The 57,671-nt window shown below is 69.0% G+C and carries 49 protein-coding genes (2 of these 49 cut by a window edge); 38 read left to right on the top strand and 11 right to left on the bottom strand.

The features are described 5' to 3' along the window. The 9 genes from IPG05_06705 to IPG05_06665 form a co-directional block, all read left to right on the top strand. Window positions 1-4,071 carry the 3' portion of a hypothetical protein gene (locus tag IPG05_06705; GenBank protein ID MBK6494778.1) on the top strand. Its footprint begins 1,989 nt before the window's first position, so 4,071 of the gene's 6,060 nt are visible here — the last part of the coding sequence; the start codon falls outside the window, past its left edge; the stop codon is at window positions 4,069-4,071. Further along, window positions 4,068-4,991, top strand: a complete 924-nt coding sequence (locus IPG05_06700) for a M28 family peptidase (GenBank protein ID MBK6494777.1) — start codon at window positions 4,068-4,070, stop codon at window positions 4,989-4,991. The genes IPG05_06705 and IPG05_06700 overlap by 4 nt, the downstream gene beginning before the upstream one ends. A 50-nt stretch (window positions 4,992-5,041) precedes the next feature. Beyond that, on the top strand, window positions 5,042-5,689 hold the full coding sequence (locus IPG05_06695) for a helix-hairpin-helix domain-containing protein (GenBank protein ID MBK6494776.1): 648 nt from the start codon (window positions 5,042-5,044) through the stop codon (window positions 5,687-5,689). Between the two features lie 61 nt (window positions 5,690-5,750). Further along, window positions 5,751-7,499, top strand: coding sequence for a type IV-A pilus assembly ATPase PilB (pilB, locus tag IPG05_06690; protein MBK6494775.1), 1,749 nt, complete (start codon window positions 5,751-5,753; stop codon window positions 7,497-7,499). Continuing rightward, on the top strand, window positions 7,496-8,650 hold the full coding sequence (locus tag IPG05_06685) for a type IV pilus twitching motility protein PilT (protein MBK6494774.1): 1,155 nt from the start codon (window positions 7,496-7,498) through the stop codon (window positions 8,648-8,650). Before pilB ends, IPG05_06685 begins: the two co-directional genes overlap by 4 nt. Window positions 8,651-8,662: 12 nt before the next feature. Beyond that, window positions 8,663-9,868 carry a type II secretion system F family protein gene (locus IPG05_06680; protein MBK6494773.1) on the top strand — a complete coding sequence of 402 codons (1,206 nt, stop codon included), beginning with the start codon at window positions 8,663-8,665 and terminating at the stop codon, window positions 9,866-9,868. 338 nt (window positions 9,869-10,206) lie between these two features. Beyond that, window positions 10,207-10,632: a hypothetical protein gene (locus IPG05_06675; protein ID MBK6494772.1), complete on the top strand. Its 426-nt coding sequence runs from the start codon at window positions 10,207-10,209 to the stop codon at window positions 10,630-10,632. 157 nt (window positions 10,633-10,789) lie between these two features. After that, on the top strand, window positions 10,790-11,170 hold the full coding sequence (locus tag IPG05_06670; GenBank protein ID MBK6494771.1) for a DUF2177 family protein: 381 nt from the start codon (window positions 10,790-10,792) through the stop codon (window positions 11,168-11,170). A gap of 268 nt (window positions 11,171-11,438) precedes the next feature. After that, complete coding sequence (locus IPG05_06665) at window positions 11,439-13,385, top strand: M1 family metallopeptidase (protein MBK6494770.1); 1,947 nt, start codon at window positions 11,439-11,441, stop codon at window positions 13,383-13,385. Between the two features lie 147 nt (window positions 13,386-13,532). Here IPG05_06665 and IPG05_06660 read toward each other — a convergent pair whose 3' ends face one another. Further along, window positions 13,533-14,105: a hypothetical protein gene (locus IPG05_06660; GenBank protein ID MBK6494769.1), complete on the bottom strand. Its 573-nt coding sequence runs from the start codon at window positions 14,103-14,105 to the stop codon at window positions 13,533-13,535. A 114-nt stretch (window positions 14,106-14,219) separates the two neighbouring features. Here IPG05_06660 and IPG05_06655 point away from each other — a divergent pair, with 114 nt between their 5' ends. After that, the gene (locus IPG05_06655) at window positions 14,220-15,911 is read left to right on the top strand and encodes a L,D-transpeptidase family protein (protein MBK6494768.1); all 1,692 of its coding nucleotides are present in this window, start codon (window positions 14,220-14,222) and stop codon (window positions 15,909-15,911) included. On the opposite strand, the gene IPG05_06650 is transcribed toward IPG05_06655, so the two are convergent. Continuing rightward, window positions 15,859-17,235, bottom strand: a complete 1,377-nt coding sequence (locus IPG05_06650; protein ID MBK6494767.1) for an MBL fold metallo-hydrolase — start codon at window positions 17,233-17,235, stop codon at window positions 15,859-15,861. The two genes, IPG05_06655 and IPG05_06650, sit on opposite strands and share 53 nt — an antisense overlap. Window positions 17,236-17,259: 24 nt before the next feature. Beyond that, complete coding sequence (locus IPG05_06645) at window positions 17,260-18,006, bottom strand: sulfite exporter TauE/SafE family protein (GenBank protein ID MBK6494766.1); 747 nt, start codon at window positions 18,004-18,006, stop codon at window positions 17,260-17,262. A 135-nt stretch (window positions 18,007-18,141) separates the two neighbouring features. Between IPG05_06645 and IPG05_06640 the strand changes: the two genes are divergently transcribed. Together IPG05_06640 and IPG05_06635 are read left to right on the top strand one after the other, a co-directional pair. Further along, complete coding sequence (locus IPG05_06640) at window positions 18,142-18,633, top strand: MarR family transcriptional regulator (GenBank protein MBK6494765.1); 492 nt, start codon at window positions 18,142-18,144, stop codon at window positions 18,631-18,633. A gap of 121 nt (window positions 18,634-18,754) precedes the next feature. Beyond that, window positions 18,755-19,177, top strand: a complete 423-nt coding sequence (locus IPG05_06635; protein ID MBK6494764.1) for a DoxX family protein — start codon at window positions 18,755-18,757, stop codon at window positions 19,175-19,177. A gap of 95 nt (window positions 19,178-19,272) precedes the next feature. Here the strand turns inward: IPG05_06635 and IPG05_06630 are convergent, their stop codons facing one another. Beyond that, window positions 19,273-20,076 carry a S1/P1 nuclease gene (locus IPG05_06630; protein ID MBK6494763.1) on the bottom strand — a complete coding sequence of 268 codons (804 nt, stop codon included), beginning with the start codon at window positions 20,074-20,076 and terminating at the stop codon, window positions 19,273-19,275. A 136-nt stretch (window positions 20,077-20,212) separates the two neighbouring features. Here IPG05_06630 and IPG05_06625 point away from each other — a divergent pair, with 136 nt between their 5' ends. Further along, on the top strand, window positions 20,213-20,812 hold the full coding sequence (locus IPG05_06625) for a hypothetical protein (GenBank protein MBK6494762.1): 600 nt from the start codon (window positions 20,213-20,215) through the stop codon (window positions 20,810-20,812). A 97-nt stretch (window positions 20,813-20,909) separates the two neighbouring features. Next, entirely contained in the window at window positions 20,910-22,151 is a 1,242-nt protein-coding gene (locus IPG05_06620) for an MFS transporter (GenBank protein ID MBK6494761.1), read from the top strand. A 168-nt stretch (window positions 22,152-22,319) separates the two neighbouring features. Here the strand turns inward: IPG05_06620 and IPG05_06615 are convergent, their stop codons facing one another. Further along, window positions 22,320-22,766: a vitamin K epoxide reductase family protein gene (locus tag IPG05_06615; protein ID MBK6494760.1), complete on the bottom strand. Its 447-nt coding sequence runs from the start codon at window positions 22,764-22,766 to the stop codon at window positions 22,320-22,322. Between the two features lie 62 nt (window positions 22,767-22,828). Between IPG05_06615 and IPG05_06610 the strand changes: the two genes are divergently transcribed. Next, entirely contained in the window at window positions 22,829-24,433 is a 1,605-nt protein-coding gene (locus IPG05_06610; protein MBK6494759.1) for a peptide chain release factor 3, read from the top strand. A gap of 211 nt (window positions 24,434-24,644) precedes the next feature. Here the strand turns inward: IPG05_06610 and IPG05_06605 are convergent, their stop codons facing one another. Next, the gene (locus tag IPG05_06605; protein ID MBK6494758.1) at window positions 24,645-25,970 is read right to left on the bottom strand and encodes a YdiU family protein; all 1,326 of its coding nucleotides are present in this window, start codon (window positions 25,968-25,970) and stop codon (window positions 24,645-24,647) included. 133 nt (window positions 25,971-26,103) lie between these two features. On the opposite strand from IPG05_06605, the gene IPG05_06600 reads away from it, so the two are divergent. The 10 genes from IPG05_06600 (at window position 26,104) to ccoS (ending at window position 37,333) form a co-directional block, all read left to right on the top strand. Further along, on the top strand, window positions 26,104-26,805 hold the full coding sequence (locus IPG05_06600; protein ID MBK6494757.1) for a hypothetical protein: 702 nt from the start codon (window positions 26,104-26,106) through the stop codon (window positions 26,803-26,805). A 106-nt stretch (window positions 26,806-26,911) separates the two neighbouring features. Further along, the gene (locus IPG05_06595) at window positions 26,912-28,843 is read left to right on the top strand and encodes an ABC-F family ATP-binding cassette domain-containing protein (protein ID MBK6494756.1); all 1,932 of its coding nucleotides are present in this window, start codon (window positions 26,912-26,914) and stop codon (window positions 28,841-28,843) included. 150 nt (window positions 28,844-28,993) lie between these two features. Beyond that, entirely contained in the window at window positions 28,994-31,210 is a 2,217-nt protein-coding gene (ccoN, locus tag IPG05_06590) for a cytochrome-c oxidase, cbb3-type subunit I (GenBank protein MBK6494755.1), read from the top strand. Then, the gene (locus tag IPG05_06585) at window positions 31,207-31,413 is read left to right on the top strand and encodes a cbb3-type cytochrome c oxidase subunit 3 (GenBank protein ID MBK6494754.1); all 207 of its coding nucleotides are present in this window, start codon (window positions 31,207-31,209) and stop codon (window positions 31,411-31,413) included. Before ccoN ends, IPG05_06585 begins: the two co-directional genes overlap by 4 nt. Next, window positions 31,406-31,960, top strand: a complete 555-nt coding sequence (locus IPG05_06580; protein MBK6494753.1) for a c-type cytochrome — start codon at window positions 31,406-31,408, stop codon at window positions 31,958-31,960. Before IPG05_06585 ends, IPG05_06580 begins: the two co-directional genes overlap by 8 nt. After that, a complete protein-coding gene (gene ccoG / locus IPG05_06575) occupies window positions 31,957-33,354 on the top strand; it encodes a cytochrome c oxidase accessory protein CcoG (GenBank protein MBK6494752.1) in 1,398 nt (465 codons plus the stop codon). The genes IPG05_06580 and ccoG overlap by 4 nt, the downstream gene beginning before the upstream one ends. Beyond that, window positions 33,351-33,890: a FixH family protein gene (locus IPG05_06570; GenBank protein MBK6494751.1), complete on the top strand. Its 540-nt coding sequence runs from the start codon at window positions 33,351-33,353 to the stop codon at window positions 33,888-33,890. The genes ccoG and IPG05_06570 overlap by 4 nt, the downstream gene beginning before the upstream one ends. Continuing rightward, window positions 33,887-34,645, top strand: a complete 759-nt coding sequence (locus tag IPG05_06565) for a sulfite exporter TauE/SafE family protein (protein MBK6494750.1) — start codon at window positions 33,887-33,889, stop codon at window positions 34,643-34,645. The genes IPG05_06570 and IPG05_06565 overlap by 4 nt, the downstream gene beginning before the upstream one ends. Before the next feature lie 7 nt (window positions 34,646-34,652). Continuing rightward, window positions 34,653-37,124, top strand: a complete 2,472-nt coding sequence (locus tag IPG05_06560) for a heavy metal translocating P-type ATPase (GenBank protein MBK6494749.1) — start codon at window positions 34,653-34,655, stop codon at window positions 37,122-37,124. Next, window positions 37,121-37,333, top strand: a complete 213-nt coding sequence (gene ccoS / locus IPG05_06555) for a cbb3-type cytochrome oxidase assembly protein CcoS (protein MBK6494748.1) — start codon at window positions 37,121-37,123, stop codon at window positions 37,331-37,333. Before IPG05_06560 ends, ccoS begins: the two co-directional genes overlap by 4 nt. On the opposite strand, the gene IPG05_06550 is transcribed toward ccoS, so the two are convergent. Then, complete coding sequence (locus tag IPG05_06550) at window positions 37,269-37,664, bottom strand: RNA-binding S4 domain-containing protein (GenBank protein MBK6494747.1); 396 nt, start codon at window positions 37,662-37,664, stop codon at window positions 37,269-37,271. The two genes, ccoS and IPG05_06550, sit on opposite strands and share 65 nt — an antisense overlap. Before the next feature lie 50 nt (window positions 37,665-37,714). On the opposite strand from IPG05_06550, the gene IPG05_06545 reads away from it, so the two are divergent. The 4 genes from IPG05_06545 to IPG05_06530 all read left to right on the top strand — a co-directional run bounded on the left by IPG05_06545 (window position 37,715) and on the right by IPG05_06530 (window position 45,282). After that, a complete protein-coding gene (locus IPG05_06545; protein ID MBK6494746.1) occupies window positions 37,715-39,406 on the top strand; it encodes a PAS domain S-box protein in 1,692 nt (563 codons plus the stop codon). After that, window positions 39,403-41,019, top strand: coding sequence for a sigma-54-dependent Fis family transcriptional regulator (locus IPG05_06540; GenBank protein ID MBK6494745.1), 1,617 nt, complete (start codon window positions 39,403-39,405; stop codon window positions 41,017-41,019). Before IPG05_06545 ends, IPG05_06540 begins: the two co-directional genes overlap by 4 nt. Before the next feature lie 1,522 nt (window positions 41,020-42,541). Then, on the top strand, window positions 42,542-44,533 hold the full coding sequence (locus IPG05_06535) for a hypothetical protein (protein ID MBK6494744.1): 1,992 nt from the start codon (window positions 42,542-42,544) through the stop codon (window positions 44,531-44,533). A gap of 11 nt (window positions 44,534-44,544) precedes the next feature. Then, entirely contained in the window at window positions 44,545-45,282 is a 738-nt protein-coding gene (locus IPG05_06530) for a glycosyltransferase (protein MBK6494743.1), read from the top strand. Here IPG05_06530 and IPG05_06525 read toward each other — a convergent pair. After that, window positions 45,249-45,605 carry a DUF2304 domain-containing protein gene (locus IPG05_06525; protein ID MBK6494742.1) on the bottom strand — a complete coding sequence of 119 codons (357 nt, stop codon included), beginning with the start codon at window positions 45,603-45,605 and terminating at the stop codon, window positions 45,249-45,251. The genes IPG05_06530 and IPG05_06525 overlap by 34 nt on opposite strands. A gap of 5 nt (window positions 45,606-45,610) precedes the next feature. Next, window positions 45,611-46,447, bottom strand: a complete 837-nt coding sequence (locus tag IPG05_06520; GenBank protein MBK6494741.1) for a glycosyltransferase family 2 protein — start codon at window positions 46,445-46,447, stop codon at window positions 45,611-45,613. Here IPG05_06520 and IPG05_06515 point away from each other — a divergent pair. After that, window positions 46,399-47,967 carry a glycosyltransferase family 39 protein gene (locus IPG05_06515; GenBank protein MBK6494740.1) on the top strand — a complete coding sequence of 523 codons (1,569 nt, stop codon included), beginning with the start codon at window positions 46,399-46,401 and terminating at the stop codon, window positions 47,965-47,967. The two genes, IPG05_06520 and IPG05_06515, sit on opposite strands and share 49 nt — an antisense overlap. Beyond that, entirely contained in the window at window positions 47,964-48,704 is a 741-nt protein-coding gene (locus IPG05_06510) for a methyltransferase domain-containing protein (protein ID MBK6494739.1), read from the top strand. Before IPG05_06515 ends, IPG05_06510 begins: the two co-directional genes overlap by 4 nt. Here the strand turns inward: IPG05_06510 and IPG05_06505 are convergent. Together IPG05_06505 and IPG05_06500 are read right to left on the bottom strand one after the other, a co-directional pair. Continuing rightward, window positions 48,664-51,690, bottom strand: a complete 3,027-nt coding sequence (locus IPG05_06505; GenBank protein MBK6494738.1) for a fused MFS/spermidine synthase — start codon at window positions 51,688-51,690, stop codon at window positions 48,664-48,666. The genes IPG05_06510 and IPG05_06505 overlap by 41 nt on opposite strands. Next, entirely contained in the window at window positions 51,690-53,438 is a 1,749-nt protein-coding gene (locus IPG05_06500) for a hypothetical protein (GenBank protein ID MBK6494737.1), read from the bottom strand. The genes IPG05_06505 and IPG05_06500 overlap by 1 nt, the downstream gene beginning before the upstream one ends. Window positions 53,439-53,783: 345 nt before the next feature. Between IPG05_06500 and IPG05_06495 the strand changes: the two genes are divergently transcribed. From IPG05_06495 to IPG05_06465, 7 genes are all read left to right on the top strand, one after another. Beyond that, window positions 53,784-54,158: a prepilin-type N-terminal cleavage/methylation domain-containing protein gene (locus IPG05_06495; protein ID MBK6494736.1), complete on the top strand. Its 375-nt coding sequence runs from the start codon at window positions 53,784-53,786 to the stop codon at window positions 54,156-54,158. A 36-nt stretch (window positions 54,159-54,194) separates the two neighbouring features. Further along, on the top strand, window positions 54,195-54,644 hold the full coding sequence (locus IPG05_06490) for a prepilin-type N-terminal cleavage/methylation domain-containing protein (protein MBK6494735.1): 450 nt from the start codon (window positions 54,195-54,197) through the stop codon (window positions 54,642-54,644). Window positions 54,645-54,757: 113 nt separating this feature from the next. Then, complete coding sequence (locus tag IPG05_06485) at window positions 54,758-55,033, top strand: hypothetical protein (GenBank protein MBK6494734.1); 276 nt, start codon at window positions 54,758-54,760, stop codon at window positions 55,031-55,033. After that, window positions 55,030-55,716, top strand: a complete 687-nt coding sequence (locus tag IPG05_06480) for a hypothetical protein (protein MBK6494733.1) — start codon at window positions 55,030-55,032, stop codon at window positions 55,714-55,716. The genes IPG05_06485 and IPG05_06480 overlap by 4 nt, the downstream gene beginning before the upstream one ends. Then, window positions 55,713-56,132 (top strand): hypothetical protein, encoded by a 420-nt coding sequence (locus tag IPG05_06475; GenBank protein ID MBK6494732.1) that lies wholly within the window; start codon window positions 55,713-55,715, stop codon window positions 56,130-56,132. Before IPG05_06480 ends, IPG05_06475 begins: the two co-directional genes overlap by 4 nt. Window positions 56,133-56,327: 195 nt before the next feature. After that, entirely contained in the window at window positions 56,328-57,371 is a 1,044-nt protein-coding gene (pilM, locus tag IPG05_06470; GenBank protein MBK6494731.1) for a type IV pilus assembly protein PilM, read from the top strand. 13 nt (window positions 57,372-57,384) lie between these two features. Next, a protein-coding gene (locus IPG05_06465) for a PilN domain-containing protein (protein ID MBK6494730.1) crosses the window boundary here: on the top strand, window positions 57,385-57,671 show its beginning. The gene runs 406 nt beyond the window's last position; only the first 287 of its 693 coding nucleotides appear in the window; its start codon is at window positions 57,385-57,387; the stop codon falls past the right edge of the window.

The raw sequence follows: 57,671 nt of genomic DNA, 5'->3' as shown, positions 1-57,671 counted from the left end.
GAGGCCACCGCCTACAACCGGCCGCCGCTCGGCTTCGAGCCGACCGCCTCGCTGATCGGCGGCGCGGTCGCCGACTTCCGTTTCAACGTTCCCTCGGTGAGCCGGTTCATGAATCGCCTCACGCGGCGGAACGGCACCGCTCCGTCGTCGCTCTCGCTCACCGCCGAACTCGCCTTCTCGCGGCCCGATCCCAATCGGTCGGGCGAGGCCTTCCTCGAGGAGTTCGAGAACGACGGCGCGCGGCAGCTCCTGCTGGGCGAATTGGCCTGGGTGCCCGGGTCGCGACCGAAGAGCGTGGCCGGCCTCGACGGCCTCGGGCTCGGTCAGTCGTTCGACGTCGCCGACGCGGTGCAGATCATCTGGCAGAATCTGATTCCCGACGGCAAGGGCGGCGCGGTCGAGATCGGGCCGCAGGACATCGACACGCTGATCGCGACGACCTCGTCGCGGGTGCGCGCCCTGGAAACGGTGCTCTACATGACGCTGCACGCCGACACGGCGGGTGGCAAGGTCGACTTTTCGAACAAGGCGCATTGGAGCCAGCCGCGCCGGGACTTCCGACCGCGGTGGCGGACGCTGACGACGTCGCTCTCGCCGACGGGGCTCGACATCTCGCGCAACGAGGCGCTGGAGTTCTGGGTGTACGAGGGGGAGACCCGCCCGACGCGGACGTCCGGGATGCGGCTCGTGCTCGACTTCGGCAACGTGAGCGAGGACGGGGTGTCGCTCGCGCCGGAGTCATTCACGGTCAACGGTGCCGACACGACCTTCATCGGGCGCCAGTATGTCGGAGTCGGCAAGCTCAACACCGAGCGCTCACCGTTCGGCTCGTTCAACGCGCGCACCGACGACATCGGCATCCTTGGCGACCGACCCGACACCTTGCGCGGGCCGGGCGGCGAGCTGGTCGAGAAGCTCGCGCTCTGTTCGCAACGGCTCTCCAACGAAGTGGCGGTCTATCCCTGGGGCGACCTCGGCGCGCGCTGCTCGAACGGCAATGGCGGCCTCGATGGCGAGGACCTCGACGACGACCTCGTCCTCGACGCGCTCGGCGCCAACGACAACGTCTATCGCTTCGTCGTCGACCTGGCCGACCCGAAGTACCTGGTCCGCGATCGTGTCGTCACGGACGGCGCGGGCCGTCCGGCGCACTGGACGCTCTACCGGATTCCGCTTCGGACTCCGGACGCGACCATCGGCACGCCCGACCTTCGCCTCGTGAAGCAGCTGCGGATCGGCTTCGTCACGCCGCCCGACCAGGGCCTCTCCGATCCGGTCGTGCGCTTCGGGTTGGCGCGGATGCGCCTCACCGGCGCACCGTGGATCCGCCGCAGCGATCGTCCGGTCGCCAACCTGGCCGGTGCCACCGCCGAGCCGCGCGGCGAGGTGCTGGTCACGTCGATCTCGACCGAGAACATCGAGCTCGGCTACGTGTCGCCGCCGGGCGTGCGCAACGGCCCGAGCACGATCACCGCGAACACCGGATCGACGGTGCAGCAGGTCAACGAAAAGTCGCTGCGGATCATCGCCCGTGACCTGCGCCTCGGCGAGCGTGCCGAGGCGTACACGCGCCTCCCAGCGGGCTCGCAGACGTTGCAGGCGTATCGCGAGTTGCGGGTCTGGTTCCGCGGTCGTGGCCCGGGGTGGGACAACGGCCAGTTGCAGGCCTTCGTGAAGGTCGGCACCGACGCCTCGAACTTCTATCTCTTCCGCGCCTCGGCGCGGACCACGACGTGGGATCCCGAGGCGATCATCGACCTCGAGCGGTGGCGCACGCTGCGGGCCGAACTCGAGCAGCGCGTCCTCAGCAACGAGGCGCCGAGCGGGGCCACCGAGTGCGGTGGCGATCCGACGGCCTACGTGATCTGCGACGGGCCCTATCTGGTGCACATCCGCGACCCCCGGGTCTCGCCACCGAACCTGAGTGCCATTCAGGAGCTCAGCGCGGGCTTCTATCGCACCATCGCAGGCTCGCCGATCACCGAGACGGAACTCTGGGTCGACGACATCCGCATTGCCAAGCCGGTGGCGGAGACCGGCATCGCCGCGGCGCTCGGCGCCCACCTCGAGGCGAGCGACGTGGCGACGATCGATCTGGCCTACACGCACGTGGACGGTCGTTTCCGCCAGATCGGCGAGACGCCGAGCTATCGCACCGTCGGCGGGATGTCGGCCGTGGCGACGCTGCAGCTCGACCGCTTCCTCCCCGCGAGCTTCGGCCTGGCGATTCCGTTCCAGATCAACCACGCCACCGGGCGCGTCGATCCGCAGCTGCTCACCGGCACCGACATTCCGGCCGCGGCGCTTCAGGGGCTGCGCCGTCCGGAGAACAGCTTCACCTCGTGGAACGTGAGCGTGCGGCGGTTGGCGCCCTCCTCGACCTCGCGGATGATGCGCCTCCTGCTCGATCCGCTGGCCTTCTCGGCGGCGCGGACCGGCGCCTCCACCGTGACCGAATTGAGCGACGCCTCGTCGTCGCTCTGGAATGCCTCGCTCGGCTACTTCCTCTCGAGTCCGTCACGCGGTCGGTCACTCGGTCTCGGCGGCCTGACACGGCGGTTGCCCAGGTGGCTGGCCGAGAGTGAGGCCGCGCGGGGGATCGCCAATGGCCGGATTGCGCCGTGGCCGACGTCGGTGCGTTTCGGCTCGACGCTGTCGCGCGCCGTGAGCGACTTCACGTCGTACAGTGTCCCGCTCGAGCGGGCCAGCGACACGCTGCTCCGCCCGGTCACCGCGATCCAGCACCTCTGGCGCAACGATGCCAGCATCGGCTGGCAGCCGATCGGCATGCTGGCGGTCACCGGCAATTGGCAGAGCACGCGCGACCTCCGCCGCTACGCCGACTCGACGTCGCTCGGCCGCCTGGCCGGGGCGTCGCGCCGCGAGTTCGCCGGAATGGATGTCGGCGTCGAGCGCGACCGGGCGATTTCCAGCGTGGTCAACCTGACGCCACGGTTCACCAGCTGGTTGCGGCCGCGACTCGGTACCTCCTCCAGTTTCCTGCTCTCGCGCTCGCTCACGTCGCGCAATCCGGTGCGCGTCCTGGGTGACACCGCCGGGGCGTACATCCTCCCGCAGACCGTCAACAACTCGCGGACCATCGAGCTCGGCCTCTCGGTCGATCCGTCGATGCTCGCCCGCCGTCTCCTCGGCGACAGCAGCCGAGCCTCGCGCTGGTTCGGGCAGTTGCGTCCCATCGAGTTCTCCCGCCGCCGGACCCGGCAGTCGACCTTCGACTTGGCGACCTTCGACCCCGGGCTCGACTACCAGCTCGGGCTCGGCGGCTTCAACGACTTCCTCACCCGCAACGGCACCCGCGCCACCGGGGCACTCGACGCGCTCGAGATCACGGCCACCAGCACGCTGGATTTCCCGATGGGCTTCTCGGCCACGCTGCAGTTTGCGCAGTCGGAAAGCGACCGCTATCAGCGGCTGCAGACGGCCGGCTTCCTGCTGACCTCGGCCCGCACCACCGAGTGGCCGAGCGGTACCTTCACCTTCACGCGCCCGATGTCACGGGGGCCGCTGCTGCTGATCAATGCCAGCACCAACATCCGGAAGCAGACGGCCGACGCGCGGAATCCGCTGCTGGCCGGGGCGGGGAGCACCCGCATCTACACCTCGTCGACCTCGCTCGACCCCAACATCACGCTGACGTTCCGGGGCAGCCTCGTGGTGGTCGGACGGAGCAGCAACGAGAAGGGCATCACCGAATCGAACGGCAACATCACGCGGCAGAACAACCATCGGCACACCGGCCAGGTCGACTGGACCGTGGCGCTGCCGAGCAAGCTGTCGCAGTTGCGCAAGCCGCTGCGCAGCACATTCACGGTGACTCGCCTCAACAATGTCTCCTGCCTTGAGCGGAGCGGCGAGGGGTGCACGCCCTACTCCGACGTTCGCCAGTGGGAGGTGCGCGGCGGCCTGAACACCGACATCCGGGGCAGCATCCAGACAGGCGTCAGCGTCGGGTGGACGCTCAACGACGTCCGCCACCTGCAGCGCAAGAGTTCGAACCTCGCGCTCTCGATCTTTTTCAGCATGCCACTTTCTTCAGCGGACTTCCAATGAGACGCAGCTTCCTGCCCGCGGCGCTCGCCCTGCTCGCCGGTTGTGCCGATGGCAGCGAGGCGCAGCTGGTGAAGGAGTTCGACGGCGCCGCAGCGCTGACGCGCGTCGAACAGCAGCTCGCCTTCGGCCCGCGCATTCCGGGCACGCCGGGACACGCGGCCATGGCGGCCTGGCTCGACTCGCTGGCGCGCGCCGGGGCGGACACGGTGGTGGTGCAACGGTGGTGGCATCGGACGCTCACCGGCGACTCGATCCCACAGGTCAACGTCATCGCCCGCTTCAATCCGGCGGCGACGGAGCGGATCCTCTACGTGGCCCACTGGGACACGCGCCCCCGCACCGACGGTCCCGGGCAGAAGGACACCACGCAGGTGGTGCCCGGCGCCAACGATGGCGGGTCAGGCGTGGCGATTCTGCTCGGGGTGATGGATGCGCTCAAGAAGCAGCGGCCGACGCAGGGCGTCGACCTGCTCTTTGCCGATGGCGAGGACTACGGCCATTTCACCACGCCGCTCGGTCCGGATGTGCTGATCGGGTCGACCTACTTCGCCAAGAACCTGCCGGGGCCCGCGAAGCCGCGCTTCGCCGTCCTCTTCGATATGGTGGGCGACAAGGATCTCCGCCTCCCGATCGAGGGCTTTTCGCAGATCGCCGCCCCCGACATCGTCGACCTGGTCTGGGGGACGGCCGAGAAGATGGGGTACGGCCACATCTTCGTCCGCGAATCCGGGCAGGCGATGACCGATGACCATACGCCGCTGATCGCCGCCGGCATCCGCGCCATCGACGTGATCGACTTCAGCTACCCGCCCTGGCACACCAAGGACGACACCATCGACAAGGTGTCGGCGGCGAGCCTGGGTGCCGTGGGGAACGTCGCGGTCGGAACGATCCGCCGGGCCGAGGCGGGCGGCAAATAGCGCGGCCTGCCGCCGCGTGCGGCGGTACCGCTTGGCGGTAGGGAGGTCCCATGACGGCGCGGGGTACCGGCGAGGCTTGCCAGGTGACCCGCGCCGAACGCCGTTCCCTCCTCACCCTCGGGGTGCTGGCCCTTGGTGGCCATTTTCTCCACGCCGCCCGCGGGGCCGCGAATGGCCCGCCGGGAGCCGTCACCCTCCTCGACCCGGCCGGCGACGGTGACCCGCTCGCCCATCGCGACAGCGCCGTGGCCCTTGCCGCCCCACTCGGCACGGGGGAGCGGGTCGACATCGACCGGGCCGGGGTCGCCGAACTGCAGCGGCTGCCGGGAGTCGGGCCGGCGCTGGCAAAACGGATCGTGGCGGATCGCGAGAGGCGCGGGGCGTTTGGCGGCACGGCCGGACTGGACCGCGTCGCCGGCGTCGGCCCGGCGATGCTCACCAAGCTGGCCCCGCACCTCAGCTTCAGTGCCCGGACGGCCGATGCTGGGGGAGTGGCCACTGCTGCGGGATTCGACCCGAATCGCGCGGGGGTGGCAGAATGGGATGCCTTGCCGGGCATCGGCCCAACTCGAGCGAAGGCAATTGTAGCATTTCGCGACAGCGCGGGCCCATTTCGCCGTCTCGACGACCTCCGACGGGTCCCCGGACTGCCTGCCAGCGTGCTTCGCGGCCTCGCCGCGCACCTCCAACTGCCCTGACCGTGATGCCGGTGGCCGGGTGCCGGGGTTCAAGGCATTGCCTTTGCACTTCCGGAGTGGAATGACTGCACCGACGACTTCCAAGAGCGCTGGCCGCGACGACGGCCCCCAGGCCGCCGAGCGATTGGGGGACCTGCTGGTGTCCCAGGGGCTGATCACCCGGGACCAGCTGAATCACGCCCTTCACGAGCAGCGGACCACGCACCAGCGCCTCGGGTTGATCCTCGTCAAGCAGGGGATGATCCCCGAGCTGGAGCTCACCAAGGTGCTGGCGCGCCAGTACCGGATGCCGGCCGTCGACCTCTCCCATTTCGAGGCCGACCCCCGGGTCCTGCGGCTGATCCCCAGCGACCTGGCGATGAAGCGGATGGTGCTGCCCCTCAAGCGCGAGGGGCGCACCCTCACGGTGGCGGTTGCCGACCCGGCCGACCAGGGGCTCCTCGAGGACCTGAAGTTCATCACGCGGTTCGACCTCTTTCCGGTCCTGGCCGGCGAGCAGACCCTCAAGACGCTGATCGAGAAGCACTTCGAGACCGGCGACGAGCAGCTGCAGACGATCCTCCGCGAGATGGAGGGGATCGGCGAAGACGTCGAGGTGGTGGCCGACGAAGAGGAGGAGGTCACCACCGCACTGCAGGCCGCGGTCGACGACGCGCCGGTGGTCAAGCTGATCAACGGCATCCTCACCGACGCCGTCAAGCGCGGCGCTTCGGACATCCACGTCGAGCCGTTCGAACACGAGATCCGGATCCGGTACCGCATCGACGGCGCGTTGCTCGACGTCATGAAGCCGCCGCTCAAGATGAAGGCGGCGCTCACCAGCCGCATCAAGATTCTTTCGTCGCTGAACATCGCCGAGCGGCGGGTGCCACAGGACGGCCGGCTCAAGCTGAAGATGGGAACCCGGGTCATCGACTTCCGCGTCTCGACGCTGCCGGTGCTCTTCGGCGAGAAGATCGTGATGCGAATCCTGGACAAGGGGAACCTGACGCTGGACCTGACCAAGTTCGGCTTCGAGCCGAAGGCGGAAAAGGACCTGATGCGGGCGATCCTCAATCCGTACGGGATGGTGCTGGTGACCGGGCCGACCGGTTCGGGCAAGACGACGACGCTCTATTCCGCCCTGCAGCGGATCAACACCGTCGAGACCAACATCATGACGGCGGAGGACCCGGTCGAGTACAATCTCCCGGGGATCAACCAGGTGCAGGTGCGCAGCGAGATCGGGCTGACCTTCGCGGTGGCGCTCCGCGCCTTCCTGCGGCAGGACCCGAACATCGTGATGATCGGCGAAATTCGAGACCTCGAGACGGGCGGCATCGCCATCAAGGCGGCGCTCACCGGCCACCTGGTCCTCTCGACGCTGCACACCAACGATGCGCCGAGCACCATCGTCCGGATGATCGACATGGGGATCGAGGCGTTCAACGTCGCCAGCGCGGTCAACCTGGTGGTGGCGCAGCGACTGGTGCGACGCATCTGCAGCAAGTGCAAGGCGACGGTGACCTACACCGACGAGGAGCTGCATGCGCTCGACCCCGATCTCGAGGCGATGCGCAAGCTCCAGTTCTTCCGCGGCACGGGTTGCGAGAACTGCAGTGGCAGCGGCTATCGCGGGCGCGCCGGCCTCTACGAGGTGATGGCGATGACGCCGGCGCTCCGCCGGCTGATCCTGGTGGGCGGCTCCACGGCGGAGCTGCGCGACCTGGCCGTCTCCGAGGGAATGCTGACGCTCCGGATGGACGGCATGAAGAAGCTCGAACGTGGCGTGACCACGCTGGAAGAAATCGTGAAGGAGACTGCCCAATGACCACCCCCGGCACCACGCAGCCCTCGGCTCCCGCCTCGTCGGGCGCCTCCAGTGCGCTGAACCTCCGTGCGCTGCTCGAGGAGGTCATGACGCGCGACGCCTCCGACCTGCACCTCACGGCCGGGGAGCGCCCCAAGCTGCGCGTCGACGGCGAGATCGTCGACGCCTCGGTCGACCACGTCATGTCGCCGAAGGACACGCTCTCCCTGGCCTACTCGGTGCTGACCGAGGCGCAGAAGAAGCGCTTCGAGCAGGAGGACGAGCTCGACTTCTCCTTCGGCATCCAGAACATGGCGCGCTTCCGCGGCAACGTCTTCAAGCAGCGCGGCTGCGTGTCGATGGTGGTCCGGATGATCCCCTTCTCGGTCAAGACCTTCGACGAGCTCAAGCTGCCGCCGGTGACGGCGAAGCTGGCGGAGCGGCCGCGCGGCCTGGTGCTGGTCACCGGCCCGACCGGCTCCGGCAAGAGCACCACCCTCGCCGCGATGATCGACAAGATCAACAAGGAGCGGCGCGGGCACATCATCACCGTCGAAGATCCGATCGAGTTCATCCACAAGCACCAGAAGTGCATCGTCAACCAGCGCGAGGTCGGCACCGACACGCGCTCGTTCGCGTCGGCGCTCAAGTACGCGCTGCGCGAGGACCCGGACGTGATCCTCGTCGGCGAAATGCGCGACCTGGAGACCATCTCCGCCGCGCTGACGATCGCCGAGACGGGCCACCTGGCGCTCGCGACGCTGCACACCAACTCGGCCCCCGAGGCCATCAACCGGATGATCGACGTCTTCCCGAGCAACCAGCAGGCGCAGGTCCGCGCCCAGCTGGCGTTCGTGCTCGAGGGGATCGTGACCCAGACGCTGCTCCCGCGCGCCTCGGGGCGCGGCCGCGTGATGGCCGCCGAGATCATGATCGCGACGCCGGCCATCCGCGCCGTGATCCGCGACGACAAGGTGCACCAGATCTACTCGCTGATGCAGGCGGGCAAGAAGTTCGGCATGCAGACGATGAACGATTCGCTGTACCAGCTCTACATGAGCCGCGAGGTCACCAAGGACGAATGCCTCCGCGTCTCTGCGAACCCGAGCGAGTTCCTGCGCGCCATCGGCGAGACGCCGATGGAAGAGCAGGCCATCGCGGCGATGCGATAACCGGAGATCCCCATGCCCGTCTTTGAATACACCGCGAAGAACGCCACGACCGGCCAGATCATGAAGGGGAGCCTGGACGTCGCCACCCGCGACGACCTGATCGGCCACCTCCGGAAGAACCGGCTGCTGCTGGTCTCCATGCGCGAGGCGCCGAAGGAGATCAAGCTCTCGATGCCCGGGGGCGGGATCGGCACCCGCGACGTCGTCATCTTCACGCGGCAGTTCGCCACGATGATCAACTCCGGCCTGCCGCTGGTGCAGTCGCTGACGATTCTCGCGGCGCAGACCGAGAACCAGAAGCTCAAGGACATCACCCGCGCCGTCGTCTTCGACGTCGAGGCGGGCAACACGCTGGCCGACGCCTTCGCCAAGCACCCGAAGGCGTTCTCGCAGCTGTACGTGAACATGGTCGCCGCCGGCGAGGCGGGCGGTATTCTCGACACCATTCTGCTCCGCCTGGCGACCTTCCTCGAGAAGAACGACAAGCTGATCCGGAAGGTGAAGAGCGCCATGATCTATCCGGGCGTCATTCTCACCGTGGCGGCCGGGGCGATCGCGATCCTGCTGATTTTCGTCATCCCGGTCTTCCAGGAGATGTTCACGTCGGCGGCGATCGAGCTGCCGATGCCGACGCGGATCGTGATCGGCCTCTCGGAATTCCTGCAGGGCTACTGGTGGGCCGTCATCCTCGTGATCGCGGGCCTCGCCGTGGCGTTCAAGAAGTTCTACGAGACCTCGGCCGGCAAGCGCCGCATCGACGGCATCTTCCTCCAGATGCCGGTGCTCGGCGACGTGATCCGGAAGTCGGCGGTGTCGCGCTTCACCCGCACGCTCGGCACCTTGATCTCGTCGGGCGTTTCGATCCTCGACGGCCTCGAGATCACCGCCAAGACGGCCGGCAACACCGTCATCCAGGACGCCATCATGGCGTCGCGCTCCTCGATCGCCGGCGGTGACACGATTGCCGCGCCGCTCGACAAGTCGGGCGTCTTCCCCCCGATGGTGATCTCGATGATCGCCGTCGGCGAACAGACCGGCGGACTCGACGAAATGCTCACCAAGATCGCCGACTTCTACGACGACGAAGTCGACGTCGCCGTCAGCGGCCTGCTGGCCCTGATGGAACCGGTGATGATTCTCTTCCTCGGCGTGGTCGTCGGCGGCATCATCGTCGCGATGTACCTGCCGATCTTCGGGATGATGCAGGCGGTGCAGTAACGGCGGGCCGTCGGCCGTAGGGGCGCGGCCTGCCGCGCCCCGGGGTCGTAAGTCGTAGGTCGTAAGTCATACGTCGTGGGATCTCGGCAGTCGCCGGGGTCCCACGGCATGCGTTTACGACCTACGACCTACGACCTACGACCTACGACCTTACGACCAAGAGCACCCCCCGAGGTCCCACGCGTCATTGTCAACATCCTGTAAGTCCACCTCCCCCGCGCTTCGGATGCTTCGCCACCGCCACTAGCGTACCGGGATGGTTCACACCGCAAGGAACCGGTCGCCCCGACCGACGCTCCTCGGACGACCGCGCCACATCCCCTGCCGAGGACCCTTCCATGAACTTCCCGCCATTGCGGCTTCTGGGTATCGCCGCGGGCACCGTCGCCGTGCTGGCCGGTGCCAAGACGGATCCGATCGATCCAACCTCGGTCGCCGGCACCTACGACACGCAGGTGACGGTCGTCTCGGCCTCGGCAGGCTGCTCACTCCCCGTCGAGAAGAACCCGACGGTGGTGGAGACGAGCAATAACAACACGGTGGTGACGCTCAGGCATGCCGGGACGACCTATGGCGGCGCGCTGCGCCCCGATCTCTCCTTCACGACCCAGACGCGGACGGTCGTCGTGAATGGCGTCAGCTACGCCATGGTCGTGTCGGGCCAGTTTACGAAGGCCGCGCTCGACGCCAAGGTGACGCTCGACTACGGGACGGCGCCTGCGTGTCACGTGGTCGTGCGTTGGGTCGGGCCGAAGCAGGGGTAGATCGTAGGGGCGAGGCCTGCCTCGCCCTCCATCGTGGGATCTCGGTGCGCAACCCGGGGTCCCACGACGTACGTTTACGACATACGACTTACGACCTACGACCTACGACCACGGGCGCGGCAGGCCGCGCCCCTACGGGCCCCCACAGGACATCCCAATGTTCCGCACCTTCCTCACCGCCCTCGTGACCTTTTTCGCCCTCGACATGGTTTGGCTCGGCGTGGTCGCCAAGGGCTTCTATCGCGACAAGATGGGCCACCTCCTCCGGCCCGACGTCCAGTGGGCCCCGGCGATCGTCTTCTACCTGATCTTCGTCGCCGCCCTGGTGGTCTTCGTGGTCCAGCCGGCCCAGGAGAAGCAGTCCCTGCGGCACGCCATCCTCTACGGCGCCTTTTTCGGTCTGGCCACCTACGCCGCCTATGACCTGACCAACCTCGCCCTGGCCAAGGACTTCCCGACGATCGTCGCGGTGGTCGACCTGGCCTGGGGGGCGGCGCTCTCGGCGGCGGTGGCGGCGGTGGCGTACAAGCTGGGGTAGGGGGCGGGGTGGGGGGTGTCATCCTGAGCGAAGCCCGCGGAGCGGCGCAGTCGAAGGACCTCTGTTCGCGCGGCCCGGAAGGAGGTCCTTCGACTCCGCGCCGGCTTTGCCGTCGCTTCGCTCAGGATGACATCCCTGATGTTTCACCGTTCACCGTTGACCCTTCACCACCCCCTTACCCCTCACCCCTCGCCAGCCGACTATTATCCCAAACGCAACGGCGACCCCCCCAACCGCCGCTGCCCTCCTCTTTCCGTGGAACTCCGAAATGAAGGCCATTTCTTCGCTCCTCCTGCTGGTGGTCGCGGCGCTGCCGGCGACTGCGCAGCAGGGCGCGGCGCCACTGTCCGTTGCCGACACCTCGATCTTTGCACCGCTGGTGTTGCCGACGGCCAACGAGTATCGCACCGGCAGCGGTCGCCCCGGTGTGCGTTACTGGCAGAACCGCGCCGACTATGACATCGCCGCGACGCTCGACACCACCGCCAAGAGCATCAAGGCGACGATGTCGCTCCGCTACACCAACAACTCGCCGGACACGCTCACCTACATCTGGCTGCAGACCGAGCAGAATGCCTTCAAGGCGAACTCGCTCAATTCCTACGTCTACCCGCAGGAGTCGCGCTTCGGCGCCCGCGGCTTCGAGGGCGGTTACGTCTTCGACAAGGTGGAGCAAGTCGCGGCAGGCGCGAAGGCCGGTGCCGCGGGCCGTCGGACGGCGGTGCAGACGCGCAATCACGAGACGGTGACCAAGGTCCTCCTCGCCGAGCCGCTGGCGCCGGGGAAGAGCACCACGCTCGACATTGCCTATCACTTCCTGGTGCCGGAGCACGGCGCCGACCGGATGGGCCGCGATGGCCCGCTCTACGAGATTGCGCAGTGGTATCCGCGCGTCGCCGTCTACGATGACGTGCGGGGCTGGAACATCGAGCCCTACCTCGGTCAGGGCGAGTTCTACCTCGACTTCGGCAACTTCAACCTCGCGATCACGCTCCCGGCCGGCTACATCGTCGCCGCGACCGGCGCGTTGCAGAACGCCGCCGCGGTGCTGACGCCGACGCAGATCGCGCGGTTGGCCAAGGCGGCCAAGTCCGACAGCGTGGTGCGGATCATCACCGCGGCCGAACTCGCCAGCGGCGCGGCGCGTCCGCGGACCACGGGGATGATGACCTGGAAGTTCGCCGCGAAGAATGTCCGCGACGCCGTCTGGGCCGCCTCGCCCGAGTATCAGTGGGATGCCAGCAGCTGGAAGGGGATCATGGCCTACGGCTACTATCGCCCGAAGGCCGCCGCCAACTGGTCCGACGCCGCCGACCAGTCGCGGATGTCGATCCAGGAATATTCGGAGCGCTGGTTCCAGTATCCGTGGCCGCACATCTCGGCGATCGAAGGCCCGATCTCCGGCATGGAATACCCGATGATCGCGATGGAGGCGCAGGGCGAGGACGTCTACGACCTCTTCAACGTCGTGACGCACGAGATCGGGCACATGTGGTTCCCGATGATCGTCGCCTCGAACGAGCGGGTCCGGATGTGGCAGGACGAGGGCTTCAACACCTTCATCAACACCTTCGCCGAGGCGCGCCGCTACCCCGAGAAGGGCGACCAGATGGAGCGGGCCAAGCAGGAGCGCGGGATCATCGAACAGGTGATGAAGGCCGGCGTCGACAAGCCGATCGACATCGGGCCGGACCGGATCAATCCGCAGTTCCTGGGGATCGCCGCGTACCTCAAGCCGAGCGTCGGCTTGCAGCAGCTGCGCCAGGAGATCCTCGGCCCCGAGGCGTTCGACGAGGCGTTTCGCGAGTATGTGCGTCGCTGGGCCTACAAGCATCCGACCGCGGCCGACTTCTACCGCAGCATGGAAGACGCCTCGGGCCGCCGCCTCGACTGGTTCTGGCGCGGCTGGTTCATCGAGAACGCGCGCTACGACCAGGCCGTCGAGTCGGTGGTCACTCGGCCGAACGGTGTCACGCAAGTCACCTTCGGCAACCGCGCCCGCGGCGTCCTGCCGATCCGCGCGCGCTTCACCTTCAGCGACAACTCCACGCAGGACCTGGTCTACCCGGCCGAGGTGTGGAGCCTGAACAGCATGCGCTACCTGCGCAGCTTCACCTTCACGGGGAAGACGATCAGCAAGGTCGAGATCGATCCGGAAGGGCGCCTGGTGGATTTTGATCGGAGCAACAATGTGTGGAACGCGGTGAAGCCGTAACAGCGGACATTGTCGCAGTCGGAGGGTCTTGGTGCAGCTGTGACCAGTGACCAGTGACCAGTGACCCGTAAGACGTAAGAGGTGAGACGTGCCCGCATTTTGGGCCCCGTTTCACCTCTCACGTCTTACCTGTTTACTGGTCACTGGTCACAGGTCACCGCAGTTCACCCTTCGTTCGGCGGCCCCTGCACCGGCGGCGGCCCGACCGGACGTCCACGCCCGGTGCCCAGTAGACAGCCACCCTGCCCACCGCCACCGGCGGGGCAGGCACCCATCAGGCCGGCACCCTGTCCGCCGAGACCCTGCCCGCCGAGACCCTCGCGCACCCTGCCCGCCGGCACCCTGCAGTCGCGCACCCTGCCCGCGCGCACCCTGCACGCCGGCGCCGAGCCCGCCACCACGGCGGCCGCCACCCACCACCCCGCGGCCCTGGCCGCGACCCGCTTTGCGCGCCTGCATCATCTGGAACTGCTCCGGCGTGAGGACCGCCCGCAGCGCGTCCTGGTGCTTCCTCTTGGCCGCGATCCGCTGGTCGTCCATCGCGCGCATCGCGGCGCGCTGGTTGTCCTCGATGGCCCGCAGCTTGGTGCGCTGCTCGGCGGTGAGGTCGGGAAGTTGGGCTCTGGCCACCGCGCCGCGGGGAGCGGGGGGCTGGGCGGGGACCTGCGCCGCCACCGGGGCGGCCAGCATGATGGCCGCAAGGGCCAAGTAGGGATGCATTGTCATATAGTGCTCCGTGTCAGGCGGCTCTGCCGCGTTCGTGCATGGAGGACGCCTTGGGCGCGGTGGCGTTAACGGGACCGGGTGGTTCGGCCTTTGCGGTATCTTTCACCCATGCTTCTCCCCCTGCTGGCCGCTTTGCTCGTCACCCCATCCGCCGATTCGACCCGCGTCGCGCTGGCACTGCGCGCCACCCTCGAGGCGCCCACCGTCAGCGGCCTCCGCTGGGGCGCCCTCGGCGACGTCCGCGAGGGACTCCGCGGCGCATATGATCGCCACGGCTGGCGTCCGCTCTGGATCAGCGGCAGCGGCCCCACGCCGGCCGCCAAGATCGTGCTGCGTGAGCTGCGCGAGTCGCGCGACCGCGGACTCGACCCCGACGACTACGATGTCCGCTGGCTGGACGCCGAGGCCGCCACCCTCGGCAGCCGCAGCGACTCACTCCGTGCCGTCTGGGATCTGGCCTTCTCGGTGGCGACGGCGCGGTACGCCCTCGCGCTCGACCGCGGCCGTGTCGACCCGCGCTCGCTGCACGCCACCCTGCTCCTGGCGCGCGAAACGTTCGACATCCCCGGCGCGCTCGTGTCGCTGGCCACGTCGAGCAATCCGGTGCCTGCGCTTCGTGCGCTCGAGCCGCCGTTCTATCACTACCGCCGGCTCGTCTCGGTGCTGCAGACCTACCGCCTGCTCGCCGCCGACTCGTCGCTCGCGGCACTGCCCGACATTCCGCGCGGACTCAAGCCCGGCACGGTCTACCCCGGCGCCCCAAAGCTCCGCCGCCTGCTCACCCTGCTCGGCGACCTCACCGACAGCAGTGCCGTCAATCGCGTGGCCGACGGCGACACCCTGTACGACGACGCACTCGCCAAGGCGATCAAGCATTTCCAGCGGCGGCAGGGCTTCGGCCCCGATGGCGTGATCGGCGACTCCACGCGCCTCCGCCTCACGCGGACCTTCGCCTCGCAGGTGCGCCAGATCGAGCTCACGCTGGAGCGGTGGCGCTGGTTGCCGCGCACCTTCTCGGCGCCACCGATCATCGTCAACATCCCCGGCTTCCGCCTCTACGCGCTGCGCGGGACCACCGATGCGGAGTCGGAGATGCTGACGATGGACGTGGTGGTGGGGAACGCGGTGAAGCACGACACGCCGTTGCTCGCCGTCGACCTCGTCGCGGTGCAGTTCCAGCCGCCATGGAACGTGCCGACGTCGATCCAGCGCGAGGAGATCCGCCCGAAGGCGATCGCCGATTCCGGCTACCTCGCGAAGGAGCAGTACGAACTGCTCGTCGGCGGCAAGGTCGTGGTGCCGACCGATTCGCTCATCAGGAAGATCGGGTACGGCGTCGCGGTCCGGCAGAAGCCCGGGACGCTCAATTCGCTCGGGCGCGTCAAGTTCGTGATGCCGAACAGCTCCGACATCTACCTGCACGACACCCCGGCCCGCTCGCTCTTCGCGCGCGTGCGTCGCGACTTTTCCCACGGCTGCATCCGGGTCTCGCTGCCGGCGACACTCGCCGCCTTCCTGCTTCGCGACCAGCCCAAGTGGCCGAGCGCGACGGTCGACTCCGCGATGGCCGGCGACTCCACCAAGCAGGTTCGCCTGACGAGTCGCATCCCCGTCTTTCTGGTGTACCAGACGGTGGAAGTGCGCGAGTCAGGCGAAGCGTTCTTCTATCGCGACATCTATGGCCACGACCGCGCGCTCGATCGGGCGCTGCGGAAGGGGTATCCCTACGTGCAGGAGCCGACCGGGCTCAGCCTGTCGTCCGCCCCCCGTATCCCGCCGTCAGGTCCACCACGTCGGTAAAGCCCATCCGCTCCAGCACCGACGCGCCGATCGCCGAGCGCGCGCCGGCCTGACAGTGGATGGCAAGTGGCGTCGTGCGGTCCAGCGCGGCGAGGGTCGTCGTCACCGTGCCGAGCGGATGCAGCTCGGCGCCGTCAAGATGGCCGGCGTTCCACTCATTCGGCTCGCGCAGGTCGATCACCAGGCGCCCCGCGGCTTGCATCGCGGGGGCGGCATTGATGTCGCCCTTGGTGACGGTCGCGCGTGACCCCACCAGCGCATCGAGGTCGAACGCGCCAACGACATGGTCGAGGCCGATCGACGCCAGCGCACGCTGGGCCTCGGTGGCCGTGGCGCGATCGGGGGCGATCAACGCGATCTCCTGATCGTACCGCAGCAGCCAGCCCGACCAGGTGGTGAATGACTTGCCGAGCGGAATGTTCAGCGTGCCGGCCGCATGTTGCGCGGCATACGCGGCGGCCGGGCGGATGTCGACCACGACGCCATCGGCGATGCGCTGCGCGAGCTGCGTGGCGGCGAGTGCCGCGGGCGCGGCGCGCACCCCCAACAGCGGCGCACCGTCGCGATTGATCCGCTTCATGGTGCCGAAGTAGGTCGGCGGCGACGGCTGTCCTTCGAGCACCGAAGCGACGAACGCCGATTCGTCATGGATGCCGAACGCCCAGTTGGTCCGCCGTTCGTAGCCGAGCGTGCTCGAGGGCATCGCACCGAGCGCCTTGCCGCACGCCGAGCCGGCGCCGTGGCCAGGCCAGATCTGCAGGTGGTCGGGGAGGGACGCCGTGCGTTGCAGCGAACGGAAGAGATCGCGCCCACCGGCCTCCATCGTCCCCACCACGTGCGCGGCGCGCTCGAGCAGGTCGGGGCGGCCGACATCGCCGACGAAGAGGAAGTCGCCTGACACCATCGCCACCGGGTCCTCGCTGCGTGCGGTGTCGGTCACGATGAAGACCAGATGCTCCGGCGTGTGGCCAGGGGTGTGCCAGACATCGAGGCGGACGCCGCCCATCACGATCCGGTCGTTGTCGTGCAGCAGCGTCGCGCCGGCCTCGGCGGCATAGCCGTACTGCCAATCCTTCCCGCCTTCGGCGGAGAGGAGAAGGTGCGCACCGCTCTGCGACGCCAGCTCACGCGCGCCCGAGACGAAGTCGGCGTGAATGTGCGTCTCGGTGACGCGGGTGATGCGCACGCCTTCCTGCGTCGCGGCCTCGAGGTACTGGGCCACGTCGCGGGCGGGATCGATCACGATGGCCTCGCCGGTGCGCTGGCAGCCGATCAGGTACGAGGCCTGGGCGAGACGGTCATCATAGAAACGGCGGACGAGCATCGGACGACTCCTGGCAAGACGACGTCAGTGGCGCAGTTCGCTCACCACGAGGAAGGTGGCGAGCAGCAACAGAAGTATGGCGAAGGCACGGGTCAGCGTGCGAGCGGCGATGTGCGGGGCGAGCCTGGTCCCGGCCACCATGCCGACCAGGGCGGCCGCGGTCACCTGCGTGGTGAGCGGCAGGTCGAGGCTCACCCGGCCGATCCACCCCGCGCCGGCTGAGGCGGTGTTGAGGGCGATCACGGCGAGGGAGGTGGCCGTGGCGGCCGCCATCGGCAGCCCGAGGACACCGCTCAACGCTGGCACGATCAGGAAGCCACCACCGACGCCCACCAGCCCGGTCAGGACCCCCACCGCCGCCGCCGCGACCACAACGCGTGGTAGCGAGGCGCTTGCGGTGCTGGCGGTCGGTTGGGCGCCGCTCGCCATCCGATTGGCGCGCCGCCACATCGCCGTCGCCGCGGCGAGCATCGTCGTGGCGAAGAGGATCATCCGGGGGGTGTCGGCGATCCTGGTGCCGAGCCGGGCCGCGAGGAACGAGGTGGTCATCGCGACCGCTGCAAAGCCTGCCACGGTGCGGAGCTGCAGTTGCCCGGCGCGCCAGCGGCTGAAGGCCCCGACCGCCGCGGTGATCCCCACCACCGGGAGCGACATCGGGACCGCCACCCCGGGGGCAATGCCCAGCAGGTGCACGAGCACCGGGACGGCGAGGATCGATCCGCCGCCGCCGAGGAGGCCCAGCGCCAGACCCACCGCAACGAATCCGAGCAAGCCGATGAACTGCAGGAGCAACCTCGGGGCGGGGTACGTGGGGTCCCTCAGAGGCGGGTACGCTACCCCGCGCTCCGGGGGGAGGCAAGACCGCCACCGGTTGACGATCGGGCAGGAGGGGTCGTCCTTTCAGGGATGGCCAATCCCCCCCCTGATGCCAGCCGGACGCTCCTCGAGGAGCTGCAGCAATCACGGCCGTTTCGATCGCCCGGACAGGAGGCGATTCTCGGCATTGCGCGGACCGCCTCCCTGCTCAACCGCTTCACCGCCGCGCTCCTCGCGCCGGAGGGGATTTCGGGTTCGCAGTACAACGTCCTCCGCATCCTCCGTGGCGCCGGCGAGGCGGGGCTGCCGACGCTCGCGATCCGCGACCGGATGATCGACCCCGCCGCCGCCATCACCCGGCTCGTCGAGAAGCTCTACGACGCCGGCCTGGTGGCCCGGGACCGGGGCGACGGCGACCGGCGGCAGGTCGTCTGCCGGATCAACGAAGCCGGCCTGGCCCTCCTGGCCCGTCTCGACCCCGCCGTGGCCGAGGCGGAGGAGACGATCGCCGGGGCCTGCTCGGAGGCCGAACTGCGCCAGCTGAGTGCCCTGCTGACGACGATCCGGCGGAGCGTCGGCTAATCGGCCTGGGGAGCTGGACTCTGGTCTGCTCAATATGTGTTGTTGACAACATATTGCTAGTCAACTATCCTTCCGGTCGTCACCACTGACTGTCGATCCACTCGTTCCCGTGAGGGCTGCCATGTTCCGCTCGCTGAATCGCACCACCAACGACATCGTCCCGTTCATTGCCCGGGTCACCCTGGCGCTCTTCATCCTGCCGCACGGGCTGCAGAAGTCGGCCGGCCTCTTCGGTGGCTACGGCATCGCCGGGACGGTGGGCTTCATGGAGTCGCTTGGCGTCCCGACGGCGCTCGCTTACGTCGCGATTGCGGTGGAATCGATCGGCGGGATCGCGTTGCTGTTCGGCGTCTTCGGTCGGCTGGCCGCCGCCGCCCTCGGCGTGCAGATGATCACGGCCGCCCTGATGATGCACCGCGCGTCGTTCTTCGTCGGGCAGCAGGGCGGCGGCTTCGAGCTGCATCTGCTGGCCGTCGGCCTCGCGCTGATCGTGCTGCTGAAGGGGAGCGGACGGTGGAGCGTGGATGGGCTGCAGGCGGCGTAACGGCGAGAAGCGAGAAGCGAGAAGCGAGAAGCGTGGCCCAGCGGAGAGAGCTTCCCGCCGAGCCACGCTTCTCGCTTCTCGCTCTCGCTTCTCGATCAGCCCTTCGCCAACGCCTCGTTCAACACCTTCGCCAGCCGGACGCTCGCGCGGAGGACGCGATCCTCAAGGATCACTCGCACCTTGGCGAGGTAGCTCGGATCGACGTCGAGCGACGTTGGCAGGAAGGGGTAGGCCACGTCGCGCGCCACGTCGTGGGATTCCATGGCCCAGTCCACGATCGAGCCGCGGGTGAGGGTCGCGAGATCGCCGCGCTGGTCGAGGGTGCGGCCGATCTCGACGACGAACCGCTCCTCCGGCACCCCGGTCGCCACCAGCAGGCCGGTGTCCCAGAGCGAGTGCAGCGTCCACGCCTTGCCAGCCCAGGTCAACTTCACGTCGTTGCCGCCGCGGTCGCCGCGATCGCCGACGTGGAGCGGCTGATGCATGTCGCCCATCAGGTGCACCACCCACTTCAGCGCCTCGGCCCGTTCACTGCGTGGCTTTGAACGGTCGCGCAGGATGGCAATCTCCTTCTCCAGCATCGCGATCACGCAGGTGCCATCCGGGCAGACCGTCTTCGGCCGATAGATCGAGTCCCAGATCGGGATGTTGACGTAGTGCCAGGGGCCGGTCTCGGGCCGCGAGGGACGGATGCTGTCGGCCCAGGAGGCGACCGAGGCGAGGGTTTCGCCGGGGATCAGGTCGCGGACGGCGAGCCGCGCGGCCGGCGTCAGGCGGGCCGCGGCCACGCGGGCGATGATCCGGTGCCCGAGCTGGCCCCAGAAGAGGTCGTCATGATCGGCACGGGCTGAGGAAGCCGCGCCCAACAGGAGCACGACGGCAAGCAGGCAACGACGCATCGGATGCGCTCCGGCATGGGGTCAGGCGGCGCCTCGACGGCGACGCTGACAGATTCTAGTCGAATCGCGGGGTCGGCGTGTGCAGGGTGTCCCAGCCGTGACGTCCACCCCTTCCCCTGATCTGGAGTCGCTGCCCGTGCGTCTGTCGATGCTCCCGCTCTTCGTTCTGCTCGCCGCCACCCCCCTGGCCGCGCAGGACAACATCACGCCGAACGGCTCCCGCATCACGAACCCCGGGGTGACGCGCGCCTCGGCGACGGTGGATTCCGTCTTCGTCGAGAAGCGCAGCACCCAGGGCCGCGTCGATGTCGGCGACTTCACTGCCTATCTGCTGGCTCGCCTGGGCGTGCCGCCGTTCTCCGATTCGCTCGCCTTCCTGGTCACCTCCGACAGCAACCGCATCCGGATTCGCGGCCGCCTGATGGATTTCCCGCCCGAAGCGCGCGCCGAGCTCGGACCGATCTTCTCCTTTGTCGATTCGACGTCGTCGTTCATGGCGGAGCTCTCGATGCCGCAGCGTGACAACGGCGTGATGCGCTTCCGCCTCGAGCGGCTGCTGGTGCGCGACATCGCGCTGCCGGAGTTTCTCTTCCTGCCGGCGCTGGCCGAGTACGCGCGCCGCTATCCGGTGCTCACGGCCGGTGGCCGCGAATTCCTGGTGGCGATGCCGCCAGAAGCGAAGGTGGGGATCGGGGCGAATGTGCTGGAGTTGGTGATGCCGAAGAAGAAGTCGTAAGTCGTAAGTCGTAGGTCATAGGTCCCCGACGGGGGACTTGCGACCTACGAGGCCTCACTTCGGACGACCCCTTCCCCAGCGACTATCTTCCCACCCCATGCACGACCCCTGGGCCGCCCTCCGGCTGCCGGACTTCCGCCGTTTCCTGACGGCCCATTTCACCACGACGCTCGGGATTCAGATCCAGGGCGTCGTTGTCGCGTGGCAGATGTACCTCGACACCCACGATCCGCTGGCGCTCGGATTGATCGGGCTGGCCGAGGCGCTCCCCAACATTGCGACGGCGCTCTTTGCCGGGCATGTCGCCGATCGGATGGACCGGCGCAAGCTGGCGCTGCTCGCCACGATCACGCTGCTGGCCTGTTCGCTGGCGCTGGCGCTGCTGGCGGGGCTCACTGGCGAGGCCGCGGAGCATCGCGTCCTCGGCGCGTACCTGGTGATTGCGGTCAGCGGGATCGCGCGCGCCTTCCTGCAGCCGGCGCGGACAGCGCTCGCTGCGGCGATGGTGACGCGCGAGGTGCAGGCCAACGCCGTCACCTGGCGCAGCACGACGTGGCAACTCGGTGCCGTGGTCGGCCCCGCGCTCGGCGGGATCCTCAACGTCTGGCTCGGCGCGCAGGGGAGCTATCTGGTCGACGCGTCGCTGATCGTGGTCGCGCTGGTGGCGCTGCTGGCGATCCAGTTCCGCGGCGCACCGCCCGTTGCCGAGATGGCCGAGCCGATCCGCGAGTCACTCGCCGCGGGCATCCGCTTCCTGCGCGGGCAGCAGGTGCTCCTCGGCGCGATGACGCTCGATCTCTTCTCGGTGCTCTTTGGCGGGGCGGTCGCGCTGCTGCCGATCTTCGCGGCCGACATCCTGCACGTCGGTGCCTGGGGGCTTGGCGTGTTGCGCGCGGCGCCGGCGGTCGGCGCGGTCGCGATGTCGCTGGTGCTGGCCTGGCGGCCACCGATGCAGCGCGCGGGGCGCGCGTTGCTCTTCGCCGTGGCATGGTTCGGCCTCTTCACGATCGGCTTCGGACTGGCGCGCACCCTCTGGCTCTCGACCCTCTTCCTGGTGCTCACCGGCGCGGCCGACATGGTCTCGGTGGTCGTGCGCTCGACGCTGTTGCAGCTGCTGGTGCCCAATCACCTGATGGGGCGGGTCACCAGCGTCAACCAGATCTTCGTCGGCTCAAGCAACGAGATCGGTTCCTTCGAGTCAGGCCTCGCCGCGCGCCTGATCGGCGCCGTTCCCGCGGTGCTGCTCGGCGGCGGCATTACACTGGCGGTGGTCGGTGGGACGTGGCGGTGGGCGCCGAAGTTGAGAGAGGTGGGGAGGCTGGACGAGGTGGGGAGATGATGGATGATGGATGCTCCACCATCCGTGTCATCCTGAGCGTAGCAGCCCGCAGGGCTGCGCAGTCGAAGGACCTCTCGCCGAACGATGGGAAGAGGTCCTTCGACTACGCCCGCTTCGGGCTCCGCTCAGGATGACAACATGAATCCATCATCCATCATCCATCATCCATCATTTGACTCGCCGCCAGTCCATCCACACCAGCACGCTATGCAGCGTAATCGTCACCGCCGACACCGCGCACCACGGACAAAACGTCTTCAGGACGATGAACTCGCCGTACTTGAGGCGGAGCGTGAAGAGCAGGGCGGGGTAGACCATCAGCGCCAGCAGCTTCGTGGTGCGGGGGTCGCGGATCCAGCGCGGCTGCACCCCGATCATCGCCGTGATGAAGACCATGGTGTAGCCGACCGCCCCGATCAGGGCGACGTCGACCCCGAAGACGTACCCGTACGGCGAGAACTGGGCGATTTCGCAGCCGTGATTGGCGGTGCAGGCCAGTTGGCCGGCGAGGCCGATCTTCCAGAGGTGGAGGTAGGTGGCGACCACCCCGGAGACGAGGGCGGTCAGGGCAATCCAGTGGCGCGGCGTCAGGCCGTCATCGTCGGGGGCGGACATGGCCGGAGTCTAGCCGCGGGGCCGCCCGGACGGAACGGTGGGGATGGTATCTTTGCCCCCCTATGGCTGACCTGACCCCCGAGGCGTTGGCGGCATTGATCGCCCGCCGACGCACCTTCGCGATCATTTCGCACCCCGACGCCGGCAAGACGACGCTGACGGAGAAGCTCCTCCTGTACGGCGGCGCGATCCACCTCGCGGGGTCGGTCAAGGCGCGCCGCGCCGCGCGGCATGCCACGTCGGACTGGATGGCGCTCGAGCAGCAACGCGGCATCTCGGTGACCTCCAGCGTGATGCAGTTCGCGTATCTCGGCTATCAGGTCAACCTGCTCGACACCCCCGGCCACGCCGACTTCTCCGAGGACACCTACCGGACGCTGGTCGCAGCCGACTCGGCAGTGATGCTGCTCGACAATCGCCGTGGCGTCGAGGAACGGACCCGGCAGCTCTTCGAAGTCTGCAAGATGCGCCGGATGCCGATCTTCTCCTTCGTCAACAAGTGCGACCGCCCCGGGGGCGATCCGCTCCAGTTGATCGGCGACGTCGAGACGGACCTCGGGATCGACATCCACCCGGTGACCTGGCCGGTGAACACCTCCAACGGCTTCGTCGGCGTGGCCGACCGGCGACGGGGCGAGGTGCTGCTCTTCGATCGTGGTGGTGACCACGGCGCGGCGATGGTCGAGACCCGCCGCATTCCGCTCGCCGACGGCACGCTGGCCGACGCGATCGGCAGCGAGGCCGTCGCCACCCTGCAGAACGAACTCGACCTGCTCGAGGCCGCGGGCCATCCGTGGGACGAGGAGGCGATCCGCAACGGGACGCTCTCGCCGATGTTCTTCGGCTCGGCGCTCACCAACTTCGGCGTCGAACCGTTCCTGCACGACTTCCTCGCCGTGGCGCCGGGGCCGTTGCCGCGCCCGATCGACGGGGGCGGCGAGGTCGAGCCGACCGACCCGGAGTTCACCGGCTTCGTCTTCAAGATCCAGGCGAACATGGATCCGAAGCATCGCGATCGGATCGCCTTCGTGCGCGTCTGCTCCGGCCGCTTCGAGGCGGGGATGACGGTCACGCTGGCGCGCACCAAGAAGACGCTCCGGCTGGCGCAGCCGCAGCAGTTCCTCGCCCGTGAACGCACCGAAATCGAGGAAGCGTTTCCGGGCGACGTGATCGGCATTCTCGATCGCGGCAACCTGCGCGTCTCCGACTCGCTCTCGCTCAAGGGCGACATCGCCTTCAGCGGCATCCCCCGCTTCGCGCCGCAGCACTTCGCGCGCGTCGTGATCGCCGATCCGCTCCGCCGCAAGCACCTCGACACCGGGCTCCGGCAGCTGGGCGAGGAAGGGGCGGTGCAGGTCTTCTATCAGGAATCGATCGCCGGGCCGGTGCCGATCGTCGGCGCCGTCGGCATGCTGCAGTTCGACGTGCTGCTGTTCCGGCTGCTCAACGAGTACGGGGCGCCGTGCCGCCTCGAGCCGCTCCCCTTCCGCCACGCCCGCTGGGTGCGCGGCCCGGAAGAGATCATCGAGCAGATGGTCGAGGGACGCGCCCGCATGCGGCTGTTCGATGCCAAGGGGCAATCGATCATCCTCTTCGAGGACGAATGGGCGCTGCGGCACACGATGAACAAGGGAGAAGGGTTGGAGTTCCTGGAGGCGGCGCCCTGACAGGTCGTAAGTCGTAAGTCGTAGGTCGTAAGTCGGGCCCGTATCCCGAACGAATGACCGACCGCGCGTCCCGCACTCACCCCGGCCGGCGCACCGCCGCCGCGACTACCGCCTCCATCCCCGGATGCTCGTCGCCTACCGGCCCCCGGACCGCGTACCGCCCATCCCGGACTCGTCGGCGGCGCCGTATCCCGCGCCTCCGCGGCCTCGATCACTTCCTGCGCGATCCAGTTCCGCAATACGTATTTCGGGTTGACGGCGGCCATCGCAGCACGGCGATGCGCGCCGGGCACCGTCTCCTCGCGACGCGGGCCAGCCAGCGCTCCAGCCACGGATCGAGCAGCGCCGGCGCGGCGACCGCATCGGCGAGTGGGGCGAGCGTTTCGGGACGATTCGCGTCGACCGCCGACAGCAGGCGGAAGGTGCGGGTGTAATCCGCACCCGCGCGGTGCATGAGCGTGAAGAGATCGCTGGCGAGCTCGCCGTCGCCATCGAGCCGGCGCGCGAGGCCGAGCTTGGCGCGCACCAGGGTGTCCATCGTGGTCTCGAAGGTGGTGCGATACGATTCGAGCGCAGCGAGCGCCGGCTCCTGCGCCACCAGCGGGAAGAGCGCCTCGCCGAGGCGGGCGCAGTTCCAGAGGCCGATGCGCGGCTGCTGATCGAAGGCGTAGCGCCCGCTCGGATCGGAGTGGTTGCAGATGAAGCCGGGGTCGTAGCGCTCCAACCAGCCGTAGGGGCCGTAATCGAGCGTCAGGCCGAGGATCGACATGTTGTCGGTGTTCATCACGCCATGCGCGAAGCCGACCGCGGTCCACTGTGCCATCAGTCGCGCCGTTCGGTCCACGATCTCCCGATACCACGCGGCGTAGCGCTGCTGGACCGGCAGCGCGAGGCACTCGGGGAAATGGTGCTCGATCACATGATCGGCGAGGAGGCGCACCTCGTCGGCCTGCTTCCGCGACGCGAAGAGCTGGAAGGAGCCGAAACGCACGTGCGACGGTGCCACGCGGACGAGGACGGCGGCGGTCTCGGCGCGTTCGCGATAGACCGGCGCGTCGCTGCCGGCGATCGCCAACGCGCGGGTGGTCGGCACCCCGAGGCCGGCCATCGCCTCGCCGGCGAGGTACTCGCGGATGGTGGAGCGGAGCACCGCGCGGCCATCGCCCATGCGCGAGAAGCGCGTCATCCCGGCACCCTTCAGCTGCACGTCCCAGTGCTGGTGATTGCCGCTGGTGACCTCGCCGAGGAGAATGGCGCGGCCGTCGCCGAGCTGCGGCACCCAGACGCCGAACTGATGGCCGGCGTAGATCGCCGCGACGGGGTCGGTGCCGGGCAGGGTCAGGTTGCCCGCGACCCAGGCGAGGAAGTCCGGGTCGGCGGCCGCGGCGGGGTCCAGGTCGAGCAGGGCGGCGACGTCGGGATTGAACGCGACCAGCCACGGGTCGGGCAGCGGCGTCGGCCCCACCCGCTCGCCGAAGGCGTCGGGGAGGGAGGCGAAGCGATTGTCCCACGTCAGCGCATGCAGGGGGCGAAGCATGGGAGAAAACTAGGCGCGTTTGACGGCCGGCGTTCCACTTATGCAACGTTGCGACTTGAAACTACCGGACCCATGACTACGTTCCTTCTCTATCGCCCCGGATCTCCCGGGGCCGCTCAGGCAGGAGGTTGTGATGACACCGAAAGACTGGATCAAGATCGTGGCCGGGATGCTCGGCATTTTCCTCGTCGGGATGATCGTCGTCTCGGGCGTCAACGCCGGCAAACGGAAGGTCGGTGAGATCGCGACCACCGCGTCGACCCTCTCCATCCCGATGCTCGGGGCGCCGTTCCGGATCAACGACCTCAAGCTCGGCTCGCTCCAGCAGCTGCAGGTCAAGCGCAGCGCGCCGGACCGCATCGAGGGCTTCGAGCTGACGATCACGCTGAACGACAGCGTCGACGTCGAGCGGTTCGCCGACTGCGAGCTGACGGTCACCGATGCGCAGCAGATCGACAACAAGATGCACTTCGCCTGCCTCACCGAGGCGGACAGCGGCTTTGCGGACCTGGTCCAGTTCGGCACCATCACCTTCAAGCCGTCGGGCCAGCGCCACCGCCTGATGCTCCCCTCCTCGGTGGCGGAGGACCTGCGGAACGGCACCGATGGTCAGGCGAACGACACGGTCTCCCGTCGGGACAGCGCCGGCAACGTCAACATCAAGATCAACGGCGAGCAGGTCGTTGATATCCAGGGCAGCGACTCCGGCGGGCGGATCCAGATTCGGGACCCGAAGACCGGGAAGCTGATCGTGGACATCCAGGGCGGGGAGAACGGCGGGACGGTCAAGATCGACGGCAAGACCACCGCCAAGGCCACGTCCACCGGGCACTGATTCTCCCGCAGCGCGCCGATGGTGTTATGCTCCCGGCCGGAATCCCGGCCGGGAGCGCTTTGTGTGCCCGGCCTGGCCGTTTGCCTTCTTCGTGTGATAGGGTGTCATGACGCTGCTTTCCGCCTCCAGTCTCGCCGTCATCTTCGGCGCGGACACGCTCTTCTCGGACATCACCTTCACCGTGATGGAAGGGGACCGCTGGGGCATCATCGGCCGGAACGGGAGCGGCAAGACCACCCTGATGGACATCGTCACCGGCAAGCGGGCGCCGGACCGTGGCAGCATGGCGCGGATCAGCGGCATTCGCGTCGCGGTGATGGATCAGTATCGCGACCTCGGTGGCGAGAAGACGGTGTGGGACGCCGCGGCGCTCGGCTTCAAGGAGCTCTTCGCACTCGAACGCGACCTGGCCGTGCAGGCCGATGCCCTCGGCACCGCCGGTGATGCCCTCACCCAGGCGCAGCTCGACAAATATTCGCACGACCTCGAGCGCTTCGAGCGCGAGGGAGGCTACGCCGCCGCCGCTCGCGTCGATGCCGTGCTCGCCGGTCTCGGCTTCGACCCCGAGGTGTCCCGCACGCGCGACGTCGCCTCGCTCTCGGGGGGTGAGCGCGGTCGCCTGGCGCTCGCGGGCCAGCTCGCCGCCCCGGCCGACCTGCTGATCCTCGACGAACCGACCAACCACCTCGACATCGCCACGGCGCGCTGGCTCGAGGAGTACCTGAAGAGCATCGACGAGGCGGTCCTGCTGATCTCCCACGACCGTGCCTTCCTCGATGCGGTGGTCGATCACGTCCTGCATCTCGAGGCGAAGAGCGCGTCGGTGTACGAGTGCGGCTACTCGGAGTTCATCGAGCAGCGTGCCGAGCGCCGCAGCGCGGCGATGCGGGCCTTCCGGAAGCAGGACTCGAAGATCGCCGCCGAAGAGGACTTCATCCGGCGCAACATCGCCGGCGGCAACTCGTCGCAGGCCAAGGGGCGGCGCAAGCGGCTGGAGCGGGTGCCGCGGCTCACCCCGCCACCGGGCGAGGAAGGGGCGATGTCGGTCTCGTTCACTGCCGGTGATCGCGGCGGCGATCAGGTGCTCGCCGCGGAGAAGCTCGAGGTGGCCGTGGAAGGCCGCACGCTGCTGCGGCCGTGGTCGGGCATTCTCCGGCGTGGCGACCGCGTCGGACTGGTGGGTCCGAACGGCGCCGGGAAGTCGACGCTGCTCAAGACGCTGCTCGGCGAACGTCCCGCCGAGGGCGGCGCCGTGCGCATCATGCCGGCGACGCGCGTGGCGTACTATCGTCAGGACCTCGGTGACGTCGACCCGCAGAAGTCGCTCTACGACCTGATCGCCGATCGGCGGGCGATGTGGACGCGCGGCCAGATCCAGGGGCACCTGGGCCGCTTCGATTTCTCGGGCGACAGCGTGTTGCGTCGGGCGGGGTCGCTGTCCGGCGGCGAGCGCGCTCGGGTGGCCCTCGCATTGATGATGTTGGCCGACGCCAACCTGCTGGTCTTCGACGAGCCGACCAACCACCTCGACGTCGAATCGATCGAGGCGCTCGAGGACGCCATTTCGGGCTACGATGGCAGCGTGCTGCTGGTGTCGCACGACCGCGCGCTCCTGCAGCAGCTGGCGACGCGCATTTGGGCGTTCGAAGACGGGATGCTCTATGACTATCCCGGTCGCTTCGACGAGTGGGAGGCCGATGCCGGCTCGCGCCGCACGGCGCGGCTCGCCGCCGAGGCCGAGACGAAGCGTCGGGCCGCGGCTCGCCACAGTGCCCCGCCGCCGAAGGATGCCTCGGCCGACGAGGCCAAGCGGCGGCGCGCCCGGGAGCGGGCGGTCGAGGAGGCCGAGGCGCTGGTGGCGAAGCACGAGGGGGAGCTGGCTGCCCTTGAAGCCTCCCTGGGCGACCCGGGGCTGTACGGCGGAACCGATCGGGGGGGGATCAGCACCCTGACGGCGGCGAGGGACGCCGAACGGCGGAAGCTGGACGAGGCGATGACGGCCTGGGAAGCGGCGATTGCGGCACTCGATCGCCCCTGAAAGAGGCCACTCCATCGTTTGATCGGGGTTTCCCAATCCCGACTGTTTTACTTGGTGGCAGGCTGAATCCCGACCCGTTACCCTGCAATCGTTCCTTGGAGTCATCCAGGTGCGAGGCAGGGATCAATCACGAGGTCGGGAGGCGCGGGTATGAGTGCAGCTGTGTCGGGTGCAGGATCGGGAGCGGTGCTGGACGAATTCACGTACGATGACGCCATCGTCCGCAAATTTCTCGTTGCCTGCTTCGTCTGGGGCCTGATCGGAATGATCGTGGGGCTGCTGATCGCCCTGCAGCTCGCCGATCCCGCCTTCAATCTCGGACTGCCGATCACGTCGTTCGGCCGGCTCCGCCCTCTCCACACCAACGCGGTGATCTTCGCCTTCGCGGGCAACGCGTTCTTCTGCGGCTGCTACTACTCGTCGCAACGATTGCTGAAGACGCGGATGTTCTCCGACGCCCTCAGCAATTTTCATTTCTGGGGCTGGCAGGCGATCATCGTCGCGGCCGCGATCACGCTGCCACTCGGGATGACCCAGGCCAAGGAATACGCCGAGCTCGAATGGCCGATCGACATCGCGATCGCCGTGGTGTGGGTGGCCTTCGCGGTGAACTTCGTCGGGACGATGGTCAAGCGGCGCGAACGGCACCTCTACGTGGCGATCTGGTTCTACGTCGCCTCGATCGTGACCGTCGCGGTGCTGCACATCTTCAACAACCTCTCGGTTCCGGCTGGCGCCTTCAAGAGCTACTCGATCTACGCCGGCGTGCAGGACGCCTTCATGCAGTGGTGGTACGGCCACAACGCCGTCGCCTTCTTCCTGACGACGCCCTTCCTCGGGCTGATGTACTACTTCATGCCGAAGGCGGCGGGCGGCCCGGTCTTCTCGTACCGGCTCTCGATCCTGCACTTCTGGTCGCTGGTCTTCCTCTACATCTGGGCCGGGCCGCACCACCTCCACTACACGGCGCTGCCGGAGTGGGCGTCCACGCTCGGGATGATCTTCTCGGTGATGCTCTGGGCGCCGAGCTGGGGCGGCATGATCAACGGCCTGCTCACGCTGCGCGGCGGCTGGCAGAAGGTCGTGGATGACCCGATCCTCAAGTTCTTCGTCGTCGGCATCACGGCGTACGGCATGTCGACGTTCGAGGGCCCGATGCTCTCGATCAAGAGCGTCAACGCCCTGGCCCACTACACCGACTGGATCATCGCCCACGTGCACACCGGCGCGCTCGGCTGGAACGGCTTCCTCACCTTCGGCATGGTCTACTGGCTGCTGCCGCGCCTCTTCCAGGCGCCGCTGCACTCGAAGAAGCTGGCGGGGCTGCACTTCTGGATCGCCACCTTCGGCATCATCCTGTACGTCGTGGCGATCTACAGCGCCGGCGTGACGCAGGGGTTGATGTGGCGTGCCTTCGACGAGACCGGCCGCCTGATGTATCCGGACTTCGTCGAGACGGTCGCCAAGCTGATGCCGATGTACTGGGTGCGCGTCGTCGGCGGCTCGCTCTACATCGTCGGCATGCTGCTCTTCGGCTGGAACATCCTGATGACGTGGCGCGCGCGGCCGAAGACCTACGAGGTCCCGGTGATCCGGGCCGCGCCGCTCTCGAAGGCCTACGTACCAGACCCGGAGCACGTGCCGGCGGGCGAGGGGTTCATCGGCCGGATCCGGGCGATGCGCTACCACCGCAAGTGGGAGCGGATGCCGGTCTTCTTCACGGTGCTGGTCGTGCTGGCGGTCGTGGTCGCGTCGCTCTTCGAGATCCTGCCGACCTTCCTGATCAAGGCCAACGTGCCGACGATCGCGTCGGTCAAGCCGTACACGCCGCTCGAGCTCTACGGGCGCGACATGTACATTCGCGAGGGCTGCTTCAACTGCCATTCGCAGCAGATCCGCCCGCTCCGCTACGAGACCGAGCGGTACGGCGAGTATTCCAAGCCGGGTGAGTCGGTGTACGAGCATCCGTTCCTCTGGGGCTCGCGCCGCATCGGGCCGGATCTGGCGCGCGAGGGCGGGAAGTATCCCAACCTCTGGCACGTGCGCCACTTCGCCAACCCGCGCGAGCTGGCGGCGAAGTCGATCATGCCGGCCTACGCCCACTTCGCGACCAACACCATCGACTGGGACGTGATTCCCAAGCGGATCGATGCGATGGCGATGCTCGGCGTGCCGTACGGCGACGCGATCAACAACGCCGTGCCGATGGCGAAGGCGCAGGCGGCGGAGCTGGCGGCCGAAGTCGAGCGGTCGGGTGGGCCGGCCGGGCTGGCGGACCGCGAGGTGATCGCGATCGTCGCCTACATGCAGCGCCTCGGCCGCGACATCAAGTCGACGCCGGTCGCCGCTGCGGGACGGGCGCCATGAGCCTCACCGACCTGATGAGCAACGCGGGGCTCTCGAGCTATGCCGAGGTCGCCCTGATCCTCTTCCTGGCATCCTTCCTCGGGATCGCGTGGTGGGTCTTCCGCCCCTCCGCGCGCCTCCGCTGGCAGGCCGCTGCCCGGCTTCCCCTCGACGACGCGCCGACGACGCCGTCCAGTCCTTCCGCAGGAGCGTCCCATGAGTGACCAGGATCGCCTGATCGAGCACAGCTACGACGGGATTCAGGAGTACGACAATCCGATGCCGGCGTGGTGGGTGACCACCTTCTGGCTGACGATCATCTACGCGGTGTTGTACTACTTCAATGTCTTCGGCATTGGCGAAGGGAAGGGGCGCCAGGCCGAGTATCAGGCGGCGATGGCGACGGCGGCCGCCGAGCATCCGGTGGTGGCGTCGACGGTGACGCCGGAACAGTTGCTGGCGATGGCTGCCGACCCGAAGAGCGTCGAGGAAGGGAAGGAAGTCTTCACCAAGAACTGTGCGGCATGTCATGCGGCCGACGGCGGCGGCCTGATCGGGCCGAACCTGACCGACGACGCCTGGATCCACGGTGGCACGATCGACAAGATCCACACCACCATCGTCGACGGTGTCCTTGCGAAGGGGATGCCGGCCTGGGGCCAGATGCTCAAGCCCGAGGACGTGGAGCACGTGACCAGCTATGTCTGGTCCCTGCACGGCACCACGCCCGCCAAACCGAAAGTTGCAGAAGGAGTCGTGGAAGCCCGATGACCGCCCCGGCCGCGAGTGGCCGTGTCCTGCCGACGTTGAACGAGGACGGATCGCGCAACTGGATCCGTCCGAAGCCTGCCGCCGGCGCGTGGTTCACGCGCCGGCGGATCGTGGCGTATGTCCTGATGGTCGTCTTCATCGGGATCCCGCACGTCCGCATCCACGGACTGCCGGCGATCCTGCTGGACGTCCCGCGTCGCCAGTTCACGATCCTCGGTACCACCTTCCTGCCGACCGACACCCTGCTGCTCATGCTGCTGCTCGGTTCGGTGGTGATCGCCATCTTCCTCTTCTCGGCGCTCTTCGGCCGCGTCTGGTGCGGCTGGGCCTGTCCGCAGACCGTCTACCTCGAGTTCCTCTACCGGCCCATCGAGCGGCTCTTCGAGGGAGGCCGGAGCGGATCGCTCCAACTCGACCGGAAGCGGTCCCACTTCCATCCGCGTCGCCTCGCCAAGTACGCGGTCTACCTGGCCCTCTCGCTGCTGCTGGCGCACACCTTCCTCGCCTACTTCGTCGGCGTCGAGGCGCTCGAGCGGTGGGTGCGACTCTCGCCCGCGCAGCACCCGACGCCATTCATCGTGATGGCGTTCACGACCGCGATCATCTTCACGGACTTCACCTGGTTCCGGGAGCAGACCTGCCTGATCGCCTGCCCCTACGGCCGCTGGCAGTCGGTGTTGCTGGACAAGCAGTCGGTCATCGTGGCGTACGACTACGTCCGGGGCGAGCCCCGCGGCCACGCCAAGCCGCGCCCGGCCGACGCCGGCGATTGCATCGACTGCGGGGCCTGTGTCACCACCTGCCCGACCGGGATCGACATCCGCAACGGACTGCAGATGGAATGCGTCCACTGCACCCAGTGCATCGATGCCTGCGACGCCATCATGACGCAGGTCGGCAAGCCGAAGGGGCTGATCCGCTACAGTTCGCAGGATGCCCTCGCCGGCAAGCCCAAGCACATGCTGCGCACGCGCGTGGTGCTCTATCCGCTGGCATTGACGCTCTTCTTCGGTGGCTTCCTCTACTCGCTGGGCACCCGTCCGGCGGCCGACATCACCGTGCTGCGCAGTCAGGCGGAACCGTTCCGGGTCGAGCCCGATGGTCGGGTGGCCAACCAGGTGCGCGTGCGCGTCGGCAACCGGAGCCGGGTGGAGCAGGTGTACACCATCACCGTGCTCGGCGCCGATGGCGGTGAGGTGATTGCGCCGGAAAGCCCGCTGACGGTCAAGGCGAACGACCTGCGGACCACGTCGCTCTTCATCCTGCTGCCACGGAGCGCCTTCGTGAACGGCCAGCACGACGTCACGATCCGGATCACGGCCGGCCCGAGCTTCACCACGGACACCCCGTTCAACCTCCTCGGCCCCGTCGCGGCCAGCGGGACTACGCCATGAAGTCGCCCTTCTCGAGGGAACGGATCTGGCCGACGATGATCATCACCGCGCTCCTCGGCAACATCGCCTTGGGGGTCGTGCTGGTGCGTCTGGCCGGTGGCGATCGCCACTTCGCGGTGGAGTCGAACTATTACCAGAAGGCGGTCGGCTGGGATTCCACGATGGCCCAGGATGGCCGCAACGCGGCCCTCGGCTGGGTGATGGTGCCCACGCTCGGCGCGGTACGCTCGGGTGGGGGTGACACGCTGAGTGTGACCCTGCACACTGCCGGGGGCGAGCCGGTGAGCGGCGCCGCGGTGACGCTCGAGGCGATGCCGATCGCGTATGCCGGCGAGGTCGCGCGCGCCACGCTCGTCGCCACCGGCGAGCCGGGCCAGTATGCCGCGGCCGGCGTGATCAACCGTGCCGGGCTGTGGGAGTTGCGCCTCGCCGCCGTGCGCGGCACTGATCGCTTCACGGAGAATCTGCGCCTCGATGCCTCGACCACCGCGGTCGCCACGGTGGTGACCGCGCGGCCCGGAGACGCGCCGAAGTGACCTTCGCCCTCGCGGTCCTGGTGGCCTCGCTGCTGGGCAGCGTCCACTGTGCCGCGATGTGCGGGGCGTTCACCTGTCTCTATGCCCCGGCGGGCAGCACGTGGCGTGAGAGCCGCAACGCGCACGCAGCGTACAACGTCGGTCGCCTGGCCGCTTACCTCCTCCTTGGCACCGTCGCCGGGTTGCTCGGCGCCGGCCTCGAACGGGCTGGCACGCTCGCCGGGGTGCAGCATGTCGCGGCGATCGCCACGGCGGTGCTGCTCGTGGTGTGGGGCGCGCATGCGCTCCTGGTCGCCAGTGGCGCGTCGGTGATGCCGGTGCGGCCACCTGCGGCGTGGCAGCGGGCGATGGGGAGTGTCCTCCACCGCCTGATGGACCGCCCGCCGGTGGTGCGAGCGGCGGCTACCGGGCTCTTCACCACGCTGCTGCCGTGTGGCTGGCTCTACGCGTTCGTGGTGACGGCCGCCGGCACCGGCACGCCGTGGCAGGGTGCCACCCTGATGGCGGTGTTCTGGCTGGGGACGCTGCCGATGATGCTGGCGGTCGGCGTGGGATTGCAGCAGCTCGCGGGGACGTGGCGCGCGCGCCTGCCGCTGGCGAGCGCCGCCACCATCCTGCTCCTCGGCCTGCTCTCACTCGCCTCGCACCTTGACCTGGTCCCGGCAGCGCACTGGCTGCACCGGGTCATGCCGTCGGTGCCAGTCGTGGCCGCCGCGCCGACCGCGCCAAGCATGCCCGCCGTACACCGCCACTGACCGCGCCATGACCACCACCCAGCTCGGCACGCCCTGCACGCATTGCGGTCTCGCCGTCCCGCCCGCCTTGCTGGCGAGCGATGGCGCCGCGTCGTTCTGTTGCAGCGGCTGCGAGACCGCCTACGGCATCGTGCAGCAGAGCGGTCTGGGGCAGTACTACGCCTTCCGCGAGCGGCGCGAGACGGCGGTGCAGAGCAGTGGCCACTCGTTCGAGGAGTTCGACCACCCCGCGTTCGCCGAGCTGTATGTGCAGGCGACCGCAGACGGGCGCGCCATCACCGAGCTCTATCTGGAAGGCGTCCATTGCGCCTCCTGCGTCTGGCTGGTCGAGCGGGTACCGCTCCTCCTCCCGGGTGTCGTGCGCGCGGAGCTGGATGTGCGGCGGGCACTGGCACGGATCGAATGGGACCCGCAGCAGTTGCCGCTCTCCCAGGTGGCGCGCACGCTCGACCAGCTGGGCTACACGCCGCATCCGTTCCGCGGCGTGGCGCGTGACGCCATGCGCCGCCGCGAGGATCGGGCGATGCTGACGCGCATCGGCGTGGCCGGCGCGATTGCCGGCAACGTGATGCTCCCTGCGCTGGCGCTCTACTCCGGCGAGTTCGCCGGAATGGAAGCCGCCTATGAGGGACTCTTTCGCTGGGTCTCCCTCGGCTTGACGATTCCGGCGATGCTCTTTCCAGGGCGCGTCTTCTTCACCGGTGCGGTTGCCGCGCTCCGCACACGTCGGCTCCACATGGACTTGCCGATCGCCCTGGCGCTCGGCGCGGGCTTTGTGCGCGGGGCGATCAACACGGTGGCGGATAGTGGCCCGATCTATTTCGACGGCGTCACCATCCTGATCTTTGCCCTGCTCACCGGTCGCTTCCTGCAGCAGCGCGGCCAGCGCGCCGCGGCCGATGCCGCCGAGCTGCTCTACTCGCTGTCGCCCGATTCGGCCCGTGTGGTGACCGAGGATGGCAGCGAGCGCACCATGCCTGCGGCGGCACTCCTCCCCGGGATGTCGGTGCGCGTCCGCGCCGGCGAGAGCTTCCCGGCGGACGGTACCATCATCGACGGCAGCACCTCCGTCAACGCTGCCCTCCTCACCGGCGAATCGCGGCCGGTCACGGCGGTGGCCGGTGATGTCGTGCACGCGGGGACGCTCAACGTGGCGGCGCCGGTGACGGTGCGCATCGAGGAAGCGGGGGCCACCTCGCGACTCGCGCGGTTGCTGCGGCAGGTGGAGGAGAGCAGCGCGCGCCGGGCTCCCGTCGTGGCGATGGCCGACCGGATGGCGGGGGTCTTCGTCGCCGCGGTGCTGGTGCTCGCCGTCGCGACGTTCGCGCTCTGGGTCGGCCGCGACGACGTCGCGGCGTGGGACAACGCCATCGCGCTCCTGATCGTCACCTGCCCCTGCGCGCTGGCCCTGGCAACGCCGCTGGCGGTCACGGTGGCGGTGGGCCGCGCCGCGCGCGCCGGGATCTACATCAAGGGCGGTGATGCGCTCGAGCAGTTGTCTCGTCCCGGACATCTGGTGCTCGACAAGACGGGGACCGTGACCGAGGGGCGCACGGCGCTGGTGAGCTGGCATGGCGATCCGTCGGTGCAGGCGATGGTGCTTGCCCTGGAAGCGGGATCGTCGCACCCGATTGCCGACGGCTTCCGCCGTGCGTGGCCGGAGCTGCTCCCGCCGATCGCCGAGTCGGTCGCGCACGTCGTCGGTGGCGGCATCAGCGGCGTGGTGGAGGGCCGGAGCGTACTTGTTGGCTCGCCGCGCTTCGTGATGGCGGAGGCCGAGGGTGGCGACTTTCTGCTGGCCACCCTTCGCGGGCGCGCGCTGACCCCGGTGCTGGTCGCGGTCGACGGCGTGGTCGTCGCGGCGGCGGGGCTGGGCGATCGGGTGCGCGATGGTGCCGCCGAGGCGCTCGGCGCGCTGCGTCGCCGCGGCTGGCGCACCACCTTGCTCTCGGGGGACGACCCGGCCGTCGCCGCGGAGGTTGGCGCCGCCCTCGGCTTCGCCGCCGACGAGGCCATTGGCGGGGCCACCCCGGAAGAGAAGCTGGCGCGGATCACCGCGTGGCGTGCGGAGGGTGGCACCGTGGTGATGGTGGGCGACGGCGTGAACGACGCCGCCGCGATCGCGGCGGCGCATGTCGGGATCGGTGTCCATGGCGGGGCCGAAGCGTGTCTCGCGACCGCCGACGTGTACCTGACGTCGCCCGGGCTGGCGCCGCTGGTGGGGCTGATGACCGGGGCCGAGCGGACGATGCACGTGATCCGCCGCAACATGGTCTGGGCGCTGATGTACAACGTGGCCGGCGTCGCGCTGGCGATGTCCGGCACCATCTCGCCGCTGATCGCGGCGCTCATGATGCCGGCGAGTTCGCTCACCGTGGTCCTCGGCAGCTGGCTCGGGCGCACCTTTGCGCCGATGGCCGGGGCAGCGCCGAGCGGGGCGGTCCCCACGGCGCCGCGCGTCGTCGAGGCGGCGGCATGAGCGTCCTCTTCCTGATCCTGCCGCTGGCGCTGGTGCTGGTGGGGGTCGCGGTGTGGGCCTACATCTGGTCGGCGCGGGGCGGGCAGTTCGACGACCTCGACACACCGGCGGTGCGCCTGCTGCACGACGACGGCGAGTCGCGGGTCAACGACGTCCGCGCAGTTTCTCGATCGTCCGCCGATCCTTCTTCGACGGCCGCCCCTCGCTGAACTCCAGCGACGGCGCGAGCCGGAGCTGATCGGCGAGCAACGCGCGCGCCGCCACGGACGCCTGGGTCTCCTGGTACAGCTCGGCGGCCTGGGCCGCAGTCCCGCGCCGTTCGCCCACGCCGGTCACCGCCACCTCGAAACGATAGGGCGCCACCCGGACCACGATGGTGTCGCCGGCACGCACCGTTCGCGCCGGCTTGGCGCCGTCGCCGTTGACGTCGACCTTGCCACCCAGCACCGCCTCGGTTGCGGCGGAGCGGGTCTTGTAGAAGCGGGCGGCCCAGAGCCACTTGTCGAGCCGGACTGCCGTTGCTGCGTCCTCGCGGGCCATCTCGTCTCCAGGGTGGGCGTCCTCGCGGTGGATTGAGCATATTACACCGCTTGACCACCCCATCCATCCCTCCCGACTCCGCCCCGGGCCGCACCGGCGAGTTCCCGGCCGCGCCGGCTCCGCCCCGGGCGCTCGACCGCCTCCGGTTGCCGGGCCCGCGGGCGCTGGTGGGCGGCATCATCCTGGTGCGGTTGGTGCTGGTCGGGCTGGTGTTCGGCAGCGCGCTCGGCGGCAGGTCGGGCGGGATCCCGGTGTCGGCACGAATCATCGTGGGGCTGGTGGGGCTGGTGGCCATCGGCTGGTTCACGATGGTGAGTCGCGACAAGAGCACGACGATGCCGGCGACCACGCTCTTCGTGCAGGCGACCGTGGACATTCTCCTGGTCACCTCGCTCGTGTCGGGCGACGCGACGCCGCTGGCAGCGCTCTACGTCGCCCTGGTGGCGGTCTATGGCCTCCTCCTCCCGACCGGCCGGTCGCTGCTCACCACCCTCTTTGCCGGCGCCTGCTACGTCGCGGTCACGCTGCAGTCGCCCGAGGCGGCGCTGGCGTGGTCCCAGGTTGCCGTGATCGGGCTGGTCGGTGTGCTGATTGCGCTGCTCGGCAATCGCCTGACCTCGGCCTCGCGGGAGCAGCACGCGCTGGCGGTGGCGCTCGCCCAGGTCCGGCTCGAGGCCGAGGAGATCCTGGCGACGATCCAATCCGGCGTGATCACCGTCGATGGCGAAGGGCGCCTCGGCTTCATCAACCCGCGCGGGGCGAAGATCCTCGGGGGTGGCCGCTTCATCCCCGGGCAGCCGGTGCTCGATGTGCTGCGCGCCTGTTCGCGGGAGCTGCACGAGGCGATCGTGCTCGGCCTCACCGAGGGGACCCGCATCATGCGGGGCGAGGCCTCGGTGCGCCGGGCCGACGGCACGCTCTTCCCCGTGGGGCTCTCGACTACCACCTTCCAGCGGCCCGGCACCGAACGACCGCTGGTCACCGCCATCTTCACTGACATCTCCGACCTCAAGCGGCTGCAGGAATTTCGGGTCCGTGCCGAGCGCCTCGAGGCAGTGGCGGCGTTGAGCGCCTCGCTGGCGCACGAGATTCGCAATCCGCTCGCGGCGATCCGCAGCGCGGTCGAGCAGCTGGCCCGCTCGGTCGGGCCGGACGAGGACGATCAGACGCTGGCGCGGCTGGTGATGCGCGAGAGCGAGCGGCTCAACCGGCTGCTCAGCGAGTTCCTCGACTTCTCCCGCGTGCGCGCGTCGCGCTTCGAACGGCTCGAGTTGCTGGGGCTGGTCGAGGCAGCCGCACGGATCACGCGGGAGCATCCCGAGGCGCGCGGCACCAGCATCACCGTGATCGGGGAACCGGTCGAGCTCGACGGCGACGAAGACCTGCTGCATCGGGTGGCGAGCAACCTGATGTTGAACGCCGCGCAGGCCCTCGCGGGGCGCGGCCACATCACGGTGACGGTGCGATTGGCCCGCCCGGGCGAGGCGCCGGTGGGACGGGTGGAGCGCCCCGTGATGCTGCTGGTGCAGGACGATGGCCCAGGCATTCCGGAGTCGGTGCGTGAGCGGCTCTTCGAGCCGTTCGTGACCGGGCGGACCGGGGGCAGTGGCCTGGGCTTGGCAATTGTGCAGCGCGCCGTGGATGCGCATCGTGGCGTGATCCTGGTGGACACCATGGCGGGCTCGGGAACGACCTTCTCGATCTTCCTGCCCGCGACCTGGACTGGAGAGGAGATCACATGACCCAGCAGCAGCCGTCCGTGCTGGTTATCGATGACGAGTCGGGAATTCTCGACACGGTGCGCATCCTCCTCAAGAAGGAGGGCTACGAGGTCTCCGTCGCGCAGGGGGGCAAGGCGGGCCTCGAGGCGATCCGCACCGTCAGTCCGGACATCGTCGTCACCGACGTGCGGATGCCGCAGGTCACCGGGCTCGACATCCTGCAGGCCTGCAAGGACCAGGACCCGATGATGCCGGTGATCCTGATGACGGCGCAGGCCTCGCTGCAGAGCGCGATCCAGGCCGTCAACATCGGCGCGTTCTACTACCTGCAGAAGCCGTTCTCGAACGACGAGCTGCTGGCGATCCTCCGCCGTGCCTGCGAGTTCCGCCAGATCCGCGTCGAGAACAAGCAGCTCAAGGCAGAGATCCGGCGCACCAGCGGTGGCCCGCGGCCGCCGGTGACACGGCCGATCGGCAAGTCGCGCCGCTTCCAGGAAATTCTCCGCTTCGCCGACCTGGTCGCGCCGACCGACTCGACCCTGCTGATCACCGGCGAGAGCGGCACCGGCAAGGAGGTGCTTGCCCGCTACACGCACGACGCCTCGCTGCGCGCCGAGGGGCCGTTCATGTCGATCAACTGCGGTGCCCTCCCGGAGACGCTGCTCGAGAGCGAGCTCTTCGGGCACGTGAAGGGCTCCTTCACCGGTGCCGTGCGTGACAAGCAGGGGCTCTTCGCCGCTGCGCGCACCGGGACGTTCTTCATGGACGAAGTCGGCGAGATGCCGCCCTCGCTCCAGGTGAAGCTGCTCCGCGTGTTGCAGCAGCGCGAAGTGATTCCCGTCGGGGCCACGGAGGCGATTCCGGTCGACGTGCGCATCATCGCCGCGACGAATCGCGACCTCGAGGAAGAAGTGCGCCGCGGGCATTTCCGCTCCGATCTCTTCTATCGGCTCAACGTGCTCGCGGTGGAGTTGCCGCCGCTGCGCGAACGGCGCGACGACCTCATCCTGCTGATCGACCGCTTCCTGCAGGACCTCTCCGAGGAACACGAGTCGGAGCCGAAGGCGCTTGCCGCCGAGGCGATGGATGCCGTCATGGTGTATGAGTGGCCGGGCAATGTGCGCGAGCTGCAGAACGCGCTCGAACATGCGGCGGTGCTCTGTCGGGGGCCGCTGATCGAGCCGCAGCACCTGCCGGAGCGGATCACCCGGCGGAAGAAGGAGCCGCTGGTCGCCGAACGGAATCAACCGAATCCTGAACTCGACCTGGTCGAGCGCGCCTACATCATGTTCGTCCTGCAGGCCGAAGGCGGCAACAAGACGCGGGCCGCGGAAGTGCTGGGGATCGACCCGAGCACGCTCTACCGGAAGTTGTCGCGCTACGAGGGGAACGGGGGGCGTAGGTGTCACGGCTCGCCGACGTCGCTGCGCGCTGGAAGGCGCTGGACTGGCGGGCCGACCTCGGCCTCGCGCTGCTCGCCGGGATCGGCTATGCCGTGCTCGGCTGGTGGCTCTGGGAAGGGCGTCCCACCGGCCTCGATGAAGTGGTCATGGTGTGGCAGGCGCGGCTGTTGTCGCACGGGCACCTTGCCGCGCCGATCCCCGTGCACCCGGAGGCGGTGCTCACCCGATTGACCGGCATCGGCCCGATCGGGATCATCGGGCAATTCTCGTTGGGGACCGCGCTGTTGCTGGTCCCCTTCGTCGCGATCGGCCAGGTCGCCCTGGCCGGACCGGCCTACGGCGCCATCGGCGTCTTCTGCTGGGCCCGTCTGGTCCGGCGGCTCGAGTCACATGCACCCACCGCCATCGGCGCGGTGTTGTTGCTTGCGATCTCTCCCTTCTGGGCCATCCAGTCCACCTCGCAGCTCGCCCACGTGCCGCTGACCGCGATCATCTGCCTGATCGGGTTGATGCTGGCGCGGCTGTTCGCCCTGCCATCCCAAGGGCGCGCTGCCCTCTGGCTCGGCGTGCTCGTCGGTCTGGCCGCATGGGTGCGCCCGGTCGAAGCGCTGTCCGCGGCCGTCCCTGCGGCGCTGATGGTGCTCTGGGCGGTGGCGCGCGGCCGACTGCCGCGTCGGGTGATTGCCCAGGGACTGCTGGGAGTCGCCGGACCGATGGCGATTCTCCTGGCGACGAACACCATCACCACGGGCGCCCCGCTGCGCTTCAGCTACGACGTGGTGTCGGGCCCGAAGCATCGCCTTGGCTTTCACGAGAGCCCCGACGGCACGGACTACACGCCGGCACGTGGCGTGCTGAAGACGCGGAAGCAGATGCACAGCCTCGGCGAGTCGACCTGGGAATCGCGGTTCACGCCGTTCTGGCCGGCCGCGCTGGGCGTCGTGCTCGCCCTGCCGGCGCTGACGCTCCTCGATGGCTGGGCGCTCGCGACCGTCGCGAGCCTGATGCTGAGTTACTGGGCGTACTGGGGCAACGCGGAATGGCTGGGCCCCCGCTTCATCCTGCCGGTCCTGCCGTTCATGCTCCTGGCCGTGGCCCGGTTGCCCCGATTGGTGGCGCGTTGGCATTGGGCCCTCGGTGCCGCTGCGGCGGTCGGGATCGTCGGGGTCGTGAGTGAGGGACTGCTTCGCGCGCCGATACGGTTCCGCGAATTCGAGGCGATGGAACGCGCCACCACGATCGACCTGACGCGCCTGCTGATCGGTACCCCCAATCCAGGACTGATCATCGCCCGTGGCGACCTTCGTCGCACCAACGAGGCGCGGGTGCGCGCCGTCTCCGGCAAGCTCGGTGCGGCCAACGCCATCGTGAAGGGGAGAGAGCACTGCGATGTCCTGTGGGGTGTGCGCTGGCTCGAGATCGGCGTACCCCAGGCACCGCCCGTCGCCGACGCATGGCGCGAGTGGTGTGCGGGGCCGGAATTTCAGCAACTGCAATGGGTGAGTTCAGAGGTGACGGGCGCTCTCCTGCTCTTCTCCACCCCCACCCGGCCGGTCCTGCGGAGCCTGGGGGCCCGTACCGCGTTGCTTGCCGACAGCGTCACGTTCCGGGAGCGGACGCGACTGCTGTTGTGGGAGCGAATCGGCAAGGAGCAGTGGCGGCCCCGCCTGGCGGCCTTTGACTACGACAGCGCGCGCACCAGTTGGGCTCGGGAGGACAGCGCGTTCGCGCTCGGCCGACGGCAGGTGGGCCGATGATCGCCCGCCTCGCGGCGCTGCTCCTGCTGCTGCTCGGGATGCTCCCGATTGCCAACTGGATCCCCGGCGGCCATGCGGCGCCGTGGTACCAGGATCGACTCGATGGCTGGGGAAGTGGTGGCGCGATCGTGCTCGGCATCGCGGTGATCGCCTGGATCGTGTTGCGCGGTCGGCCGCACCTCTGGCCCGCCGGCGCGTGGGGCAATTTCTCCAGGCAGTGGCATCGTGCCGGCCCGGCGGCCGACCTCGGCATCGCGCTGGCGGCGTTCGGCCTCTACGCGGCGGTGTCGCGGCTGGTGCTCTCCGCCTCGCCGCTGTTGATCGACGAGATCATCCAGGTCTATCAGGCGCGCACCTTTGCCGGGGGCGCATTGTGGCGCGTCGCCCCGGCGCATCCCGAGTTCACGGGCGCGATGCACCTGATCGATTGGGGTGGCAAGGTGTACGGCCAGTTCCCCGCGGGTGGACCCGCGATGCTCGCGCTCGGCACACTCGCCCACGCCGAATGGCTCGTTGGCCCGCTCTTCGCCGCGATCGGGCTCTTCGCCTTCGCGCGGGTGCTGCGTCGCATCGAGGGGCGCGAGGGGACGGCACTCCCGGCGCTCCTCCTCTATGGCCTTGCGCCGTTCACGATCTTTCTCAGCGCGTCCATGATGAACCACGTCACCACGGTGACCTGGTTGATGCTGGGGACATGGGCACTCACCGTCGCGACCGCCACCAACGTCGCGCGGGTCGGCGCGGCGTTCGCCGTGGGGCTGGCCTTCGCCTGCGCGGCCACCATCCGCCCCCTCGATGGTGCCGTCTTCGCCCTCCCGGCCGGCGCGTGGTTGCTGTGGCGCGCGCGGCACGGCGGCAGGCACGTCGCCGCACTGCTGGCGAGCGGCGTCGGCATTGCGCTGCCGCTGATCGCCCTCGCATGGGTCAATGCCGCGCAGACCGGCGACCCGCTTCGCTTTGGCTACATCGAGATGTGGGGCCGATCGCACGAGCTGGGATTCCACGAGGCGCCGTGGGGCTTCCCGCACACGCCGGCGCGAGGGCTCGAGTTGGTGAACCTGTACCTGCTCCGGCTGCAGAGTTACTTCCTCGAGACGCCGGTGCCGTCGCTGCTCTTCGCGACCGGCGCCTTGGCCCTGGTGCGCCGCGTGCAGGCCGTTGATCGCTGGGCGCTGATCGCCTGCGGCGGTGTCCTGCTGGCCTACTGGGCCTACTGGCATGACGGCTTCTATCTCGGCCCCCGCTTCATGCTGCCACTCGCGCCGTGGTTGGCGTTGTGGACGGCGCGTTTCCCCGCCGAACTCGCCGCGCGCACGCCGTCTGTGCCGCTGCACCGCGCGGTGCTGGTGGCTGGGCTTGCCGCGCTGGTGATCGGCAGCACCCAACTCGTGCCGCTGCGCGCCGAGCAGTATCGCAACGGGATGCTCTCGATGCGCCTCGATGTCGACGCAGCGGCCCGCGCGCATGGCGTCTCGGGCGCGCTGGTGCTCGTGCGCGAGAGCTGGGGGGCGCAGGTCATTGCCCGGATGTGGGGGCTCGGCGTCTCGCGTGTCGAGGCCGAACAGCTCTATCGCAGCGTCGACCTCTGCCGACTCGACGAAGCGGTGGCTGCGGTGGAACAGCGGGGAGGCGGCGCCGAGGCGTTGGCGTCTGCCGTCGCCCGAGACCGTGCCGACTCTGCCCAGTTGATCCCGCTCCGCGTCTCGGTCGACACCACCGGGCGAGTCATGCCGGGCTCGACGTTGACCCCGCAATGCACCAGACGAGTGCTCGAGGATCGGGCCGGCTACACCCTCTTCCCGCCGCTGCTGCTGGCGCGCGGAGACAACCGCTACATCCGTGACCTGCATGCCCGCGACACGCTGCTGCTGAACGCCGATCCATCGCGCCCCGTCTGGCTGGTGACGCGCGCGACGGACGTCGGCAGTCCGCTCCGCTTCGAGCGGGTGAATCTCGATTCCGCGCGCGCGGAATGGAGGGCGCCATGACCGCCGATCGGATGGCGTTGGTCATCCCGGCGTGGAATGAGGCAGGGCGGCTGCACGACGCGGCGTTTCTCGCGTTCGTCGAATCGCAGGACACCGTCGACCTGCACTTCGTGGATGATGGCAGTCAGGACGCGACGCCGGCGCGGCTCGCGGCCCTCGCGACGGCGGCCCCCGGACGGATCACCGTGCAGCGGCTGCAGCCCAATCGGGGGAAGGCGGAGGCGGTGCGCGCCGGCCTGCTGGCGGCGCTGGCCGAGGGCTATCCGCTCGTCGGCTACCTCGATGCCGATCTCGCCGCCCCGCTCGAGACTGCCCTCCTGCTGCGCGACGAACTCGTTCGTTGGCCGACCGTCTCGATGGTGCTCGGTTCACGCGTCAAGCTGCTCGGCTGGCACATCCATCGGTCGGAGCGCCGCCACTACCTCGGCCGAATCTTCGCCACCTGCGCGTCGATCACCCTGGCCCTGCCGGTCTACGACACGCAGTGCGGGGCGAAGGCGATGCGCGGCGGCCCCGCGCTCGACGCCCTGCTGCAGGCGCCGTTCCTCTCGCGCTGGCTCTTCGATGTGGAATTGATTGCCCGGCTGCGCGACGCGGCGGGCGAGTCGGCGCTGCGCGAACTGCCGCTGCCGCGATGGGAAGATCCGGGTGGATCGAGCGTGGGACTCAAGGATTTCGTGCGGGCACCGCTGGAGCTGTGGCGAATCTGGCGCCGCTATCCGCCACGCGGTGGCGTGGCCGGCCGCTGATCGGGCGGTGACTCAGCACGCTGCAGCGCAATCACGCGGGTGAGCTCGCCGAGATCGCGCTGCAGCCTGCGGAGCGTCGCGGCGGTGGCGGCGAAGTGGAAGAGACAGAAGACGATGAAGAAGTAGAACATCAGGTCGGCGCCGCGCCCGATGCCGAGCGCGGCGGCCGCCCGATTGGTCAGCTCGGGGTTGAGCACCAGCCCGATGCCCAGGGCGGCCAGACCGAGATACATCAGACGATCGGCCGATGCGCTTCGCATCCGCACGACGTAGACGATGAAGAGACCGATGAGACCGAGGAGGACGAGCTGCGAGGTGGTCATGGCGGTCACCGTGCTCGGGTAAGGAAGAGATCCCAGAGAATCGTCACCGCATCGATCATCCGCTGGCCCTTCGCGACGGAATACTCGCTGTAGCGAATCGCGACGGAGACCTCGCGGACGCGGAGGCCGTGCCGGGCGAGCTGCGACAGGATCTCCGACGCGTGGGCCATCCGATCCTGTGTCAGCGTCAATCGGCCGAGGGCTTCGCGCGTGAAGCCGCGGAGTCCGTTGTGCGTGTCGGTGAGGGGGAGGCCGGTCGTGAGTCGGGCCAGTCGCGTGGCGAGTCGGAGCAGGTGCCGACGGAGCGGTGGCACATCAGCCGTCGCGGCCGGATCGAGGAAGCGCGAGCCGAGCGTCGCGTCGGCCTCGCCGCGCTGGAGCGGGGCCAGCAGCGCAGCGACCGCCTCCGGGGCGTGCTGCCCGTCGGCATCGAAGGTGACCACCGCACGGGTGCTGGGGTCTGCCAGGGCGAAGGCGAAGCCGGTCCGCAGTGCCGCACCTTGCCCCAGGTTCACGGCATGACGCACCACGGTCGCCCCCGCCGCGCGGGCCACCGCGGCGGTGGCATCGGCCGAGCCGTCGTCCACCACCACGACGCGCCAGCCGTGCTCGCGGAGCCCGTGCACCACGGCCCCGATGGCGGTGGCCTCCCGGTAGGCGGCGATCACCACCCAACAGCCGTTCCGGATGGCATCATCTTCGCGCTGTTGCGGCACGTGCACTCGCCTCCGGCGATTCAAGTCTCTCCCCCTCTCCTGCGAGTCTGATGCCACCGACCTCCCTGCTGCTCGCCATGATCGTTGGCCTGACGCTGGTGCTGGTCGGACGCCGCGCCTCGGCATCCCTGCCGGCCGCCCCAGCCTGGCTGGCGGCGCCGCTCTTCCCCCTGATGGTGGGGGTGGCGACAGCCGGGCTGACGGCGTGGATCTGGGGGGGATTCCGACCCGAGGCGGCCTGGCATGACGAGGCGGCGTACCGACTCCAGGCCGAGCTGTTGGCGCACTTCCGTCTCGCGCGCGAGGGAGTCGCCGTGCCGGCGGCGTTCACGCAGGCCGCCGTGCTCGTCACTCCGGTCGTCGCCCCGAAGATGCTCCCCGGGCATGCCCTGATGTTGGTGCCCGGCATCTGGCTGGGCCTCCCCGGGCTGATGCCGATCCTCCTGGCCGGCGCCACCGCGGCGATGCTGGTGGTCCTCGCCCGGCGGCTCGGTGGCCCCGGCCTCGCGATCCTCACCGTGACGCTCTGGACCACCCAGGCGGGGCAGCAGCGATGGCGCGCGTCGTACATGTCGGAGTCGACCACCGCGCTCTGCTGGCTCGTGGGTTGGTGGTGCCTGCTGGAGTGGCGACAGTCACGCCAGACGCGATGGCTGCTTGGCCTCGCAGCGGTCGCCGGACTCGGCGCGGTGACCCGCCCATTGACGATGCTGGTCTTCATTCTCCCTGTCGGCGTGGTCGTCCTCCGCGACACGCTGCGGTCGGGGCGCTGGCGTCCACTGCTCGGCGCGATGACGCTCGGCATGCTTTGCCTCGCGATCGCCCCGCTGCAGAATCAGGCGACCCTCGGCTCGTGGCGTCGCAGCCCACTGGCACTCTACACCGCGCAGTACATGCCGTTCGATCGCCTCGGCTTCGGCCTCGATGTCACCCCGCCATCACTGGCGCTCACGTCCGATCTTGATCGGGCCATGGTCGAACTGCGTGAACGCCACCGCGAGCATCAACCGCAGCAGTTGCCGCAGATTCTCTGGACGCGACTGACCACCATCGCCACCTCCACCTTCTTCGGCTGGCGTATCGTGCTCGTCCCCTTCGCCGCGCTGGGGCTCGTCCTCCTGCCGGCCGCGGGTTGGTTTGCGCTCGGCACGGGAGTGTTGCTGGTGCTGGCCTATCTGGGCTATGCGCATGAAGCCAGCTGGACGGCCTACTACGTCGAGGCGATGCCCGCGATGGCGTTCGTGGTGGCGCTCGGTGTTGCCGAGGTGTTGCGGCGGATGACGCGCACGCCGGCGGCGCCTCCGGCCGTGGCGGCCGCGGGCGCGCTGGTGCTGCTCATCGCCGGGAGTGACGACGTCCGTTGGGCGCGCCAATTCAGCGCCCATCGGCAGGCGCCCGTCAAACGCTTTGCGCAGGCCGTGGCGAGCGCGGGAGCGGCCGGCGGGCTGATCTTTGTCAGCTATCGCGACGGTGATGATCCGCACCTGAGCCTGGTGCGTAACGTGGCTGACCCCGAGACCGCCGAGGTGATCACCGTGCATGCACTCGACGAGACGACCAACCGCACGGTGATGCGGAGCATGCCCACGCGCACCACCTGGCGCTACACCGTGGCGACCGGCGAGCTGCAGCGGTGGACCCCGTGATCCCGGACGGCGTGGATTCGCTTGAACGGATCGTCCCGACGCAGTTGGCCGGCGATGATGTCACCGGCCGCGCGACGTTGGCGCTGCACCTCGAGCGGTACGCCTGGGCGGTGGCGCACGTGCCGCGCGGCCTGACGCTCGATCTCGCGTGCGGGGTCGGCTACGGCAGCGTGATGTTGGCGACCCGCGATGCGGACTCGTTCGTCGTGGCGGCCGACATCGCCGCGTCGGCGCTCGACGAGGCGCGCCGCAGCTATCGGCACGCGCGGGTGGCCCATGTGCGGGGCGATGGGGCCGGCTGGTGTCGCCCTGGCCGGTTTGCGGCGATCGTCTCGCTGGAAACCGTCGAGCATGTCGACGATCCGCGCGGTCTGCTGCGTGACTTTGCCCGGCTGCTCCGCGAGGATGGCGTGCTGGTCACCTCGGTGCCGGTCACGCCATCGGTCGATGCCAACCCGCATCACCGCACCGACTTCACCGAAGCCTCGTTGCTCGCCCTCGGACGCGCGGTCGGCCTCGAGCCGGTGGCCATGCTCCGTCAGGTCCAGCCGTATTCACTGATCGCGGTGGTGTCGCGCACGGAGCGACGCACCCGCGACCTGCGACCCAGCCTGCTGCAGTACTATCTCCGGCATCCGACGGCGGCATGGCGCCGCGTCTGGTCCACCCTGCGCCACGGCTTCACCAATCACTACCTCACGGTGGCGTGGACGAGGCGGGGCCCGCACTCGCCCTGATCCAGCCGCTCAACAGTCGCGATCGGAAATCGCTGCTGGCACGCTGGGCGAGCGGCGCCGTTCGCCGGTCCCACGCGAGGACCTCGGCGCGGTCACCGAGTCGCAGCGCCGCGATCACGGCGCCATCGTGCAACTCATCGCCGCCGATCCACTCCAGCGTGCGCACGCCGGGCACAATCAGCCGGCCCGCAGCGCGCAGCACCCCGACGTCATCCCAACCCTGCACCGCCCGGCGGAAGGCCAGCACGGCGAGCACCTCCGGCGGCGCGCCATGGCGCACCGCAAATCCCATCGCGTTGGCGGCGAGGGTGGTGTCGACCCATCCCGCGGTGCCGCCCTCGCGTGTCTCCACGACGCGCTGGAACTGCGCCAGCCAGGGCCGCCAGTCCGCCGGGGGCGCATCGTGCGCCAGGACGGCGTCCCAGCCGAGCGCGTCGTAGCGGAGATCGTGCAGGAAGCCCGGCGCATCCTGAGGCGGCGGGGCGCTTCGTCGTTGCCAGGTGCGTCGCCACTGGGCCGACTCGCGCCGCATCCCCAGCATCGTCAGCACTTCCGCCTCGCGCGGCGGGACCGCCGTGCGCGTCAGCGCGTGCGTGGCGTTGAGCCAATCATCGCCAAGCGCCATCATCCCCACCGCGGCGCGTCGCTCGAAGCGACGACGCTCGGCCTGCAAGTCGAGCGTGGGGTAGTAGTCGGAGTTCGGCTGCCCGACGAGTGCCACGGCCGGGGCAAGCAAGCGCCGGTCGGCGAGGAGCGTGGCATCGAGCACGCTTGCGTCGAGCGGGACGTAGTGGCAGAGGTCGCGTCCCAACGCAGGCAGTGAGAGCACCGACGTCCAGTTCGGTGGAGGAAGCGGGCCCTCTGCCGAAGCCACGAGCACGAGGTCACCGGCACCGACCTGGTGGACGCGGTAGTCGGGAAAGACCTCGTGCACGGCGGCGAGGACCGACAACACCAGGTCGTCGTCGAGCTCATAGGTCTGCAGCCATTGGGCGAAGACGCCGTTGGCTGCCATCTGGCCGCGAATGCGTCGGTAGAACTCCACCGTGAACAATCCCGAGACGCCGCTCACCCACGGATTCGACGGCTCCGAGACGATCAGGTCCCACTTCCGGTTGGAGGACGCGAAGTACGCCTTGGCATCTTCCAGCACGATGGTGGAGCGCTCGGCGTCGAACGTCCGCCGATTGGCGGGACGAAAGAACTGCGCCGCCTCGACCATCTTCGGCTCGATCTCGACCGTCACGACCTCCGTGAGGGCTGGCGCCGCCAGCAGGATGTGCGAGGTCACCCCGGAGCCGAGGCCGATCACGGCCGCGCGGCCACCTTGCGGATGGTAGGCCAGCGGGATCATGCCGAGCAGGAGTTGGGTGACCTGATCGCCCTCGATGCGGCGACGTACGGTCGAGTCGGTGCATCCCTGACGCGCAAAGGCAGAGAGCGATGCGTCCGCCTTGCCGTTGGTGGCGAGGACGCGGAAGCCATCGGGGCTCTCGCTGAGCGAGACTGTTGCCGTGCGGCCATCGGCGTAGAACGGCAAGGTGACCGAGCGCGCCACCGCGAGCGACGAGCCGCGGAACACGCCGGAGACCAGCACCGTGCGGTCGAGCGGCGTGACCACGCCCACCACCACCACGGCCACAATGGCGAGGACACCCCAACGCAGCGTGCGCGCACCCGCGGGGGAGGCGCGCAGCAGTGCGATGCCGACTCCGATGTCCACAATCCCGGCCACCACGGCAAGGCCCATCAGCCCCAGCAACGGCAGCAGGAGCAGGCTCGCCGCGATCACCCCGATGATCGACCCGAGGGTGTTGACCGCATACACCCGACCGATCGCCGCCTCGCCCTCGCCACGCGCGATCAGCGCGCGCGTGAGCAACGGCAGCGTCATGCCGGCGCAGAAGGTGGCCGGCAACATGATCACCAGGCAGAGCAGGTAGCGGACGAACGAGAAGGCGACGTATCCGGCGGCACTTCGGCTGACTGTGGTCAGCAGCAGCGCCATCACCGGGAAGGAGGCGGCGTAGAGCGGCAGCGTGGCCACGGCGAGCACACCCATCACGATCTGAATGGTGCCGAGCTGCACGAAGGGATCGGCGGTACCGTCGCTGCGGCGCCGGATCCAGAAGGCACCGAGCGCGAGCCCGAGAATGAAGGCGGAGAGCATCAACTCGAACGAATGCGTGGCGCTGCCGAGGACCAGCGACAGCATCCGGATCCAGTCGATCTCGTAGCAGAAGGAGGCGAACGCCGTCAGCCCCGCCGCCCAGAGCAACAACCGTCGCTGCGACTGTGATGCACCCGCACCAGTCGGCGCCGGCGCCTCGGCGGCATCACCCGCATCGACCGCACGCCGCGCGAGGACGAACGCCACCAGTGCGACCAGGAGGTTCGCGGTGGCGGCCGCTGCGAGCACCCCCGGGAGTCCGGTCCGCTCGACGAGCACGAAGCCGGCGATCAGCACGCCGATGGCGGCACCGAGGGAGTTCGTGAAGTACAGCCAGCCGAGGACGCGACCGGGGGCGGCCGGCGCCAGCCGCAGCACGGCGGCGCTCATCAACGGGAAGGTGGTGCCGAGCAGGATCGATTGCGGCAGGATCAGCAGGGCCGCGATGCTCCATGTGGCGGCGGTGCGCATCGGTCCGCTCGCGAGCCCCGGAAGCAGCCCCTGATATGCGGCCCCCGTGACGACGTTGAACAGGTCATGAAAGCCGAGGCCGATCAGTCCGGCGACCGCCTCCATCACGGCGTACGCCATCAATGGGCGCGCGATCGTCCGCGCCCGGCGCGAAATCAGCGCGGCCCCGAGCGACATCCCGCCGAGGAAGATCGCCAGCACCAGGACCTGCGCGTACGCGGCGTGCCCGACGAAGAGCCCGAGGTAGCGGCTCCATACCGATTCGTAGCAGAGTCCCGCGGCCCCGCTGAGCAGGAAGAGCGCGTAGAGGAACGGGACCGTGCGTGGCGACTTTGCGGCGGTCATCACTGGGGGAGCGTTGCCAGCGGTGGCAGCGGCGGCTGCAGTTGCCACACCCCGGGTTCCGAGGACTCGTTGGTCATCAGCCCGCCGGCATTGGGCGGCGCAAAACGAGTGTGCCGACGCGGTTGTTCACGACGCACCTCCTCGAGCCAGCGACGCCAGGTGAGGAAGACGCGCACCGCGTAGCCACTGCGCACGCCTTGCAGCGCCTCGGCGTAGGCCAGGTCGTACTGCCCCTCCCAGGTGAGGCAGCTCAAGTACTCCGATCGACCGGGCGCGAATTCCTTCAGGCGCAACGCATGCTGGAAGTGCGGAATCGCCAGGTCGCAGTGGTTGCTGCCCTGATAGCCCTCGGCGAGCCCGAAGAGCACGGCGGCGCTCGGATAGATCGCCATGGCGCGCTCGGTGAAGCGCAGTCCCATGGGGCGCACTTCACGGCGCTGCATCATCGAGCCGAGCGCCACCCAGGCGCGATAGCTGTCGGGCGCGTCGATCACGGTCTGCGTCCAGAGGCCCAATTGCGTGCGCCAGACGTGATAGCGCGACCAGCTCCGCGACGCGCCGAGCACCACCGCGACCGCGAGCAGTCCATACACCAATCGCGTCACCGCCGGGCGGACCGAGGCGGCGTTGTCCTTCATGACGCCGGCGATCAAGCCCGCCACCACCAGCATCGCACCGATGCTCGCGAGGAAGAGCGTGCGCTCGGCGAGCACGATGCCGCTCGGGACCAGGACGTTGTGCACCGGAGCGATGCCGATCGCGATCCACGCCAGGCCGAAGGGAACCACCGGTGCGCTCTTCCGAAGCCGGAAGGCGAGCACCAATACGAGCAGGAGGATCAGCGCGCCGAGGGACTGCGCACTGCCCCAGCTGGTGGTGCCGACGATTTCGCCCGGTGAATAGTCGGCCTGGAGCGACGCGGGCCAGAGCAGGAGGCGGAGGTACTCCGGCACCACGCCGAGCATGGTGAGCGCGCGGCCACCGAGTCCGAGTCCTTCGAGGCCCTCGGCAGTGAAGGTGCCGCGCGTCTCGCCCTTGAGGACCCAGTCACGAATCCAGACCACCGCCATCACGGTGGCGACCTGCAGCAACACCGTCGGTCGGAACTGGGCGAGGCGCTGACGCCACGGCTGACCGGAGAGGAGGCAGAGCTCGGTTGCGGCGAGCAGGGCGGGGAGGACCACCCCGCTCTCCTTATAGAGTGTGCCGACGAAAATGGCGGCGGCGAGGAAGATCCGGTCGCGCCAGGTCGCATCGCGCGTTCGGCGGAAACGGAGATACCAGACCACCACGAGGGCGTACCCACCCCCGATCAGCAACTCGGCCTGGTTGATCGCCACCGCCACCGCCTCGACATGGACGGGGTGGACGGCGAAGGCGAGGCCGACCAGGGCGGCCCACCAGAGCGGGAGCAGCTCGAGCGCGAGGATGAAGACCACCAGGGAGGCGGCGGCCACCAGCGTCAGCGAAATGATCCGGAAGGAGAGGATCGAGCCACGGCCAAGCGCCCAGTCGACGGCGAGCGTGAGCGTGGTCATCGGCCGGTGGTGTCCCGCGGCGCCTGCAGTCGGCCAGAATGGTGTGGTCAGAATCTCGCGGATATTGCCAAGATCGTGGATCCGTGCGTCTTCCCGCACCAGCGGCACGTCGTCCTGGGTCCAGTCATTCTTGAGCACGGGCGAGGCCGTGCCAGCGGCAACCACGACGATCAGCGCCCCGATCCACAATTGCAGGCGGTGCAGGGTCAAGCAGGACTCCGGGCGGAAGGCGAGGGGGCGAACGAGGCGACCACGTCTCTGCACCAGAGTTGCAAGTTACCCGCCAGCGACGAGCCCGAGACGCTTCGGGGCCGACTATTCCTGCGCGCACCGGGCGGGTCGGGGCCGAGGGGGATGCAAAGTGCGGGGAATTGGCGAAGGGGGTCACCCGGGGTTGCCACCCTGCGCGTGGTGTAAAGCATTGTTGGAACGAGAGTTATGCGGAACACGGCAAAATTGGCATTGCTTGTGCTCATCTGCAGGGCAGCGCCGGAATGGGCGCTTGGGAAACGCCCAAACATTGAGTCCCAATTCACGCCCAAGGAGAACCACACCATGCTGTCCACCAACAAGAAGGGCTTCACGCTGATCGAACTGCTCATCGTGGTCGTGATCATCGGCATTCTTGCCGCCATCGCGATTCCGAAGTTCGCGGCCACGAAGGACAAGGCCAAGCTGGCGTCGGTCAAGACCGACCTCCGCAACATCATGACGGCCGAAGAGGCGTACTTCTCTGACGCGTCGGCCGGCTACACGTCGACCCTGGCGACGACCATCTTCGCTCCGTCGGCCGGCAACACCTTCACGGTCACCGGTTCGGCGAGCAGCTACACCGCGACCGTCACCAACGCGTCGATCACGGTCAACCCGAAGTCCTGCACCGTCACGGTTGGCGGCTCTGCGGCGACCGACGGCCAGATCAGCTGCTAAGGATCGGGCACACTTCACCTCTACCACGGTGATCTCGTGACACTTCGGCTCCGCACACGCGGTGGCCAGCCAGCCGAGGGGCAGTCGCTTCTCGGCTGGCGTCGTCAGCGCGCCGGCTTCACGCTCATCGAGTTGCTGATCGTGGTGGTGATCATCGGCCTCCTGGCCGCGATTGCCATCCCGAAGTTCGCGGCGACGAAGGAGCGGGCCTACGTGGCGAAGATGCGGGCGGACTTGCGGAACCTCGCGACGTCGCAGGAAGCCTACTTCGCCGACTTCCGCGCCTATTATGGCGGGACGGTGCCCTCCAGCCAGTTGGTCTACAACCCGTCCCCGGGCGTCTCGGTTACGCTCGCCGTGGGGACGACCGGCTGGGGCGCCACGTCGTCGATCGTCGGTACCGCGAAGACCTGTGCCCTGTACTTCGGGGACGGCGGCCCCTTGGGGGCCGCCACGGTCGAAGGGCTGGTTGCCTGCGATTCGTAGGCTGATCGACCGCTCCATCAGAACGCGCTCCCGAGGTTGGGGGCGCGTTTTTTTTCTCCCCGCCTGACGCCCTGGCTGCGCGATCCTCCGGTTGTCTCTCACCGGAATCCGTCATGCGCCGTGGTGCCTCCCTGCTCGAACTTCTGGTCGCCCTCCTCCTCCTCGAACTCGTCGGCCTCGGTGCCCTCAGTGCGGCGCTCACGGCCGATCGGATCGGTCGTCGCCTCGGGCTGGCGAGCCAGACGGACGCCGAGCGATGGAGCCGTCTCCGCGCTTCCGCGGTGGACCCCGGCTGCGACGACTCGTTGCCGCCGCGGCTCGGCTCGGTGGATTGGCCGGCGGCGACCGATCGGCCGGCGGCCACGGTGCTCGTCCGGTGCGGCCAGTGACGCGCCGGGGCGTGACGCTGGTGGAGCTGTTGCTCGTGCTCTGCCTGCTGGGCATCGTCGGGGTGACGGTGACCGCCATGGTGCTCGGCGCCAGTCGGGTCGCGGCGCGAGCGACAGCCCATCTGGCCGCGGAGCGGACCGCGGTGGTGTCCGCGAGCTTCCTCCGCCATGCGCTGGCCGAGGGGGCCTGGAGCGACGTGACGGTCGCGGTGGATTCGATCGGCGTGGCGCGGCCCGTGGGGGAGGCCGCCCTCTGCGCCGCGGGCGGGACGCACCTCTGGCTGCGGCGCAGCAGCTGGTTTGGTGATCGTGCGCCCGATCCAACCCGCGACCACCTGCGACTCTGGCCCGACAGCGGAACGGTGTCAGCGGACGAGGCGATCACCGACGTGACGGGCGACGTCTGCCCCGACGGCGCGCCGGCGTGGCGCCTCGGGCGGGCGGCGACCACCGCGGTGGGGGGATGGGTCCGCGTCCTCGAGCCGACGACCGTCCGCCGCTATCGCGTCGGGAGCAGCGAGTGGCTCGGGCTGAGCGATGGCAGCGCGCCGGTCCAGCCCTTCGCGGGCCCGTTGCTGGTCGGTGCGTCGCGCTTTGCGCGAATCGGCGGCGCGCTGCAGGTCGATCTCGTCATGCCGGCGGGGACTCGCGGCCTCAGTCTCCCGTTGGGAACGGGGCCGTGAGCGGCCGGAAGGGGCGTCGCGGCGCGGCGTTGCTGCTGGCGCTGATGGTGGTCGTTCTCCTCGGCGGGCTGGCCGCGCTGACGCTGAGTGCGGCCGCGAGTCGGGTCCGCCTGGTCGCGGCGGCGCGTGATGCGGTCGAGGGCGATGCCACCGCGCACCACGCGCTGGCCGAGGCGCGCGTCAACGGGGATGCCGCACTGCGCGCGCTCGCCGACGGGGACTCCGTGGTGCTGGCGGCGGGCACGCCGCTTCCGGCGTGGCAGGTGCGCGTCGATGCGCACCGGCTCGGCAGCATGCTGCAGCTGCTCGCGGTCGCGACGCGCACCGCGGCGGATGGGCGCCTGGCAGCGGCCCGGCGCGCCACTCTCCTCCTTCGGTGGATCGGTGCCGATACTCTGCGAGTGATCAGTCCGTAGCACGTCGGATCGGGGTGTGGCACAGGGAGTGCTACCGATATCCGGGGTCAGGCGGGGTTTCGGCCCCACTTCGGGCAGGTCAGTCAGGGCGTAAGTGGTATGTGGGCAACGGGTTGCTCTACCGGACCTCACTTGACTTCTCGGGGTCCCTGGCAGTACCGTACACCAACCCTCCACCGCACAATCCGGGCTCCTATGGCGCTCTTCCCGCGCGCACGATCCACGGTCGGTCTCGACATTGGCAGCGGCTATATCAAAGCCGTCGTGATCAATCACGGTTCGGGGCAACCCGTCCTTGAGAAGGTTGCGATGGCCCGCGTGCCGGATGACGCGATCGTCGAAGGTGAAGTGATGGACCCCTCGCTGGTCGCCGAGACGGTGCGCAGCCTGCTGGACCGCGCCCAGATCAAGACCCGCGAAGTGGCGGTGGCCGTTGGTGGCCGCGACGTCATCATCAAGAAGATCCTCATGGATCGGATGCGTGATGCGGAAGCCCGCGAAGTCATGCCGTGGGAAGCCGACCAGCACGTCCCCTTCGACAAGGAAAATGTCGAGCTCGACTTCCAGATCCTCGATCCCGACGCCGACGGCCTGCAGATGCAGGTGTTGCTGGTGGCGGCGAAGCGGGAGCTGGTCGAGTCGAAGCTGGTGCTCCTCGCCGAGATCGGCCTGGAAGCCAGCGTGATCGATGTCGAAGCCTTCGCGCTGCACAACGCCTTCGAGCGCAGCTATCCCGAAGCGATGCGCGGTGTGGTGGCGCTGGCGAATGTCGGCCACGAGACCACGACCATCAATCTGCTCGAAGACGGCGTGCCGGTCCTCACCCGCGACTTGCCGGTGGGCGTCCGTCGCCTCCGCGAAGATCTGCAGCGTGAGCGCGGCCTGGCCGCCGACGCCGCCGATCGGGTGGTGCGCGGTGCCGATCTCGATCCGTCGCTGGCGCCGCACGTTGCCAACCGCGGTGAGGAACTGGCGCTCGGCATCGAGCGCGCGGCGGCCTTCCTGCAGACATCCTCGCGGCCCGTCGCCGCGTTGTCGCGACTCTATCTCACCGGCGGCGGTTCGCGCGTTCCCGGCCTCGCCGGGGTTCTCGCCGATCGCCTGCGCATTCCCGTGACCCAGGCGCATCCGCTCGAGCGGCTCTCCGCGGCGCCCGGCGCCTTCGGCGATCTGAACGTCGACGAGATCGCACCCTTGCTGATGCTCCCCGTCGGGCTCGCCCTGCGGACCGCGGACTGAGGAGGCCGGCACCATGATCACTATCAATCTCAAGCCCGGAGTCCGGCGCCAGGTCCAGAAGGGACCGGCGTTCGGTGGGTTGCAGGAACGCCTGAAGGGACTGAGCACCGGCATCAAGGAGCCGTGGCTCGCCTTCGCCGTCGGCAGCTGGGTGGTGGTGCTGCTCGGCCTCGGTGGCTTCTTCCTCGCCACGGGCAGCAAGCTCAGTGCGCTGGAGCCGAAGCTCGAGGCTGCGCGCACCGAACAGAGCCGCTATCAGGGCTTCCTCACCGAGAAGCGCCACGCGGAACGCCAGCGTGA

Source organism: Gemmatimonadota bacterium (assembly GCA_016704275.1).
Taxonomy (GTDB): Bacteria; Gemmatimonadota; Gemmatimonadetes; order Gemmatimonadales; family GWC2-71-9; genus Palsa-1233.
The sequence above is the reverse complement of the archived record's forward strand: the minus strand, read 5'-3'. Positions and strand labels throughout refer to the sequence as shown.

Bases quoted from the DNA above. Each gene is read 5' to 3' on its own strand.
- IPG05_06700 (MBK6494777.1), top strand. From the start codon at position 4,068: ATGAGACGCAGCTTCCTGCCCGCGGCGCTCGCCCTGCTCGCCGGTTGT.
- IPG05_06695 (MBK6494776.1), top strand. From the start codon at position 5,042: ATGACGGCGCGGGGTACCGGCGAGGCTTGCCAGGTGACCCGCGCCGAA.
- pilB (MBK6494775.1), top strand. From the start codon at position 5,751: ATGACTGCACCGACGACTTCCAAGAGCGCTGGCCGCGACGACGGCCCC.
- IPG05_06685 (MBK6494774.1), top strand. From the start codon at position 7,496: ATGACCACCCCCGGCACCACGCAGCCCTCGGCTCCCGCCTCGTCGGGC.
- IPG05_06680 (MBK6494773.1), top strand. From the start codon at position 8,663: ATGCCCGTCTTTGAATACACCGCGAAGAACGCCACGACCGGCCAGATC.
- IPG05_06675 (MBK6494772.1), top strand. From the start codon at position 10,207: ATGAACTTCCCGCCATTGCGGCTTCTGGGTATCGCCGCGGGCACCGTC.
- IPG05_06670 (MBK6494771.1), top strand. From the start codon at position 10,790: ATGTTCCGCACCTTCCTCACCGCCCTCGTGACCTTTTTCGCCCTCGAC.
- IPG05_06665 (MBK6494770.1), top strand. From the start codon at position 11,439: ATGAAGGCCATTTCTTCGCTCCTCCTGCTGGTGGTCGCGGCGCTGCCG.
- IPG05_06660 (MBK6494769.1), bottom strand. From the start codon at position 14,105: ATGCATCCCTACTTGGCCCTTGCGGCCATCATGCTGGCCGCCCCGGTG.
- IPG05_06655 (MBK6494768.1), top strand. From the start codon at position 14,220: ATGCTTCTCCCCCTGCTGGCCGCTTTGCTCGTCACCCCATCCGCCGAT.
- IPG05_06650 (MBK6494767.1), bottom strand. From the start codon at position 17,235: ATGCTCGTCCGCCGTTTCTATGATGACCGTCTCGCCCAGGCCTCGTAC.
- IPG05_06640 (MBK6494765.1), top strand. From the start codon at position 18,142: ATGGCCAATCCCCCCCCTGATGCCAGCCGGACGCTCCTCGAGGAGCTG.
- IPG05_06635 (MBK6494764.1), top strand. From the start codon at position 18,755: ATGTTCCGCTCGCTGAATCGCACCACCAACGACATCGTCCCGTTCATT.
- IPG05_06630 (MBK6494763.1), bottom strand. From the start codon at position 20,076: ATGCGTCGTTGCCTGCTTGCCGTCGTGCTCCTGTTGGGCGCGGCTTCC.
- IPG05_06620 (MBK6494761.1), top strand. From the start codon at position 20,910: ATGCACGACCCCTGGGCCGCCCTCCGGCTGCCGGACTTCCGCCGTTTC.
- IPG05_06615 (MBK6494760.1), bottom strand. From the start codon at position 22,766: ATGTCCGCCCCCGACGATGACGGCCTGACGCCGCGCCACTGGATTGCC.
- IPG05_06610 (MBK6494759.1), top strand. From the start codon at position 22,829: ATGGCTGACCTGACCCCCGAGGCGTTGGCGGCATTGATCGCCCGCCGA.
- IPG05_06605 (MBK6494758.1), bottom strand. From the start codon at position 25,970: ATGCTTCGCCCCCTGCATGCGCTGACGTGGGACAATCGCTTCGCCTCC.
- IPG05_06600 (MBK6494757.1), top strand. From the start codon at position 26,104: ATGACACCGAAAGACTGGATCAAGATCGTGGCCGGGATGCTCGGCATT.
- IPG05_06595 (MBK6494756.1), top strand. From the start codon at position 26,912: ATGACGCTGCTTTCCGCCTCCAGTCTCGCCGTCATCTTCGGCGCGGAC.
- ccoN (MBK6494755.1), top strand. From the start codon at position 28,994: ATGAGTGCAGCTGTGTCGGGTGCAGGATCGGGAGCGGTGCTGGACGAA.
- IPG05_06585 (MBK6494754.1), top strand. From the start codon at position 31,207: ATGAGCCTCACCGACCTGATGAGCAACGCGGGGCTCTCGAGCTATGCC.
- IPG05_06580 (MBK6494753.1), top strand. From the start codon at position 31,406: ATGAGTGACCAGGATCGCCTGATCGAGCACAGCTACGACGGGATTCAG.
- ccoG (MBK6494752.1), top strand. From the start codon at position 31,957: ATGACCGCCCCGGCCGCGAGTGGCCGTGTCCTGCCGACGTTGAACGAG.
- IPG05_06570 (MBK6494751.1), top strand. From the start codon at position 33,351: ATGAAGTCGCCCTTCTCGAGGGAACGGATCTGGCCGACGATGATCATC.
- IPG05_06560 (MBK6494749.1), top strand. From the start codon at position 34,653: ATGACCACCACCCAGCTCGGCACGCCCTGCACGCATTGCGGTCTCGCC.
- ccoS (MBK6494748.1), top strand. From the start codon at position 37,121: ATGAGCGTCCTCTTCCTGATCCTGCCGCTGGCGCTGGTGCTGGTGGGG.
- IPG05_06550 (MBK6494747.1), bottom strand. From the start codon at position 37,664: ATGGCCCGCGAGGACGCAGCAACGGCAGTCCGGCTCGACAAGTGGCTC.
- IPG05_06540 (MBK6494745.1), top strand. From the start codon at position 39,403: ATGACCCAGCAGCAGCCGTCCGTGCTGGTTATCGATGACGAGTCGGGA.
- IPG05_06535 (MBK6494744.1), top strand. From the start codon at position 42,542: ATGATCGCCCGCCTCGCGGCGCTGCTCCTGCTGCTGCTCGGGATGCTC.
- IPG05_06530 (MBK6494743.1), top strand. From the start codon at position 44,545: ATGGCGTTGGTCATCCCGGCGTGGAATGAGGCAGGGCGGCTGCACGAC.
- IPG05_06525 (MBK6494742.1), bottom strand. From the start codon at position 45,605: ATGACCACCTCGCAGCTCGTCCTCCTCGGTCTCATCGGTCTCTTCATC.
- IPG05_06515 (MBK6494740.1), top strand. From the start codon at position 46,399: ATGATCGTTGGCCTGACGCTGGTGCTGGTCGGACGCCGCGCCTCGGCA.
- IPG05_06520 (MBK6494741.1), bottom strand. From the start codon at position 46,447: ATGCCGAGGCGCGGCGTCCGACCAGCACCAGCGTCAGGCCAACGATCA.
- IPG05_06505 (MBK6494738.1), bottom strand. From the start codon at position 51,690: ATGACCGCCGCAAAGTCGCCACGCACGGTCCCGTTCCTCTACGCGCTC.
- IPG05_06495 (MBK6494736.1), top strand. From the start codon at position 53,784: ATGCTGTCCACCAACAAGAAGGGCTTCACGCTGATCGAACTGCTCATC.
- IPG05_06485 (MBK6494734.1), top strand. From the start codon at position 54,758: ATGCGCCGTGGTGCCTCCCTGCTCGAACTTCTGGTCGCCCTCCTCCTC.
- pilM (MBK6494731.1), top strand. From the start codon at position 56,328: ATGGCGCTCTTCCCGCGCGCACGATCCACGGTCGGTCTCGACATTGGC.